The sequence below is a fragment of the Ralstonia sp. 1B3 genome (assembly GCF_036631435.1).
Genome location: NZ_JAPNUG010000001.1, coordinates 1 through 43,078, shown reverse-complemented (window position 1 = coordinate 43,078; position 43,078 = coordinate 1). Strand labels below are relative to the sequence as shown.

Sequence of the window (43,078 nt, the reverse complement as noted above, 5' to 3'; positions counted from 1 at the left end):
CGGTATCCGGCGGGGAGGTAATGTGAGCAACGAACGCACCCGGCGCAAAACCGCACTCGCCACGCGCGCCTCAGGCCACCACGCCGTCGTGCATGCGCTGGGCGACGAACGTATCGGCCTGAAGCCCGTGCGCATGTGGATGATCACATGGACGTCAAGATCTGGCTGCGCCTCCTGGCATGCAGCACGCAGATCGAACAGCAGATCCGCCAGCGCCTGCGCACGCGCTTCAACACCACGCTGCCGCGCTTCGACTATCTGGCGCAACTCGATCGTCACCCGGACGGACTGCGCATGAACGTGCTGTCGCGCTACCTGATGGTGACCGGCGGCAACGTCACCGGCCTGACCGACCAGCTGGAGAAGGAAGGGCTTGTCAAACGCGAGGCGGATCCGGATGATCGCCGGTCCTTTCGCGTGTTGCTGACCGACGCCGGCCGCCGCCACTTTGCCGAGATGGCCGCCGAGCACGAACGCTGGCTGATCGAGATGTTCGACGGCCTTGGCATGGCCAACAAAGACGCGCTGTATGCGCAGCTCGGCCACCTGCGCGTCCACCTCGCGCAGCGCGAGCAAGAGCTGGACGCCCGCGAAGATCAACCTTGAACGAACCCGACCCAACCATGACCGACCCGAATCACCATATGGACCCGGCCTTGCTGGCCGGCAACCGCCGACCGCTGGCGGGCTATCAAGCCAAGCACTTTCTGTGGAGCGTGGAAGGCGGCGTTGCCACCATCACGCTCAACCGGCCCGAGCGCAAGAACCCGCTCACGTTCGATTCGTATGCCGAGCTGCGTGACCTGTTTCATCAGCTCAAGTGGGCGGATGACGTCAAGGCCATCGTGCTGGCCGGCGCGGGCGACAACTTCTGCTCCGGCGGCGATGTGCACGAAATCATCGGCCCGCTGGTGCAACTGAAGGCGCCCGAGCTGCTGATGTTTACGCGCATGACGGGCGAACTGGTGAAGACGATGCGCGCGTGCCCGCAGCCGATTGTCGCGGCAATTGACGGCGTGCGCGGGCGCGGGCGCGATCCTGGCGATGTCTTCCGACTTGCGCCTGGGCACGGCGCGCAGCACGACAGCGTTCCTCTTCAACCGCGTTGGCCTGGCCGGCTGCGACATGGGCGCCTGCGCGATCCTGCCGCGCATCATCGGGCAGGGCCGCGCGAGCGAACTGCTCTACACCGGCCGCTCGATGAGCGGCGAAGAGGGCGAGCGCTGGGGCTTCTTCAACCGCCTGTGCGAACCAGCCGAGGTGCTGGAGCCAAGCGCAAGCCCTGGCTGCCGACCTGGCCGCGGGCCCGACCTTTGCCAACGGCATCACCAAGACGATGCTGCACCAGGAATGGACGATGACGATCGAGCAGGCTATCGAGGCAGAAGCGCAGGCGCAGGCCATCTGCATGCTGACCGAAGACTTCTCGCGCGCGTATCACGCATTTGTCGCCAAGCAGAAACCGGTGTTCGAGGGGAACTGAGATGAGCGACAAAGACTATCTGCAATGGCCCTTCTTTGACGACAAACACCGCCAGCTCGAAGCCGAACTCGACGCCTGGGCCACGAAGCACATTCCGCACGACCACGGCCCCGATGTGGATGCCGAGTGCCGCGCGCTGGTCAAATCGCTCGGGCAGGCCGGTTGGCTGCGCCACGCCGTGGGCGGCACGGCGCAAGGCGGCGCGGCCGAGACCATCGACACGCGCGCCATCTGCCTGATCCGCGAGACGCTGGCGCGCCACTCCGGCCTGGCCGACTTTGCCTTTGCGATGCAGGGGCTGGGGTCGGGCGCCATTTCGTTGCACGGCACGCCGGAGCAGCGTGAACGCTATCTGACGAAGGTTGCGCGCGGCGAGGCTATCGCTGCATTTGCGCTGTCCGAACCGGATGCCGGCTCCGATGTGGCCGCCATGGCCTGCGCCGCGCGTGAAGACGGCAACGACTATGTGCTCGACGGCGAGAAGACGTGGATTTCCAACGGCGGCATCGCAGACTTCTACGTCGTGTTTGCCCGCACCGGTGAGGCGCCGGGCTCGCGCGGCATCAGCGCGTTCATCGTCGAGGCCGGTACGCCGGGCTTTGAGATTGCGGAGCGCATCGACGTGATTGCGCCGCACCCGCTGGCGCGCCTGCGCTTTACCAACTGTCGTATCCCGGCCGGCCAGCGTGTTGGCGCGGCAGGTGAGGGCTTCAAGGTGGCGATGCGCACGCTGGATGTGTTCCGCACCTCGGTGGCCGCAGCCGCGCTGGGCTTTGCACGCCGCGCGCTGGACGAAGCGCTGGCGCGCGCCACCACCCGCAAGATGTTCAGCGGCGTACTTGCCGATTTCCAGCTCACGCAGGCCAAGCTCGCACAAATGGCCACCGCCATCGACAGCGCCGCGTTGCTGACGTACCGCGCCGCGTGGCAGCGCGACCAGGGCCGCAACGTGACGCGCGAGGCTGCCATGGCCAAGTTGACCGCCACCGAGAACGCGCAGCAGGTGATCGACGCCGCCGTGCAGATGTGGGGCGGCCTGGGCGTGGTGAGCGAGCAGCCGGTCGAGCGCCTGTACCGCGAGATCCGCTCGCTGCGAATCTACGAAGGCGCGACGGAAGTGCAGCAACTGATCATCGCGCGCGAACTGCTGCGTGCGGCCACGCCTGCAGCGCACTGACACTGCCCAGCCCAGAGACGGAGAGCTCGCCATGCCTAGCGCCCATATCGACACCTTCGCCCGCGACCGGCTGCCGCCGGCGGAGCTGCAACCGGTGTATCGCTTCGACCTGCCGGCGCTGCAGTTTCCGCCGCAGCTGAACTGCGCAACCGAACTGCTCGACCGCCGCGTTGCTGCAGGCGAGGGCGGCCGCCTCTGCATCCAGGCGCCCGGCATCCGCTGGACGTACGCCGATCTGCAGGCGCACGCCAACCGCATCGCCAACGTGCTGGTCAATGAGATGGGCGTTGTGCCGGGCAACCGCGTGCTGCTGCGCTCGCCCAACAGCCCGATGCTTGCCGCGTGCTGGTTTGCCGTGATGAAAGTTGGCGCCATTGCGGTGACAACCATGCCGCTGCTGCGCGCCAAGGAGCTGGGGCAGATTCTGGGCAAGGGCGAGATCGGCTTCGCACTGTGCGATGCGCGGCTCGTCGACGAGTTGCGCGATGCCGTGGCGCAAGCGGCCAAGCCTGTGCAGATGCTGTGCTTTCACGATGACACGCCGGAAGGGCTGGAGGCTGCCATGGCCCGCCAGCCGGACACCTTCACCAACGTGGATACGGCGGCAGATGACACGTGCCTGCTCGCTTTCACGTCGGGCACGACGGGCGTGCCGAAAGCGACGATGCATTTTCATCGCGACATCATGGCCATTTGCGCGTGCTGGCCGCCGCATGTGTTGAAGCCGCGCGCGGACGACATCTTCATCGGCAGCCCGCCGATGGCGTTTACGTTTGGCCTCGGCGGCCTGCTGCTGTTTCCGATGAGCGTGGGTGCATCGACGGTGCTGCTGGAGAAGGCGTCACCGAATGATCTGGTCGATGGCATCCGCACGTTTGGCGCGACGGTGCTGTTCACCGCGCCCACCACGTACCGCAACATCGCGGCGCGTGGAGACGAGCTGCGTGCCACGCCGCTGCGCCGCTGTGTGTCGGCGGGCGAAGCGCTGCCGGTGGCCACGCGCACGCTGTGGAAGAACGCCACCGGCATCGACTTGATTGACGGCATTGGCGCGACTGAGATGCTGCATATCTTCATCTCCGCCGCTGATGCCGACGTGCGCCCCGGCGCCACTGGCAAGGCCGTCCCCGGCTATGTCGCGCGCGTTGTGGATGACGCCGGCAAGCCCGTGCCGCCGGGCACCGTGGGCCGCCTGGCGGTGCAAGGCCCGACCGGTTGCCGCTACCTGGCCGATGACCGGCAGCGCGCGTACGTGCGCAACGGCTGGAACCTCACGGGCGATGCCTACGTGATGGATGAGGAAGGCTATTTCCACTACCACTCGCGCACCGACGACATGATCATTTCGTCCGGCTACAACATCGCCGCGCCCGAGGTGGAAGACGCACTGATGCAGCATCCGGCCGTGGCCGAGTGCGGCGTGATCGGCGAGCCCGATGAAGAGCGTGGGCAGATCGTCAAGGCGTTCGTGGTATTGCACCCGGGCCACACGGCGGGGCCGGAGATGGTCAAGACGCTGCAGGACTTCGTAAAGCAGACCGTGGCCCCGTACAAGTATCCGCGCGCCATCGAGTTTCGCGCGAGCCTGCCGCGCAGTGAAGTCGGCAAGCTGTTGCGCTACCGCCTGCGCGAACACGACAAATCATGAGTGACTACCACTTCGAGCGCGCCGCGCGCATCCGCTTTGCACACTGCGACCCGGCCGGCATCGTCTACTTTCCGCAGTACCTTGTGCTGTTCAACGGCCTGGTCGAAGACTGGTTTACCGACGGCCTGGGCGTTTCATATGCGCAGATGCTGGGCCCGCGCCGCATCGGCCTGCCCATCGTCAAGCTGCATTGCGAGTTCAGCGCCATCAGCCGCATGGGCGACGACGTGCAGTTCAAGCTGAAGCTGGAGCGGCTGGGCAATGCGTCGCTCACACTGGGTCTGGATTGCTGGGCCGGCGATGAGCAGCGCGTGCGCTCGCAGCAGGTGCTGGTATTCACCGATCTCAATACGCATCGCGCGATGCCGATGCCGCCCGATGTGCGGCAGGCGATCGAAGCGAGCGTTCAACCGCAGTCGCAATAGAACCAGAAGGAATTGCATCATGGAAGTACTCCTCCTCCCAACTGGCCGCGTCCGAAGGGCTACGCCAACGGTGTGTCCGCGCGCGGGCGCATGGTGTTCGTGGCCGGCATGATCGGCTGGGATGCGCAGGGCGTGTTCCACACAGACGACTTGGCGGGCCAGGTCCGCCAGGCACTGCAGAACATCGTCGAGGTGCTGGCCGCCGGCGACGCCAAGCCCGAGCACATCGTGCGCATGACGTGGTACGTGACCGACAAGAAGGCTTACGTCGAGGCCTACCCAGAGATCGGCAAGGCGTTCCGCGAGCTGATCGGCAGCTTCAGCATTGCGATGACGGCGGTGGAAGTGGCGGCGCTGGTCGAAGACCGGGCCAAGGTGGAGATTGAGGTGACGGCGGTGGTGCCGGATTAGTTTTTTTCGAACCGGTGAGGGGAGACAAAAGGTCCGTACCTGAACAAAGTAGTTTGGTCCAACTGCGGGGTTGGCAACTATTCGCGCCAGTCCGCGATTGGCGCAGTCCGATCCGGGCAAGGTTTGGGAGCAGTGACGTGCATATGGCAGTCTGCGCTCTGTAGTTCCGCGTCCCTACCAGCCGGATACGGTGCCGGCGGCAGCATTAGGACGAGTGCGGCACGGCCGCTGGCTGATCGGACGAGATGAGGTATCGGCCCCCTTGGGCGATCCCCTGGCGATATCTTTCATGATCCTCAAGAAAGAGCCGCGCAGATTGATCAATGGACTCTTGCCATTGCCGTTTCAGCGCGGCCAGCGGCTAACGAGCCCGATCGTCAGGCCAGACCACATCTGCCTTCCACGATTCCGACGCAATGAACTGCTTGAGCCTGTCTTGCAGCAGGGCTGTCCAGGCAGCGGCAAAGCGGGAAGGGGGATTCTCGCGCAAGGTCGTGATCGCCACGCTCGAACGGATGCCGGGGCGGCCGATGCGATGCGCAACGAGTTCACCGCGTGCGATCTCCTCCTTGATCGCGATGTAGGTCAGGATCGAATAGCCAGCGCCGGCCTTTACCAGTTGCTTGGTCAGCGACACGCTGTCGACTTCCAGCGCGACGCGCAGCCGCACACCGTGCTGGATGGCCGCCTGTTCGACCAGGCGCCGATTGCTGTGCGGCAGGCCCGGCAGGATCAACGGAATGCTGGCCAAGTCGCGGATCTGGTATTCGCGCTGATCGGCCTCTGAACCGGGCGGCCCCACCAGGATCATGGGTTCGCTGAACAACGGGCGCACGTGGAATGCATCCAGCGGCGGCTGGTTGTAGACGACGGCAAGGTCAACGCGCCGATCCAGCACCCACTCCTGCAGCGAGCTGCTCAGGCCTTCACGCACATGCAACGACACCCTGGGCCACTGCGCCCGGAAGGCCTGGACGAGATCGGCGCCGATCAGAGCACCCATGGTCGGCGGCAGGCCAACGGCCAGATGCCCGCGCTCCTCATCCGCGCTGGCGCGAACGTCTTCGCTGGTTTCGCTGAGCAGGTGCGTGATCATTTCCGCCCGCTCCAGCAGACGCGACCCCGCCGAGGTAAGCCGGACGCCGCGGCCATGCCGAACCAGCAGCGGCACACCAATCTCCGCCTCCAGTTTTGCGATCTGTCGGCTTAGCGCCGGTTGCGCGATGTACAGCTCGGCGGCTGCGCGGCTGAAACTGCCGGCACGCGCCACGCGGATGAAGCTCTTGAGTTCGCGGATGTCCATGCTTGCTTCGAGATATGCCGTGTTGGCATAGCTTTGTATGTCCACATGGTCTTTGTCAAGAAAAGACCGTCAATCTATGCTTCCTATAAATAACAAGTTACCAACGCGTACAGGAGACGGCTCGCCCTCAGGCCATACGGCCAGCGGCGTTCACGTCCCCAACGACCGCCTTTCTAGCAATACAAGTCCAGCAAGCTTGCGTCGTCTTCTCGCCGCAGAGCACTGAACGACTGGACGCAGGAGACACCATGAAACATCTGAAGAAGCTGCACGTGCAGGTCTTGATCGGCCTGGCGTGTGCGGTCGTCCTCGGCATCGCCGCGCCGCAGTGGGCCGTTGCCATGAAGCCCATCGGGCAGGCGTTCATCGCGCTGCTGAAGATGATGCTGGCCCCGATCATCTTCTGCACGCTGGTGCAGGGCCTGGCACACGTGCGAGACCTGCGCATGCTGGGCCGTATGGGCGTGAAGTCGCTGGTGTACTTCGAGGTGGTCAGCACGGTGGCCATGGTGCTGGGTTTTGTGCTCGTCAACGTGTTCGAACCCGGGGTGGGGCTGCACGCCACCAACCTCGCAGAAAGCGCTGATGCGGTGAAGGCCACAAGCGGTGCTGGCGGCATCTCGGCCGTCAATTACCTGCTCAGCCTGATTCCGCACACGCTGGTCGATGCCTTTGCCAAGGGCGACATCGTGCAGGTGCTGATCATCTCGATCCTGGCGGGTCTGGCACTGAACCTCTCGGTGGGTCCGGATTCGGTTCTGCTGCGTGGCATGGATGAAGCGCAGAAGGTGCTGTTCCGCATGCTCGGCTTCATCATGAAGCTGGCACCGCTCGGCGCGTTTGGGGCCATGGCCGCAGCGGTGGGCAGCTACGGCGGCGTGACGCTGCTGTATCTGCTCAAGGTCATCGTGCTGTATTACGCCGCCTCGCTGCTGTTCGTGTTTGGCGTGCTCAGCTCGATCAGCTGGATGATCGGCCTGCCGTACTTCAGCGTGCTCAAGCTGATTCGCGACGAGATGCTGCTGATCTTCGGCACAGCATCGAGCGAAGTGGCCTTCCCGCGTCTGGTGGAGAAGCTGCAACGCGCAGGTTGTGATGAAGCGGTGGTCGGCTTTGTGCTGCCCGCCGGCTACAGCTTCAACCTCGACGGCACGTCGATCTACATGGCCATCGCAGTGGGCTTCATTGCGCAGGCGACGGACACACCGTTCTCGCTGTGGCAGCAACTGGGTTTGCTTGCCATCCTGAGCCTGACCTCAAGGGTGGCACCACCGTTGCCGGCGGCGCATTCGTCAAGCTGGCGGCCACGCTGCAATCGGTGCGTTCGCTGCCGGTGGCGGGTCTGGGCCTGCTGTTCGGCATCGACCGCGTCATGGCGATCGCCACTGCGCTCGTCAACGTGGTCGGGAACACCATTGCGGTCTTCGCCATCGCCCGCTGGGAAGGCGCATTCGATGCCGAGGCCTTCCATCGCGAAACCGGCGGGCAGGCCCGTTCTTCTCTCCTTAAGCTGCAGAAGCCCGCCACACAAGCTGCGGTGGCGCACGACGCGCTGACCCACTAAGTCACTGAGCAACACCAACATGCAACGCATTGCCGCCCTCAATCCCGATGCGCTGGACGCAGACCAGCGCGCCGTCTACGACGCCATTGCCAATGGCCCCCGCAAGGGTGTGCGCGGCCCGCTGGCCGTCTGGCTGCATCGCCCCCTGCTGGCCGACCGCGCACAGGCGCTCGGACGCTATTGCCGCTACGACAGCAGCCTGCCGCCGCGCCTGTCCGAACTGGCCATCCTGTTCATGGGCCGCTACTGGTTGGCCGAATACGAATGGGCCGCGCACAAGCCGTTCGCATTGGAAGCCGGCGTATCGCCGGCGGTGATCGACGCCATTCGCGACGGCATGAACCCGGCGTTCGAGCAGCGCGACGAGGCGCTCGTCTTCGCGTTCCTCACCCAACTGCATGCCACGCGCGAAGTAGACGACGGCCTGTACGCCGAACTGGTGGACGCCATCGGCCAGAACGGCGTGGTCGATCTGGTCGGCATTGCCGGCTACTACACGCTCATCTCGATGACCATCAAGGCATTCAACGTGCCCGCGCCGGCCGGTGCGACGCCGGAACTGCCGACGCAACTGTCGATGTAACAGCAACAAGCAACAAGCAACAAGGAATTCACTGTGCAAGCAACGACCGACTTTGAACAAGCCACGGCCGCGGGCCGTCTGGCAGGTAAGGTGGCCATCGTGACCGGCGCAGGCTGCGTCGGCCCGGGCTGGGGTAACGGCCGCGCCGTAGCTGTGCTGTTTGCGATGGCGGGGGCGCGCGTATTCGCCGTCGACAAGAGCCTTGAGGCCATGGAGGAAACGCTGCGCCGCGTGCGCGAGGCCGGTGGTGAGGTCACGCCGTACACCTGCGACGTGACCGACACCACAGCCGTCAAAGGCATGGTCGATGCCTGTGTTGAGCAATACGGCCGCGTCGATGTCCTGGTGAACAACGTGGGCGGTTCCGCTGCCGGCGGCCCGGTGGCGCTGTCCGAAGACAAGTGGGATGCGCAGGTCGCGTTCAACCTCAAGAGCGTGTACCTCACCTGCAAGCACGTGCTGCCCGTGATGGAAGCGCAGGGCAGCGGCGCCATCGTCAATACGGCATCCACCTCGGGCATCCGCTGGACGGGTTCGGCGCAAGTGGCCTACGCCGCGTGCAAGGCTGGAGTGATCCAGCTCTCCAAGGTGGTGGCGGTCGAGTATGCGAAGAAGGGCATTCGCGTGAACACCGTGGTGCCGGGGCAATTGCATACGCCTATGGTGGAAGTGCGCCTCGCCGGCCAGCGCTCGGGCGGCGATGTCGACAAGCTGCTGGAAAGCCGCCTTGCCCGCATTCCGCTCGGCTTCATGGGCGACGGGCGTGATACCGCGCATGCCGCGCTGTTCCTCGCTTCGGACGAGGCGCGCTTTATTACAGGTACCGAAGTCGTGGTCGACGGCGGCATGACGGCGCGGTGCGACTGATCATGCAAGGCGAACTGAACGGCGGCGTGTGGGACTGCCATACGCACATCTATGGGCCCTGGGATGCCTTTCCGCTGCCGGCCGATGCGTCGTATCGCCCGGCGGAAGCCCCGATGACGCAACTGCTTGCGCTGCATGAGCAACTGGGTGTCACGCACGGCGTGCTGGTGCAGGCGGCGTGCTACCAGTCCGATCACCGTGCGCTACTGGCCGCGCTGGCCATGACGCAAGGGCGCTACCGAGGCGTCGCGCTGGTCGACCACACCACGAGTGATGACGCCCTGCGCGAGTTGCACGAAGGCGGCGTGCGCGGCATCCGCTTCAACTTCATGGGTCACCTGCCGGGCGACCGTGATCTGGGCCGCTTGCGCGAACTTGCCGAGCGCGTCGGGCCCATGGGTTGGCACGTGCTGCTGCATGGACAACTGGATCAGCTTCTGCCGGTGCTCCACGCGTGGGAAGACCTGAATGTGCCGCTGGTGATCGACCACATGGCCCGTCAGGATGCGACGCGCCCGCTGGACGAAGCTGCCATGCGCGAGCTGGAGCGTCATCTGCGCAATGACAAGCGGTGGATCAAGTTGTCTGGGGTCGACCGCGTCATGCAAGGCGCGGCACCGCCGTGGGAGGCAGCATTGCCGCTGATGAGGCGCTTGGTGCAAGCGGCACCCGAGCGATCCATCTGGGGCACGGACTGGCCGCATCCCAACATCAAGGGCGACGTGCCCGACGACAGCAGTCTGCTCGCGTTCGTGCAGGAAGCCTGCGGCGCCGACGCTGCCGAAGCTGTGCTCGTTCATAACCCGCAACGACTCTATTTCTGAGGCATCGCCATGCAAGCCACGTTTATCGATGCCGCCCAGGCAGGGCAGTCTGCTGAACAAAGCGCCTGTCGCAAGGCTGCCTGGCGCCTCGTGCCGCTGTTGGCAATCGCGTACTTCGTCAACTACCTCGATCGGACCAACGTCGGCTTCGCGGCGCTGACCATGAACCGCGACCTGGGCTTGAGCGCCGCGCAGTTTGGTCTGGCTGCCGGCATCTTCTACGTGGGCTATTGCCTGTTCGAGGTGCCGAGCAACCTGGCGCTGTATCGCTATGGCGCACGTCGCTGGCTGGCGCGGATCATGATCACGTGGGGCCTGTTTGCTGCAGGCACAAGCTTGGCCGTTGGGCCCAACAGCTATGCGGCGATCCGCCTGCTCGCCGGCATTGGCGAGGCCGGGTTCTTTCCTGGCGTCATCTTCTATCTCACCCTGTGGTTTCCGTCGCGCTATCGCACGCGCATGATGGGCTGGTTTCTCGCTGCGATCCCGCTTTCGTCGGTATTCAGTGGGCCGCTGTCGGTATCGATGCTGGAGCTGGACGGTTGGCTGGGGCTGCATGGCTGGCAGTGGCTGTTCATCCTGCAGGGGCTGCCGGCCTGTGTGCTCGGCCTGCTTTGCCTGCGCATGCTGACCGATCGCCCCGATAACGCCGCCTGGCTTACGGCAGAGGAGCGCGCCGCACTGGCGTCGGCCATCGAACGGGAGCGCAGCGCAGCGGTTGAGCATCGTCTCGGACCGGCGCTCAAAGACGCACGCGTCTGGCTGCTCACGGCCATTCTGTTCAGCTACATCATCGGCATTCTGGGCATTGGCGTGTGGATGCCGACCATCCTGAAGACGCATCACCTGTCGAACACGCAGGTGGGCTTTGCCACGGCGCTGCCTTACGTCGTCGGCGCCCTGGTCATGCTGGTCTGGGCACGCGTGGTGGCGCGCACGCAGCGCTACGTTTTGCACCTGGTGATCACCTGTGCGGTGGCGGCGCTGGGCTTCTTTGCATCGGTGGCGTCTGATGCGCTGGTGCCCGCCATGCTCGGCTTGACGGTGGCCGTGGTGGGGTTGTCATCCGTGCGCACGTGCTTCTACAGCATTCCGGCAACGTTCCTGGACAAGCAGGCTGCAGCGGGCGGCCTCGCTTTCATCAACTCCGTGGGTAGCCTTGGCGGGTTGTTTGGCCCGTACATGGTGGGCTGGCTGAAAGACGCCACGGGCTCGTTCAAGGCCGGGCTGATCGGCATGGGCGCGATGCTGGTGCTGGCAACGCTGCTTTCTCTGGTGCTGCTGAGCCGCGTCAAGGAGGGCCAGCGATGAGCAACGACTGGTGGCAACCCAGCCTGCGCACGCCTGACCCTGCCGTGCGCATTCTCGACCCGCGCTTCGAGCACTACCGCTTGCCGCACGCCAAGGTCGAGCGCCTGTGGACCGGCTGCCGCTGGGCGGAAGGCCCCGTCTGGTTTGGCGACGCCGGGGCGCTCTATTGGACCGACCTGCCCAACGATCGCATCCTGCGCTGGGACGATGCGTCCGGCGCGGTGGCGGCATACCGCACGCCCTCCGACAAGGCCAACGGCCTGACACGCGACCGGCAGGGCAGGCTGATTGCCTGCGAGCATGGGCAACGCCGCGTTACGCGCACCGAATACGACGGCAGCATCATCGTGCTGGCCAGCGAGTTCGATGGCAAGCCGCTCAATTCTCCGAACGACGTGGTCGTCGCAAGTGACGGCGCGGTGTGGTTTACCGATCCGCCGTTCGGCCTGGTGAGCGACTACATGGGCCAGATTGCCAAGCCGCAGTTGCCAGCAAGCATCTATCGGATCGACCCGCGCGATGGACGATTGGATTGCGTTGCGGACGATGTGCTCGGACCCAACGGGCTGGCGTTCTCACCGGATGAGCGGACGCTTTACGTGGTGGCATCGCGCGCACGGCCGCGCGAGATTCTCGCATTCGATGTGGTCGACGGCAAAACGCTGGGCGACCGCCGTGTGCTGATCGATGCCGCGGACGGGGCTCCGGACGGTTTTCGCGTCGACGTGCATGGGAACCTGTGGTGCGGCTGGGGCACCGGCACCGCAGAGCTTGATGGCGTGCGGGTGTTTGCCCCCGACGGCACCGCGATCGGCCACATCGCACTGCCGGAGCGCTGCGCGAACCTGTGCTTTGGCGGGCGGCACCTCAACCGCCTTTTCATGGCGTCCACCACATCGCTCTATGCCCTGTACGTGAACACACGCGGGGCGGTTTAGTTCTGCAACACCAAAAATCAAACGAGAACGACTTAGGAGACAAGACATGCCGTTCCAATCCAGAGTGCGCCGGTTTGCGGCGCGTACGCTGTGCGCAGTGCCGTTGATCGCCGCAACGGGTGCGGTCTGGGCCGCCGATATCCACGTGCTGGCCACCGGTGCGTTGCACGCAGCGTTCGAGAAAGTCATACCGGCGTACGAGCGGCAGTCGGGCAACCATCTGATCATTGCGTGGGGCCCGTCCTATGGCAGCTCGCCAGATGCCTTGCCGATGCGCATCAAGAACGGCGAGCCGATGGACGTCTGCTTCATGATCGGCGCCGCCTTGACGGACCAAGTAAAGCAAGGGCGCTTCATTCCGGAGTCGCGCGTTGATCTCGTGGCGTCAGGCGTTGGCGTTGCAGTGCGCAAGGGCTTGCCCAAGCCGAATATCCAGACTGTCGACGATCTGCGCCAAACGTTGCTGGCGGCCAAGTCGGTGGCATTTTCCGAAGGGGCGAGCGGCACCTACATCACCGGCACGCTGTTCGAGCGTCTCGGGATTGCCGAGCAGATGAAAGCCAAGAGCGTGCTGATCCGTGGCAAGGAGCTGGTCGGCTCGGCCCTGGAGCGCGGCGAGGCCGATCTGGGCCTGCAGCAGATCAGCGAGCTGCGCGCGTTCAGCGGCATCCAGTATGTCGGCCCGCTGCCCGCCGAAGTGCAGAAGACGAGCGTGATTGCGGCTGCAGTCGCAAAGGATGCCAAGGAACGCAAGGCCGCCGAAGGGTTGATCACGTATCTGCGCTCGCCGGAAGTTGCTGCCAAGCTGGTCCAGACGGGGCTCGACCCGATTTCCGCCAAATAGCCTGATTCGTTGCCGTTGTCTGATGCATCGCGGTTGGTTTCCAGCCGCGAAGGGCCACTGTTACCCGAAACAATAACAACCGGGCCATGTCCCGGAAAAGGAGACTCCATGACGTTGCAGAAATGCCTTCTTGGCGCCGCATTGACTCTGATGATGTCCGCCTGCGCCACGTCAACGCCAACCAGTGCAGACGTGCAGCGGACGCTCGTGCGCCATGGCGAAGTGCAGATCGAAACCCTGAGCCAAGGAAGTGGGCCGACCGTTGTCATCCTGCCGTCGCTGGGGCGCGGCGCTGAAGATTACGACGAGGTGGCCCGCCTGCTTGCCGCGGATGGGCTGCGTGTCCTGCGGCCGCAACCGCGCGGCATTGGTCAAAGCAAGGGGCCGATGGCCAATCTCGACATGCATGCGTTTGCGGCCGACGTTGCCGCCGTGCTCGATCAGGAAAAGACAGGGCCCGTTGTCGTGGTGGGGCATGCCTGGGGCAGCCAGCCGGCGCGCATGCTGGCGGTGGATCGGCCAGACCTGGTGCGCGGTCTCGTCATGGCGGCAGCCTCCGCCGGCAAGCTGCCGCCGGGTTCCAACGAGAAGCCTTACGGCCGGCTGCGCGAAGCGATTGATGGCTCCGGCAACCTCGCGCTGCCCGAGGCGAAGCGTCTGGAATATCTGCGCCAGGCATTCTTCGCTCCGGGCCACGACCCGAAACCATGGTTGAGCGGGTGGTATCCGGACGCGCATCACGCGCAGGCCCACGCCCGCAATGTCACGCCGGTGGATGCGTACTTCGCTGGCGGCACGGTACCCATGCTTGATCTGCAGGCGCAGTACGACGCCGTGGTCGTGCCCAACGTGTTCAAGCCCATGCTTGGCAATCGCGTGACGGTGGAGGTGATCCGCGATGCCGGGCACGCCATGGCGCCCGAGCAACCTGCAGCGATGAGCCGCGCCATCGCGCGCTTCGCCCGACGTGTCTATCCGGGCGCGTCCTGATTCCGTCAACACTACAACTTGCAGGCCGACGCATCCGCGCGGCATGCCCATCCACACCAAGGAGAACATCATGAAACTGATCAAGTACGGCTGTACCGCATTGGCAGCGGTCATGCTTTCCTTCTCTGCGCTGGCAGCCGCGGATGCCGGGCAGATTGATCGCGAACTGGTCAAGTACAGCAACGTGCAGATCGAGGTGATGCGGCAGGGCAAGGGGCCGCTGATCGTCATCCTGCCGTCGCTGGGCCGTTCGGGGCGCGATTACGACCAGGTCGCAGACCGGTTGGTCGCCGACGGCTTCCGCGTGTTGCGCCCGGAGCCGCGTGGCATTGGCCGGAGCAAGGGGCAGATGGCGAATCTGGACATGCATGCCTTCGCCGCCGATGTGGCTGCAGTGATCGAGCACGAGAAGCAGGGGCCGGCTGTGGTGGTGGGCCACGCCTGGGGTAACTTCCCGGCGCGCATGGTGGCGGTGGATCGCCCCGAGCTGGTGCGTGGCGTGGTTCTGGTGGCAGCTTCCGCCGGCAAGGTACCGCCTGGCTCGAACGAGAAACCCATCAACGCGGAGATGCGCAAGGCTATCGATGGCGCAGGTGACATGCATCTGTCGGAAGAGCAGCGGCTGGAATACCTGCGGAAAGCCTTCTTTGCGCCGGGCAACGACCCCCGCGTCTGGCTCGATGGTTGGCACGAAGAGACGCATGAGGCGGAGTCCCATGCCCGCAACGTGACGCCGGTCGATGCGTACTTTGCGGCGGGGAACGCGCCGATCCTGGACTTGCAGGCAGAACACGACGCAGTGGCGCCGCGCCGGTTCTCGCAGGTGCTGAAATCGATGCTGGGTGATCGTGTCACGGTGGTTGTGGTGCCCAACGCAGGTCACGCCTTTGCGCCGGAACAGCCCAAGGCGATGGCGGACGCGATCGCCGCGTTTGCGAAGCGCGTGTACGCAGAGCCAACCAAGCAGTAGTCGCGGTTGCCTGTCATGTGGAGGCAGGCCGCGTGACTTGCCTCCAGGATGACTGTCGACGCTATTTAGACGCGGCCAACATTGCGGGTCAGAGTTGTCGCGCCATCCTCCGGGCATCTCAGCTCTTTGGGTCGGCAGGTTGAGGCTGGAAAAGGGCGTCAACGCAGAGTGTCCAGACGCATTTCCAACATCCTCTGGCGTCCATCGGCTCTCCTCCATCGGCCCGGCATTGGCTTGCGATTCACACCCCCATTTCTAGCCGCCGCTTTCCCTTGTTGGATGAAGAGGCATCGCTGCCGTTGAATGCGACGGTCGATGACTATCGACATATGCGGCAGTGTCTGGGTACCACGCGAACCGTGGCAGTGCAGTCGGCAAACATAAGACTGACAACCGGTTCGCCCCCGAAAGTTCTATTCCTCCCTTTCGGTAGCGGCATTAAGTTCACGGGCCTGTCGGCGTGCGCTAACAACGGTGCTACGCGACCTTGCCACCGCATTCGGCGAGCACGTGCTTGCCGGGAAATACAACGGTGGACGTATCCGCTATGCGAGAGGCTCTTTGAGCGTCACGGCAAGCACCCGTCGCATCCCTGACTAAGACAGTGCGCACAAGATGGCGTCTTAATTTGCCCTCCGGCAGGGCAGAAGCGGGCCGCTGCACCAACAAGGGGAGAGTACGTGCGTTTGCTTCCGGATCGTCTTGTTAAGTCAATATAAGTCAGATGTTGGTGGCGAACCATTCTCCGGCCATGTCGAGGAAGCTCAACATTTACCGCGCAACACTGGCATAAACCCTGCTTGATAGGCGCCCGTGCCGCTGCTAAATTCGCTTTACATCAGCTTTGCGGTGCATCCGAATTTCTTGCCATCCATCTGACGATCGCTTTCGATACGGCTCTGACTGAGTCGTTGAGGGGGCGCAAATTCTCGAGGAGAGTGTTGTGATTGCCAGGACTACCCAGCCGCTGCAGCCGTTTGCTGCTATCAAAAAGGTCACCATGCCTTCCCTGCTTGCTGCGCTCTTCTCGGCGGCGGCGTACCCGGCAATAGCACAGACGGCTGATCTGACGCCTGCTGGCGCGGAAAAGGCCGGGACGTCCAGCGGCATTCCTGCATGGACCGCGCCGGGGGCGCTGGAGAATGGATGGAGTCCTGGCAAGCGCCGACTGGATTTCTTCAAGTACAAATCTGACAAGCCGCTGTACGTCATCGATGCGAGCAACGTCGACCAGTATGCCGACAAGCTGAATCCTGGCCAGGTCGCGCTGATCAAGCAAACCAAGGGATACACCATGCCGGTGTATCCGACGCGTCGAACCTGCGGTATGCCCGACTTTGTGGCGGAGAACACCAAGAAGAACATCGGCTTCGCCAAGATGAGTCCAGACGGCACTGCATTGGCCGATGCGTATCTTCCTGGGTTCCCGTTTCCGCATCCTAAGACGGGCGCCGAAGCGATGTGGAACGCCAAGCTGGGCTACCGCGGCGTTGGCATCGAGTTCCGAGACCAGATTACGATGACGTCGCCGCGAAAGGGAAGCTCTGGCGATGGCCTGAAATTTGTATCCGACACGTGGCTCTACTTCCCCTGGGGCGTGAAGGGCGGCACGACGTTTCTGCCGCGGGCCAGGTCGAGGCGATGAACTACTTCACGTACAAGTCGCCTGTGGCCCTGGCCGGCCAGGGCGCAATGTTTACTGCGTATGCCGCCAAACCGGCGGAAGTCTTCTACTACTTCCCGGGGCAACGTCGGACGCGCCGGATGCCGACCTATGCCTACGATGCACCGCAGATCGGCTTCGACAACCAGTACAACATCGACGAGGCGTACGTCTTCTCTGGTCTTCTGGATCGGTTCGACTGGAAGCTGATTGGCAAGAAGGAGATGCTTATTCCGTACAACGCGCTCGGGATGTACGACTTCACGGCCAAGTACGAAGACGCCTATCAGCCGGACTTCATTAACCCTGCGTACCGGCGCTATGAGCTCCACCGCGTGTGGTTGGTAGAGGCGACGGTCAAACAAGGTGTTCGGCATTCCGCGCCTAAGCGTCTCTTCTACATCGACGAAGATAGCTGGGGTCTTGCTGGTGCGGTGGACTATGACGCCCAGGGCAAGATCTCCAAGGTGCGGGAAGGATATTCGATTCCCGTGTATGAGACGGGAGCCTGTATGTCTCTCGTCTTCGCGCAATACAACCTGAATGATGGCCGCTACGTTGTCGACGGATCGATGCTCGCGGCAGGAAAAGATGCGAAATGGATTGTGGATGGCGCCGACGATCCGCACTTCAAGGCGAGCTTCTACAACGCTGAAAACCTTCGCGCGTTGAGCGAGCGTTGAAAGAGAGGACATCGACAATGAAAAACCTCTCTTTCACTCGCTCTCAAGAGCGTGGTGCTGCCGTGCGTGGGGCCGTTTCAGCGCTCATCGCGCTGGGTTGCACGGGGGCGAACGCCTTTACGTTCTCTAACGACACGATCCAGGGGAGCCTCGATTCGACAGTCTCTGCGGGGGTTGGTGTTCGCACGGCATCGCAAAGCGAAAACCTCGTGTCGCCGACTTATGACCCAGCCACCGGGGCCCGCACGGGCGGTGGGAGTCTCGGGCAGATCAGCGGCCTTAGCGACCAAGGCAACATCAACTACAACAAAGGCAATGCCTTTACGACGTACCTCAAGGGTAGCCACGAGTTGCTGTTGAAAATGCCGACAGAGGGGCTCGCGTTCATGGCCCGCGGCTCCTGGGTGTACGACTACGCGGGCACGCGCACTACTGGAGCAACCAGCGGACAGGACGCGCTTGCCGCTTCTCCCCGATATCAGTGGCGGGCTTGCATCGGATGCCCGCAGCAATATTCGCTTCAAGGCTCGGTTGCTCGATCTTTGGGTCAGCAAGCAGTTCAGTGTCGGTGACCAGCAGGCGCGAGTCCGGGTCGGGAACCAGGTCATCAGTTGGGGCGAGAGTATTTTCGAGATCGGCGGCATCAATGCGACGAACGCCATCGATATCAACCGGGCGTCTCAGCCAGGTGCACAGGTCAAGGAATTTGTTCTGCCTGCCCCAATCCTTAGTGTTGCCTCAGGCCTCGGGCATGGGGTCAATGTGGAGGGGTACGTCCAGAGCAACTGGAACAAGAGCTACTTGCCTCCGGTAGGTAGCTACTGGTCCTCGTCCATCATCGGAGCGGGCGAGAGTGCTTACGGTGTGCGAGAAGCGCGTCCCAAGAACGGCGGTCAGTTTGGCTTTGCCGCACGCTATCAACCGGACGGAACGGACATCAATCTTGGGGTCTACGCGATCGCGTATCACGACAAGCTACCCCAGACGTCTCTCGCTGCTGACGGCGCTACCGTTTTCAAGTATCCGGAAAACCGCCACATGTTTGGTGTCAGCGCCAATTTTCCGGTGGGCGACATGGCCATTGGAACGGAGCTCTCCTTCCGGCCCCGGGATGCCGTGCCGCTCAACCCGGCGAGTGGTTGCGTGGCCCAGGGGGTAATTGCTGGGTCGACGAAAAACGCTTTCAGTGGCACCTGACTTCGCTCTATGCACTTCAGCCCGGAAACGCAGGCGCGCTCTTGAATCTCTTGGGAGCGCAAACGGCCACGCTCACCACCGAAACGGTCGTGATCGCCTACCCGGGGCTCCATAAGAGCTACGGAGGGTCACCTATTGCGGCTGGTGGTTTGTTGTGGGGTAACGAATTCAACGATCTCTTTGCCACGGGTGCGCTCAACAGCCCCGGCAGTTCGGCCGGAACAAAGTACTCCGGCGGCATCAATGTCGACTTCAACTGGGTGTATGACGGGACACTGGTGCAGGGCTGGCAGGTCAATCCAGGCGTGTACTTCCGATACGGACTCTTTGGCCAGACCCCCAACATCAATGCGCAGTTCGTGCGAGGTGTGAGCTCGATGAACCTGTACGTCAACTTTGTACAGAACCCGGCCAACTGGCAGATCGGCCTGAACTACACAAGGTTCATGGGATCGACCAACCCGCTCAAGAACCCGCTACGTGACCGAGACTTCTTCGGCATCGTCGCATCCCGCAATTTCTGAGGTCATCATGAAGTCGTCGCCTGTTGCCGAGTCGGCGCGTTCGAGCGCGCTCGTCCGGATCTTAAACATGCTCGAGCACGCGCTATTCGGCCACAGGCGGCTTGTGCTTGGATTACTCATCGCTTTCACCGTTGCGATGGGATGGTTTGCGGTCAAGCTGCGAATGGATGCTGGCTTCGAGAAGCAGCTTCCCGTGGGGCACGAATATATCGCCACATTCAACGAATACCGAGATGATCTGTTGGGCGCAAACCGCCTGACGATCGTCGTAAAAGCCAGGAAGGGAACCATTTGGACGACGGAGGGCTTGAAGCGCCTTTACGACGTCACGCAGGCCGTCACGTTCCTGCCCTATGTGTCGCGCAGCAGCGTCCAGTCTTTATGGACGCCGAATTCCTTCGTCAACGAAATCACCGAGGAAGGGTTCCGGGCCGATCCACTCATCCCGGGCACGGTCACCCCGGACCGCCTGGATGCAACGGCCATCGGCGATATCTCTCGGTCGACGGCGCAGGGGGCTTTGTCGGCAGCCTGGTCTCGCGAGACCAAACCAGTGCCATGGTGACGGCCGACCTGAACGAGGTGAACGCCAGCGGTAAGCGTATCGACTATGTGTCGTTCGACAGGATGCTGGAGTCTGAGCTACGCAAGAAGTTCGAGGACGACAAGTACGAGATCCAGATCATCGGCTTCGCCAAACAGATTGGTGACATCGCTGAGGGCGCTGCCGCCGTCCTGCAGTTCTGCCTGATGGCGCTGTTGCTAACCGCCTTGGCTGTGTATTGGTACTGTCGATCGATTCGCTTGACGATATTGCCACTGAGTTGCTCGCTCTTTTCGCTGATCTGGCAATTCGGGACGTTGTATTTGCTGGGGTACGGGCTTGATCCGTTGGGTGTGCTGGTGCCCTTCCTCGTGTTCGCCATCGGCGTCTCGCATGGTGTTCAGCAGATCAACTTCATCGTTCGAGAGATCTCTCACGGCAAGTCTGTGGACCGCGCTGCGCGCTCGAGTTTCAGTGGTCTTCTGGTGCCCGGAACGCTTGCGCTCATCACCGCGTTCGTTTCCTTCGCCACGCTGGTTCTTGTCCCGATTCCGATGGTGCGCGAATTGGCCATCACGGCATCGCTTGGCGTTGCGTACAAGATCATCACGAACCTGGTCATGCTTCCCCTTGCGGCATCGATGCTTCAGGTGGACGCTGCGTATGCCAAAAGCATGGAAGCGAGGGCGGTACAACGGGCACGTTGGCTGCATGTCCTGGCACGCGTTGCGGTTCCCCGAAATGCAGCACTCGTTCTTGTCATCGCGGCCGGCGTGTTTGCCACGGCGGCCTGGCAGAGCCGGGATCGCGTGGTCGGTACGTTGCAGGCGGGCGCGCCGGAGTTGCGTGCAGACGCCCGATTCAACCGAGACGCTGTTTCGATCGCCACCAACTACGACATCGGGCTGGACTGGCTCACGGTCGTCTTTCAGGCGCCGTCCAACTCGTGCGAGAACGTCCAGATTGCCACATACCAGGACCGGTTCGTCTGGGCAATGCAGCCCGTAAATGGAGTGTTGTCCATTACGTCCTTTTCGTCGCTGCTTCGCCAATACAACGAAGGCTACAACGAAGGAAATCCGAAGATGTCCGCGACGCCCATTGATCCCGCGAATTACGCGGCGATGGCCGTAGAAGTGGGGCGGCTTCCCGGAATCATGCGCAAGGATTGCAGCATGAGTGCGGTGCATATCTATCTCTCCGATCACAAAGCCACCACGATCAATCGCGTGATCGCCGCGGTGAAGACATTCCGCGACACGGAGAAACTCCCCGGCGTCACGATCCGGCTTGCCTCAGGCAACGCGGGCGTCTTGGCGGCAACGAACGAAGTGATCGAGCACAGCGAACTCCCCATGATGCTGTACGTGTATGCCACGATCGTCCTGCTGGTTTTCCTCGCTTATCGGGACGTTCGCGCCGTACTGGCCTGTTGTCTCCCGCTCACGATCGGCACGTTTATCGGCTACTGGTTCATGAAAGAGCTTGAGATCGGCCTGACCGTGGGCACGCTTCCTGTGATGGTGCTTGCGGTGGGTATCGGCGTCGACTACGCGTTCTACATCTATAACCGCCTGCAACTCCATCTGGCCAATGGAGTGGGTATCGTCAAGGCGCTGGAGCACTCGATTCTGGAGGTCGGCACAGCCACGATCTTTACGGCACTGACGCTGGCTGTTGGGGTGGCAACGTGGTCGTTCTCCGCACTGAAGTTCCAAGCCGACATGGGCAAGCTGCTCGCGTTCATGTTCCTGGTCAATATGGTGATGGCGATGACCGTTCTTCCTGCTTTTGCGGTTTGGCTGGAACGGCTATTCCCACGCCGCGGCCCCGCGCGTGCGCCGGGCCTCCTGGCGCATTGATGTGGGGAGACGAACCATGAAGATCCTTCATTCGCGCATCCTTCGAGCCTTCGTCATTGCTGCGGCGCCTGTACTGGCCGTGGTTGCCAATGCTGCATCCCAATCCGAAAAATTGGTTCCGATTCCCGCAGCGAAATCTCCCATCGCGACACAGTCTCCGGTGCTAGGTGCGGCGTGGGCGGGCGACCGTCTGGTCAGCGTGGGCGCCAACGGCGTCGTGTTGCTGTCCGATGATGGAGGTGCCTCTTTCCACCAGGCACAGCAGGTGCCGGTGAGTTCAGTTCTGACGAGCGTCAGCTTTGCCGGTCCGAGAACAGGATGGGCCGTGGGCCACTGGGGGGTGATCCTTGCCACCACCGATGGTGGTGAAACATGGCGAATTCAACGGTTGAGCACCGAGGAGGATCGCCCCCTCTTTGCGGTGCATTTCTTCGATCCACAGCGTGGCGTTGCAGTGGGGTTGTGGTCGCTCGTGCTGGTGACGCAGGACGGCGGTGCCACCTGGACAGAGCAGCGCGTGAATCCCAAAGCGGGCACCAAGTCTGACTTCAACTTGCTTGGCCTCTTTCCCGACGGAAAGGGGGGCATATATGCGACTGCAGAGAAGGGCCAGGTTCTGCACTCGGTCGACTATGGCAGGACATGGGAATACCTCGACACCGGCTACAACGGCTCTCTGTGGTGCGGGGCGATGCTGGACGGCGGCGTGCTGCTAGTCGGCGGCCAGCGCGGAACGTTGATGCGCAGCGAAGACGGCGGCCGGAGCTGGACGCGAATACCTTTGAAAGCCGCCAGCTCCATCACATCCATCGCGGCCAGAAACGGCGACGTGATGGTCGTCGGCCTCGATGGCTTCGCGGCCCAAAGCCATGACGGTGGTCGGACTTTCACCGAATCGATCCGTGCCGGCGGCGCACCGCTGACGGCGGCATTGCCCACGGGGCCGGGGAAATGGCTGATGTTCTCGCAACGAGGCGTCGTACAGGACCCCGCCGCAAAGCCCCAAAACCAGAACTAAGCCGACGCATTCGGCAAGGAGACAACGCGTGACCATTGGAAAAGACTCAGCGCATCTTCAATGCGCCTTCATCAACGGCCGTTGGGTACCGCCGAGCGGTGGCGGCCGCCATCACGATGTGATCAATCCCGCGACAGAAGAGGTATCGGGCAGTGTTGTCTTCGGAGACGAAGCTGACGCTGTATTCGCGATTCAGGCTGCGTACGATGCATTTCCCGCCTATTCTCAGACGCCGCTTGCTGAACGCATCGCGCTCCTGGAGCGCATTGCCGACATATATGAACGGCGGATGGACGACATGGCGCGTGCCATCACGTTGGAAATGGGAGCGCCCCTCCATGCGCTGTCGATGCCTGCACAAGCCCCCGCAGGCATGATGCATTTCCGTGCGACGGCAGCCGTCGCGAAGGCGCATGCCTTTGAGGTTCAGTTGCCGTCCACGCGCGTGGTCAAAGAGCCGGTCGGTGTGTGCGCCATGATCACGCCGTGGAACTGGCCGATGAACCAGGTCGCCTGCAAAGTCGCCCCAGCCTTGGTAGCAGGTTGCACCATCGTTCTGAAGCCCAGCCAGAACGCTCCTTACTCCTCAGTGCTGTTTGCGGAAATCCTGGAGGAGGCTGGCGTTCCTCCCGGCGTCTTCAATATGGTCCAGGGAGAAGGCGGTCGCCTCGGCCAGGTACTTGCCTCGCATCCACTGGTCGATATGGTCTCGTTGACCGGTTCGACAAGCGCCGGTGCACAGGTGACCAAGGCCGCAGCAGATACCGTCAAACGTGTGTCTCGAGCTTGGTGGGAAGTCGGCCAACATCCTTCTTGATGGAGCCGATTTCCCGACCGCTGTCACACACGGGGTGCTCAGCATGATGAGCAACTCCGGTCAGACATGCACGGCGCCTTCACGCATGCTGGTACCTGCGCACCGCCTTGCAGAAGTGCAAGCGATAGCGGTGGAGGCGTGCAAACGCATTGTGGTGGGTGACCCCATGGACCCGAGCACGACCATGGGCCCCATCGCCAACCGCCGGCAGTTTCTTAAGGTCCGCGAAATGATTCAAGTGGGACTGGATGAAGGCGCCACGCTGGTGAGCGGTGGTTTGAGCACGGTGGAAGGCACTGACCGAGGCTTCTACGTTGCGCCCACGGTCTTCACAGTCCCGCACAACATGTTCCGTATCGCACAGGAAGAAATCTTCGGACCCGTCCTCGTCGTCATTCCATATCGCGATGAGGAAGAGGCGGTTGCTATCGCCAACGACTCGATCTACGGCTTATCGGGCTACGTTTACGGTCCGGATGTTGACGAGGCGCAGCGCGTGGCGCGGCGGATGCGTACTGGCATGGTGCACCTCAACGGGGCTGGGGTGGATCCCATTGCGCCGTTTGGCGGATACAAACAATCCGGAAACGGCCGAGAGTGGGGTGCGGCTGGGATCGACGAGTTTCTAGAAACAAAGTCGATCATGGGTGCAACCGGCAACTGACTGCGGCGAGGGAAGCACGGTCCGGGGCGCCCGCGCTTCCCAGCATGGCTCAAGTCAATGGATAGGGAGCGAAAAATCTGATGTAAATCGATTAATCGTCAGCTTACGAGCCGAGAGTTGTTGCTCGTCGAGGCTCCAGATTGCGGCCTACGCTGCGCTTTCTGCTTGACGCTCTTTTAGAACCAGGGTTTCCGGCAGGAAGCATCTCAGATACGCGAGCGTGGCCCGAACAGACTCCGCGAACGTTTCGTCGTCTATCTCGCCCCGGGCGGAATAAGAGCCCGACCACAACGCCTCCCCGAGTTCTGTAGAGAACATGAAGTAGCGTTCCAGATTTGGGATTTCCGGCATGACATAGGCTTCCCGCATTACCTCGAGCGAAGCCTGCCCGAATGTTTTATTGTGCATCAGGTTGTTAATCCGACTTTGGCGATGCAATGTTGGCCCCAACATGATTTCACTCATGGCTCGATTGTTGTTGAGCACATCACGGGCATCCGCCATCACAGCTTTAACCCAATCTTGCCAGCTTGGGTTCTTTTTGGCAGCCTGGCGCTTGCTCTGCTCCAGAACGATGGCAGTTAGCCGCTCGTTGTATATCTTGTTTAACTCAATATGGATTGCGGTGACCGTATTGAACAGGTAATGCACAGAGGCGGGCGCTATCTTGGACTGCTTTCCAATATCGTAGAGACTAATATCTTCGATATTTGCGGTTTGCAGCAAATGTTCGGTTGCCTCGATAATCGCTTGATATCTGCGCCTGCTTCGCTCTTGAGTTGGCACGCGAGGGGATCGCCGCACCTCTGCGGTGCGTCCTTTTCGGTGCGAAGCCTTTTGGCGCACCGGTTCATCGTCGGGAGGCGTGATTTTTGATCCTGACACTCTGGGTGAATCCTCTGTAGATTAAAGGCGCTCAGCGACGGGTCAGCGTTTTATTTATTGCCTTTCAGCGCTCGTTCTGCTGCACGTAGGCCACCACGGACGCCGGATTCCATGTGGACACCATCGTAATCGTTGCCGGCGAATGAAATCCCGTCAAACGATTCAGCCTCCTTCTTGAACGCGAGAATCTTAGCATGCTGGCCCGGAGCGAAGCGGCCAACACCCCACGTATGCCGCTGCACGCGTGCCTCATCAACCCATTGAGAAATCCCTGGGAAGAAGGCCTCCACGTCGCGTAACGCTTGGATGATCAGGTCTGACTCACTTTGCTGGGCGAGACGCGCTGCATCGGGATAGCAAGGCCATGCGGAAATGATCCCTTGCCACTTGGCACCAGGTGCGGAGTCTTGACCGTGTGATTCAAAGCCATGTTAAAGACGGTATCCCGGTAGGCGTGCCCCATGTACACGAACGCCTCTGTTTGGAGAGGGCGATCAAGGAAAAAGTACACCAGCGAGAAAGGGGCATTTGGGAATGAAGACAGAAACTCTTTTGCTGTCTGCATACCATCGGGGACGAGCTCGGCAGCCCGATCGATGGAGCATGCGACGATAACGTGCTTTGCACTTAGTGTGGTTCCGTTTTCAAGAAGGACGCCTTCGACCTTGCCTCGATTCGTGAGGATCTTTGATACCGCCGTTTCATATTGCACATTGACCCGTTTGGCCATCCGTTCGGCAAGTGTGACATTGCCTGTGCGCAGCGTCATGACTTTGGATGTGCCAAACATCTTTATGAGATTGAGCGTGTGATATAGATTCGTATGCTCGGCCGTTGTATTTGCCATTCCATGGGCTGCGGGGCGGAGCACAAAATCCTTAAAGTTGCTGCCGGCCCAAGAAAACGCGTCCGCAGCCGAAACATTGTCGTATTCCGGAATGTCTTTCTCTGTTTCAAAGAACGAAAATCGTTTCGACATGGCAAGATACCGGATCGTAAACCACGTGAGATCCAATGTTCCCCGCAGGCCCAGCAGCTTGGCAAGCCCCAAGTTCCCTTGCGGAAATTGGATATTGCCCCGGCGATCCAAATAACCGGCTTGGACGTTCGATTGGGGCATCAGGTCTTGGGACAACCCATAGGAGTTCACCAGCTTGAGCATTTCTCTGTAGTTGGAATGAATGCCTTGCGCTCCGCCTTCTGCTGCATCCCCTTTTCTTGTCAGGCGGACGATTCGCCCGCCGGGGCGGTTTGACGCCTCCAAGACGACAACATCTCGACCTGCTTCCTTCAATGTGTGCGCCGCTGTGAGGCCGGTGATGCCTGCGCCGATAACGATGGTGGTGTCTTTCATGTACGTGAGATGACGTCGTCGTGAGAACGGGGCGCGATGACCCCTTGTGGATCCCAGTGTACGATAAAACTTGACTAACGTCAGCTTTTGGATCAATGTTTGACACCAACGATCGCCCGAGGTGGGCGGGACGCATGCTAGGGGAACTGCCATGGACGGAAGTGTCGAGAGCGGCAAAGAGGCGTGGTTTGTAACTTCTACGGGAGCGAAGCTTTTCTATAGAGATTTCGTCCCGGCGCGCCCCGCGTCTTCTGTGCCGCTATTGTGTTTGCACGGGTTCATGCGGAACTCCCGCGACTTCTGCGACTTGGGCAGGACGTTCGCGGCCAAGGGTGTCCGTGTGGTGGCCCCGGATCTCCGCGGGCGCGGTTTCTCTACGCGGTACAGCGACCCCAAGGACTATCACTACGATCTCGTCATGCGGGACGTGAAAGATCTGCTGGACCATCTCGACATTGGCCCGGTTGCGGTATTGGGCGTTGCTCTTGGGGGCATCATCGCGATGGATATGGCGGGAGAGAGCGGGACGCGCGTGTCAGGTATCGTTCTGAACGACCTCGGCGCCGAGGTCGTGGAGCAGTCTGCTAAAAGAATGGCGGACAACGTCGACGCATCGGACTTCAGCTTTGACGAAGCAGTGGATCGCGTAAAGCTGCACTTCGGCAAGACGTACCCGGATCTCTCCGAAGACCGTTGGGTGGATCTGATGTTGCGAGCCTATCGAGAGTTGACGCCTGGTAGATATGCCCGGGACTTCGACCTTCGCTCGCTTGTCGATGCGCAACGGATGAAGGCCGAAAGGCCAGATCTATGGCCGCAGTTTCTAGCGACGCGTGGCGTCCCAGTCGCTCTGCTTCGTGGCGAGACCTCAGACTTCTTTACGGCCGACTGCGCCGAGCGCATGGTGGAGGCGCATGCCGACACTGTTCTGACAACGGTCAAAGGCCGCGGGCATCCTCCCCTTCTGGACGAGCCCGAATCGTTAGCGGCAATTGAGGCCTTGCTACAGCGGGCTTCACAACGCTGAAAGTGTTGCTACGGTCGATGCGTCGACTCGAGGCGATTGTTGCCTCGGCCGGGCAGCCGCCGTGAAATACCTCTCGCAGAGGAACGGATGTAGAAGCGTCGGCTCTTATGGAGCCGCTTGACGCAGCTTCGGGCGGAGACAGCCGGTCACCCCGCGGCACCCTAACCACGGCATAGCGTTGTGCACCATGGACAAGCCGAAAGCATCGCGTCTGGTCAGGTATCCGATCTACACCATCGGAGATCTGTCGAGCGGAATCTACTCCGTCACGCCGAGCATCTTGCTGATGTTCTACATGACGAACATCCTGGGCATCTCCGTGGGCGTCGCCACGCTGGCTGCAGTTCTGCCGAAGATCGTAGATCTGATTTCGAGTCCGGTGGTGGGCGGCATGTCCGACAGAACGTCAACGTCGCTGGGCCGTCGGCGTCCCTACATTCTGTTCGCCGGATTGACGATCCTGCCGGCATTTGGCTTCATTTGGGGAGCGCCGTTCAGTTCGCCGCTGGCCTCGGCTTGCTTTGTGGCGGGGGTCTTCAGTATCTGCACGTTCTGCTATTCATCCTTCCTGGTGCCCTATTGCGCGTTGAACAGCGAGATCGCGACGGGCTACCACGACGGTACAACGCTCAATTCCTATCGCGCCGTGTACTCCATGCTGGGCTGCGTGCTGGCGGGCGCTGGTGCCCCATTGATCGTTGAGAAATTTGGGGGAGGTCGGTCCGGATATCTGGCGATGGGTATCGTGATGGGGAGCGTCATGGCGGTGAGCGTGATGACGACGTTCCTCACTTCCAAGGAGCCAGCCCGACATGTGGACGCTCCGCATCTGACGAAAGCCGAGATTTGGGGTGCGCTGGTCAACAACCGTCCCTTATTGTTGCTGCTTTTTCCTATGTTCTTCACGTCATTGGAAGCGGAGTGCTGGGGGCAACCTTGGCGTACTTCGTCACTTACGTGCTGCATCGAGACGCCGATTTCCTGTCGCTTCTCTTCTTTCTGACCTTCGGGGCATCTGTCGCGGCGATTCCGCTGTTTGTGTATCTCGGCAAGCTTGTCGGCAAATTCGGCTCATTTGCGGTGGCACTTGTTGTCGCCGGCACCGCCGCCCTTGGGTACCTGATGGTCCATCCAACGACCCCGGTGCCATTTGTGTTGGCCATTGCAACCATCTTGGGGATGAGTGAAGGTGGCATTCAGGTGTTTGCCTATTCGATGCTGGCGGACTGCATCAAGCATGGAGACAGCCGGAGCGACGCGCCGCAGTCAGAGGCGGTGCTTAGCGGAGTGTTCGTCGCCGGCGAAAAACTGGGATTTGCATTGGGGGCATTGGTTGCCGGAGGCTTGTTCTCATTGTCCGGCCTGGTGGAGACTCAAGAGGGTTTCGTTGAACAACCGCACTCGGCAATCTGGTCAATACGTCTGGCGGTCTCGGTGATCCCGATGATCGTGAACGCTCTGGCGCTTGTCGTAATCTCGTTCTACAGGGCTTTTGACTCTCGCATCGTCGCGCCTGCTCCAGTGGAGCTGCATAGCGAACAGCCTTCTGTTTCTTAACGTTCTTGCGGACGAGAACGCTCCCATCTGGTTTTCCTTCCCTCTAAGAGTTTGTTTTCCATGGACAGGATGCATCTGACACTCGCCTCCGCTGACGCGATCGCTGCGCTGGAGGCGCGTAGACCGCAGTTGTGGACGAACCCGAATCGTTCCCATGATGGGATGCCCGTATGCTCATGGGGAGAGCGAATCATCGGCATGGCCGATGTCACTGAAGCCGCAAACCGCTTTGCAAATTTCAGGCACGTGCTGCTTCAGTTGTTTCCCGAACTGGAGGCCACCGGTGGAGTCATCGAATCACCATTGATTCGAGCAAGCTTTCTGCAAGAAGCACTTGGCTTGCCGCCTTTTGCAGGACATGTATTTGTGAAGGCAGACCATGGGCTGCCGGTTGCCGGATCGATCAAGGCGCGAGGCGGCATCCATGAAGTCCTGGAGTTAGCAGAGCATCTCGCTGTCGTTCATGGTTTTGCTTCCGAAGGTGACCTTGCCGGCCTCCTGGATGCCGAAGCGCGGGCATTCCTTGGCCAATATCAGGTGTCGGTTGGTTCGACCGGCAATCTGGGATTGAGCATCGGTGTGATTGCGTCCGCGCTGGGGTTCAAGGCAACGGTGCACATGTCTGCTGACGCCAAACAATGGAAAAAGGACCGATTGCGCAAGCGGAACGTCGCGGTGGTTGAACACGAGGGGGACTATGCGGCTGCGGTGGCGGCGGGCCGACGTCAAGCGGAGTGCGATGCGAAGTCGTACTTTGTTGATGATGAGGATTCCCTGTCGCTGTTCCTGGGTTACAGCGCAGCTGCGTTAGGTCTGAAGAGTCAACTGCATGCCTCAGGGGTTGTCGTCGATGAACGGCATCCGTTGTTTGTGTATCTGCCTTGCGGCGTTGGTGGCGCACCATCTGGCATCGCGTTTGGCCTTGCTCATGTTTTTGGACCGCATGTGCATTGCTTCTTTGCCGAACCCGTGGCGTCGCCATGCTTTTTTCTTTCGATGCTCGACCCAAGCGGGAGCAATCCCGCGGTGTACGACATCGGTCTGGACAACCAGACCGAGGCGGATGGATTAGCGGTTCCACGTGCGTCCGCGCGCGCAGTCTCTACCATGCGGACTGCGTTGGGAGGCGTTTTCACTGTAGACGATGAGCGGCTCTTCCAGCATGTTCACACCGCTGCAGTTGCAGAGTCTCTTCGGATCGAGCCGTCCGCGGCGGCTGGTTTCGATGGGCCCCGCTGGCTTACGTCCCCAGGCGAGGGCGCCGAGTATCTGCAGCACCACGGTCTCCATCAATACGTAGCGAACTCCACACACGTCATTTGGACGACGGGGGGCTTGTTCGTACCCGACCAGGAATACCAAGCCTTTTTGAGCGCGGCGCGATCAGCAAACAGCGGGTGCCGGCAAGCGCGCAATGACACCAGTAGATCAGGTCTTGGCTTCGTAACGTGAGGTAAGGCCGTCTGGCACTTTGGAGTGCTGATTCGGCCTCGTGCTGGACTTCCCAATACGAGGCGAAAAAATGCCGTGCTGACACGGCATAGAAAGACCCCAGAGGAGACCGATGACCGGGATCTGAAGACGTGGTGCTGGCATGTGCCGGAGCGCCAGCAAGATTGGCGGGAACCGCAACAGATCGATGCGCCGCGTGGCGGCCGCATCTTCTGGTGGGCGTCAAATTCGCTAAGGAACGCGTCCCGTCACCGCGGCCTTTAGATCATCGCTTCGATAAGCCGAGGACCTCGTTGCTGCATGGCTGAGCGATAGAGGTCCGCAAACGCTTCTGCGGTTGTAGCGCGAGCCGCCTCTACCCCCATGCCTTGGGCGATCTTCGTCCAGTTCATTTCCGGGTTGTGAAGATCCAGCATCGAGAGTGCCTTTTGTCCGGTCTCTTGCACGCCGACCCGCTGCAGTTCGATGTTCAGGATTCCATAGGAGCGGTTGGCATAAATGACAACCGTGATATCCAGATTCTCACGAGCCATTGTCCATAGCGCTTGCATGGTGTAGGCAGCGCCTCCATCTCCGTGCGGGCAGACCACCTTGCGATTCGGCGCTGCGATCGCTGCGCCGACGGCAACGGGCAGGCCGTCGCCGATGGAGCCGCCAGTCAAGGGAAGATGGGTGTGCGGTCGGCCGGTGGCCATCGTACTCAGCAGGGCAAGGCCGCTCGTCGCTGATTCGTCAGCGAAGATCGCTTGTTCGGGCGTCAGGTTCGCCATGACCTGCGCGATTGCCAAAGGCGTCAGGTTCCCGCTAGGCATATCAGGCAGTTGGAGCGGTACGCGCTTCGCTGCCTGCGGTGGTGCGCCCAATGTGTCGGCCAAAGCTGCGAGGGCGCCGCAAGCATCTTCATGCGGGTGTGCCAGGTAACTCAGGTGGCATCCCTTGGGTGTGCACCAGCTTGATTTTCCCGGGTAGGCGAAGAACGAGACCGGCGGCTTGCTACCGACGAGAATGATCTGTTCCGTCCCTTCGAGGAAGCTGACGATCTGCTCCGCGAAATAGGGAATACGTTCGACTGGTACGCGTCCGGCGCCGAGTTCCGTATGCGGGGCGAAGGTATCGCAGAGAAGGCGTGCGCCGCTGGCCGCCTGGACGCGTCCTGCGGCTTCAAGACCTGCCCCATACAGTGCATTCGCGCGCAAAATGAGTGCCGTCTTCTTGCCATTGCGCAGAAGCGCGGCGGCAGCCTCGACGGCGGCGGCTGATACAGGTTCAGGCCCGCGGTGAGGCAGCGGATCCGCAGGCCGCTCAGCCTCGTCCCACGCGGTATCAGCAGGAAGAATCAGTGTCGAAATGCATCCTGGAGCCGATCGTGCAGCCTGCACGGCGCGGGCGGTATCGGCCGCCACTGTCTTCGCCGATTTCGACTCGTGAATCCAGGAGGACACCGGTCGAGCAAAACCGACGATATCCGACGTCAGCAGCGCATCGTACTGAAGATGGTACGTCGCATGATCGCCGACGATATTGACGATGGGCGTGTTCGCCCGGCGCGCGTTATGCAGATTGGCCAGGCCGTTCGCCAGCCCCGGGCCGAGGTGCAACAAGGTTGCCGCAGGCTTGCCGGCAACACGGCCATAGCCGTCGGCTGCACCGGTGGCCACGCCCTCGAACAAGCAGAGGACGCTTCGCATGGTCGGCGCAGAATCCAACGCGGCCACGAAGTGCATCTCCGACGTACCTGGGTTGCCAAAAACACATCGACATCACAGTTGACGAGCGTCTGAATCAGCGACTGAGCGCCATTGATCTGAATCTTTTGCATTCTGCGGCGCCTTTAGTCCATGAAGCTCGGATCCAGCTTGGTGAGCTTACGCAGCATTCCAGGCCATGGATCCATCGTGCCGTCAGCTTGACCAACACGCATGAGTTCATGGCGGAACTCATCGAGAAGAGACTGCGGAAAGCGGATCAATTCCCCATGTTTCGCACTGTTCGCCAGCAACTGAATGCGGCAAGCCTTGCGGATGTTGTAGTGCCGCATGAAGGCATGTTTTGCTTCGTACCCCAGCGTCAGAAGTCCGTGGTTACGCAGGATCGCAGCGTTATTGTTGGCGCCGAGAGACCGCTGCAAAGAAGGTATGCGTTCTTCGTATGTTTCGACGCCTTCGTAGTCGTGATAGGCCAAGCCGTCTGCAATCGCGAAGGCTGCGGACTGAGAGATCGGCAATAGGCCATCAGCATTGCAGGCCACCGCAGCAATGATGTCGTCGTGGGAGTGGATCACGAAGTTTGCGTCCGGCCTAGCCTCATGTACGGCCCGCATGGGGTACCACGCGTTTTGAACAGGGCCGAATGGGCTTTCCGAGACGACATCGCCTTCCAGATTGATTTTGACGAGACTGGACGCAGTGACTTCTTCGAACAGCAATCCCGATGGGGCGACGAGAAAGTCGTCCCCTACGCGTGCCGAGACCAATTGCATGGAAAGGTCATCCCACCCCATGAAAGGAATGAGGCGGAACAACGCAGCTGTTTGTACCCGAATGTTCCATTCGTCATCCGAGACCTTGCCCTTCAAGGAGGGGTAAGCGGTATCGCCGATTTTTAGCATCGTTCAAATTCTCCAAAAGTCGCACAAGGGCCCGTCGGTCGTCATGACGATGGGTGGGTAGGTGTGCTTAGAACTCAATGACAGAGGGACCCGTGCCGTCCCATGCTTGGGCTGCCGCTTTCATCTGGGCGAATCCTTCCGTGATCAGGGGGCTCGCCTGGATCAATTCCAGGACTGTGCCGCCAAGCAACGGGGGCTCGAAGAAGACGGTTTCAACGCCAATGGAAGAGAGCGTGCGATGCAGGGGTGAGAACCCTTGATCGGCAAGGGTGGCGGTGTCAGCCGCTATGTCGTTGGACAACAACCCAACGTGCTGTACGCCGGCACCGTACCGATTTTGAAAATCCGCAAAGGCGGAGGGCGCCGCGTTGTGTTGTTCGACCAATTCGATCTGCAGGTCGCCCGAGTACGCAAACGCGGCCGTGATGTCGCATTCGGTGTGCTGGCCTCGATATGTCTGCTCCGCGTACTGAATGTGTCGGGAGACAAAGAATGGCCCGATGCCGAGTTTGTTCCAGAGCGCGATGGCCGCATCAACGTCGTCGACTACATAGGCGACTTGCATGACGGGGCCCAACTTGCCGATCAACATTGCGGACTCCTGTGTGAGGTACTCCAATGTGCTGCACGGCCTCAAAAAGCCGGCGTTAGTCGAGTTATATCAGCACTTCGCACAAGAGGCAACTAGACTCGGGAGGGCTCCGGGATAGCCCCTAGGCGCTGCGTAGTACCGTACAAATATCAGACATGGCGCTTCAGTTAGGTCGCAAGATGCGCAAATTTAACGGTAGGCAACGCTGGCAGAACCGGCGGACGGTGCGTGGACGTGTTGAGGTATCTGTTGCCCAGCTCACTTAAATAATTGACTAAGATCGGATTTATGCGCAAACTCCTTTCAACCGGGGAGGCGCTATTGCGCGACGTCGCGGGATGCAAAGAGAGGCAACGACTGCCGGTCTGCGGTGGCAGCTTCGACCCATCTCTCAAATACACGAGCCAGTGAGCGGTTTGCAGGAGGATTCGTAGTGGGCCACAAAGACCACATCGACAAGTCTTTCGACATTGTCATCGTCGGCGCCGGATCGGCGGGATGCGTATTGGCCAACCGGCTGACGGCAGATCCAAATGTGCGTGTATTGCTCTTGGAGGCGGGCGAATGGGATCGCGATCCGATGATCGGATTGCCCGTAGGCATCGTTCACATGACAGCCAACAACCTATATCGGTGGTCGGATGTGTCAGAGCCAGATCCCGGGCTCGGGGGTCGAAGAAACGATATTCCGCACGGCAGGGTGATCGGTGGCGGTTCGTCGATCAACTACATGGCACACACGCGTGGACATCCCGCTACCTATGATGCGTGGGCGGATGAAGGTGCGCCGGGTTGGTGCTACAAGGACGTCCTGCCCTACTTCAAGCAGTGTGAAGCTTGGGATGGCGGCGAGAATGCATGGCGAGGTGGGGCCGGCGAACTCGGGGCGCTGACCCCACCGATCGATGATCCCATCGCACCGGCGTGGTTCGACGCCATTCGCTCACTGGGCTATCCCATCTCGCAAGATCACAACGGCGACCAACCTGAGGGATTCGGGGTTCTGCAATACACCATCAAGGGGGCCGACGCTCGTCTTCAGCAAAAGCCTTTCTGCATCCGGTTCTGGGGCGCCCCAATCTCACCGTTCTGACCGGAGCGATGGCGACCAAGGTGTTGTTCGAAGGAAGACGCGCCATCGGTGTCGAATATGTGCGGAGCGGCGCGCGAGAGCAGGTCTACTCTCGGCGGACAGTCCTTTGCCTCGGGGCCATCAATACACCGCATTTGCTGATGCTGTCGGGTGTGGGACCAGCGGATCATCTGCAATCGATGGGAATCAGTCCAATCATCGATCTGCCGGTGGGGAAGAACCTGCAAGACCATTTAGCGTTCCCGATGATGTGGAAACGGAAACAGCCCAGTCCATTTCAGAAATCCCTCCGGTTCGACAAGGCCGCGGTGAACATGCTGCGAGCGGTGCTGCTACGTAGCGGGCCGTCGTCGAGGCTTCCGGGCGTCATCATCGGCTTCATCAAATCGCAGCAGAACCTGTCGATGCCAGACCTGCAGCTGTACTTGCAGATGCCGCCGGCCTATGCCGACACATGGTTTCCGGGCATCAAGCGGCGTTATCAGGATTGCCTCGTGACTCGCACGCAGCTGGTGGGCCAACGGAGCAGGGGCGAGATCCTGCTCAAATCTGCGGATCCGGCTGATCGGCCTCGTGTGTTCTACAACTCCTTGTCGGCTCCGCAGGACATTGAGGCCCTGCGGGAAGGTTTCAAGCAAACCTGGGCAATCGTCAACGCACCGGAGTTGGACGCGTTTCGTGGCGAGCCGGTCATGCCAGTTGGCGCGCTCAGTACTGACGCTGAAATTGACGCATTCATCCGCGCCAATGCGAGCCAACAGTTTCACCCTGCCAGCACTTGCCCAATGGGAAGCGACGACGATGCAGTGGTCGATCCAGATTTGAACGTACGCGGGCTAGAAGGGCTGAGTGTTGTGGATGCGTCTGTCATGCCGACTCTCGTTCCGGCTAACCCTAATGTGCCGATCATGATGATGGCCGCGAAGGCAGCTGCGATGTGGCAAGGCGTCGAGACAGCGGCTGGTTTGTCGGCAGCTGCGGAAACGATCGCCGAAGCGCGTGTCCCCGCCTAGGCGAGCGGGCCGGCCGTACTTGGGATGCCCCCGGCAGTGAAGTGCAGCTGCCTCGGCGCATAGCCACAGCGGAAAACGGGCTGTCCAGACGTCGAGCCCGTGGTCGACGATAAAAAGTCTGGCCAACTAGGCGCCATGTGGTTGGCCAGATTTTGTGTCTCTTGCTTCTGTCGATGAGTCTGCTTGGTACAGACTTTTCTTTTCGCCAAGGTGGAAGCAGGCCAGCAGAATCAATGCCTTACACGCGATTTTGGTACAGCCTTTTTTGTCTGCCGTTAACCGGTGAGCGGAGACAAAAAGTCCGTACCCAGACGGCCTTCAACGCGCGATTGGTCAAGCAGCGACGTACTCGCCCTGGCGTACCCTGCAGTGCCACGCAACCGTTCGATAGGCCGCGCGGCTCTGATCCTAGGTGACCGCGACGGGTTCCGAAGGCGTCGATGCGGCGGCTATGTCGTGGAAGGAGACGGTCTTGTTTCGCCCAGTCGCCTTGGCGTAATACAACGCTTCGTCCGCCTCCTTGATGATGGCTTCCGTGTCTCCCGCTTTGTCTGGTGTCCAGGAAGCCAGGCCGATGCTGACGGTGACGTGTCCGAGTTCGCTGCCGACGTGTTCGATCAACAGCCGGATGATTGCGGTTCGAATTTTCTCGGCGATCTGGCGCGCGCCTGCTTCCGGGGTATCGGGAAGCAACACAATGAACTCCTCGCCACCATAACGGGCTGCCGTATCGCCGGGGCGGCGGACGTTGTCGGCAATGCAACGCGCGACTGCGGCGAGTGCGTCATCTCCGGCTTGGTGTCCGTAGGTGTCGTTGTAGGACTTGAACCGGTCGATATCGATGAAGAGCAGAGACAGTGAGGACCGGGCACGGCGCGCGCGTCGCCACTCGCTCTCCAGCAGCTCAGCGAATCGACGGCGATTGCTCAGGCCCGTGAGCCCGTCGGTGCGGGCCAGCAACTCGAGCTCGTACTCAGCGCGGATTCTGCGGCGCAGCTGCGCAGCGAGCATCAGCGTCAGCACGATGAACGCGATGCCGAACGCGAATACAAGGCCGCCGATGATCAAGGCGCGGTCTCGCCACGCCGCATAAATCTCGTCCTCGGCTTCGGCCACCATGATGATGAGGGGCAGCTTGGTGAAGTGCTTGAAGTAGTAAATCCGTCGCACCCCGTCGATGGATGCCGTCTCTGAAAACGTCCCTTCCCGCGCTGTTTGGAACCTCTGGAATGTGGCGGCCTTGCTGATGTTGCGCCCGATAATCTTCGGGTCGTACGGCTGGCGCATGACCATCACGCCATTGGAACCGATGAGCGAAATGGCGCCACGCTGGCCAAGATCGATGCCGCCGAACAGCTTGTGAAAATAGTCGAGATTCAGCGCAACGACGGCAATCCCGCCAAACGATCCGTCCGGCTTGGAAATGCGTCGCGACAGGGCAATGCTCAGCGCGCCGCCTCGCAAGCGAGACACATAAGGATCACTGATGTACAGGCCGACGTTCGGGTTTTCCCTGTGGATCGTGAAGTACCGCCGGTCTGCGAAATTGCCCTTCCGGGACACGTCGTTCGACGAATCTAGAACGATGTTGCCGTGCTCGTCGAAGATCAGCATCGCGCCCAGATAATCCGCTGTCATGGCATGGTCGAACAGAATCGCTCGCCGTACGGCGGGCAGGGCTGACATGACGTTCGGCAGCTGCAGGTTGTGGATCGCTGCCTGGAGGGACAGGTCGTATAACTCGATGTTGCGTTCGATGTCGCGCTCTGCCAGCAAACCAACGTTGCGTGAGGTTTCGCGGGCACGGTCCAGCGCGTCGGCACGGCTCTGGATAAGCTGCAACACGCAAACGCCCATCAATGCACAGGCGACGACAATACCGATACCGATGATGGAATATGGAATGCGTTTGCGGTGGGGCATGGGTCTGCTGGGGAAAATGCAATCTGTCCCCTGGGGCGCGAAGGACCGTTCTTATACTATCGGATATGCAACAAGTTGTTGTCTTACATCAGGCGCCGCCTGCTTCTAAGCCTTTCAACTGTTGCGGTTTAATCTCCAACTCCACGGTAGGGGATCGTTGTCGAGTGGCGAGTGCCTTCTTGCACACTTCGATTCGGCGCCGAGCGCGCTCGGGAGCTGGCAACGACGTGCTGACGGCCCTTCAAGATTGAGCGGCAAGAAGAACGTAAGCGCTTGGGGTACTTGTGTGGGTGCTCAGGGGCCAGCCGCCGAAACTCGGCCTCAATCAAATCCGAAATCTGCACCGCCGCGCGCCCAAAATCAGTTGGCGCGCGCTCGTGGCGATGGCTGTCGGGGTAGGGCGATGAGCGCGCCGGTGTAGCGGTCTGCCTCATAGCGGCGCGCAAGCGTGCGCGCTGGATGCAGCTGGTGGTTGTGTTCAGCCGTCACCGGCAGGGGACAACTTGATGGACAGCGAGCGTCCAAGTTGGGTCGGTTTGGGACCTTCAGAACGGAAGCCTGGATTGCCGACAAATCGATGCGGCCCGCGTGAATGGCGTCGCGTTCGCGCTGATTGTGGAGGGTGATTCAGGTGGCTCGGGCTTCGCGAAGCGCATCCTGCATTACCGTGCCAGCAGATTCGATATGCGCCTTCGTCAGCCGCTTGGCAGCGCGCCGGTCGCGCGCAACCACTGCATCCAGTATTTCGCGATGCTGTGCGGACGAAATGTCCTGGTAGCGTTCCAGTTGCCAGACGAGCCGTAGATAGCGATCGGTCTTGCGCCAGATCGTTTCTAACGTTTCCATCAGATGGCTCTTGCCGCTTGCCTGGTAGATCACCCGGTGAAACGCCCAGTTATCCACCGACCAGTGCTCGATCTCCCTGGCCTTCTCGTCGCGCTGAAGTATCGCGCGTGCCGCGGCCTCATCGTTCGGGCCAAAAATCGATTGCCGAGTTGAGCGCGAGCAGCTCGAGCGCAACCCGCATTTCCGTGAGTTCTGCGGCCTCGGCCGTCGTCATCGCCGAAACGAATGCGCCGCGATTCGGCACGATCGTCACGAAGCCGCTCGCCTGCAATTGCACAAATGCTTCCCGGACCGGGATATGGCTCGTCCCGAACTCCTTGGCGATCAGTTCCTGGCGTAGTTGCGTCCCCGGCGCCCATGTTCCGTCCGCAATGCGTTCGCGCAGGCGATCGGCCAGCGAAGTCGAGGAGAGCTTGCAGTCTGCCGTCTTTTTCAATTTAATATATTAAAACAATGTCGGAGGTTGATATGACGGTGTCGCGGTTGAGAAAAATGCGGGATCGGCGTGGATCGCGTGGGCGACGCAGCGGACGCCTTGTGCGACCCAGACATTCTAAGACTCGAAAATCTGGACACCGACCTCCGACCGCCAGCGGTGGCGCTCGCCCGTACGCACGAGGCGATCGACGACGATGCGGCAAACAGCTATCTGCCGTTTACGGGCTTACGATCGCTGCGCGAAGCAGCGGCCGCCCGCGTCGGACATTCCGCAGGCGTCGAATATGACGCTGCGAGCGAATGCATCGTGTCAGCGGGTGGCCTCGCCGGAATTCTCAACGTTCTGCTAGCCATCGTCGAACCTGGCGATGAGGTCGTGCTTACGGATCCCACATACGCTGGCCTGATCAACCGCGTACATCTGGCCGGTGGCGTCCCGAAGTTTGCCCGGCTGCGTCCAGGACCGGACGGCTGGCGCCTTGACCTCGACAGCCTGACGGCCGCGATCGGCCCTCGAACCAAGGCCCTATTGGTCATGTCGCCCTCGATGCCGAGCGGTTACGTCCCGTCCCCGGACGAGTGGCAGGCAATCGCAAGACATTGCGAGGACCGAGGCTTATGGCTTGTCTATGACGCCGCAATGGAACGCATCCTGTTTGACGGCCGGAGCGTTGTTCACCCAGCCAGTTTCCCGGGTATGCGAGATCGGACCATCACGGTCGGTGCGGTTTCAAAGGAATATCGAATGATCGGATGGCGGGTCGGATGGATCGTCGGTCCGCAATCGATCATGGACGATGTTCGCCTTGTCAGCCTTTCCAACGTGGTCTGCCAAGTGGGCATCGCAATGGCCGGGGCCACCGCCGCACTGACCGCAACCGATGACGGCGTGGCTGCGGCCGTCGCGGAGTGGGAAAGTCGCCGCAACTTTCTGATGGATGCGCTTTCCGACTTGCCGCTCATCCGTCCTCATGGCGGCTGGTCAATGCTGATCGACACGCGAAGCCTAGGAATTGAGCCGCCGGAAGCCTCCAGGCTCCTGCTGGATCACGGCAAAATCGCGGCGACTCCGATGGGGGGATGGGGCCCTGGGGCAGAGCGTTACCTGCGCTTCGTCTTCGCGAATGAACCTGTTTCGCGCTTGCAGGACATTCGCGAGCGCATACGCTGTGCGTGGCAGACGTGAGGCAGGAATTGCTGTTCCACCTCGGCGTCAATGGCCCTTCGGTGAATGGCACAGCACAGCCTCCGTGTGTGCGTTCACGAGGACCGCGGGTGCGGTCCTTCATGACTCGCGTGGCCGCTCAATGCGGCATCGGCGCGCCGAGTCCGCCTGCCTAACCCAGGGAGGCGAACCATTGCGGGATGTTCTGGGCGCCGTCGAGGGTGGAGGGACCTCCGTAAAGGCCAGCGAGGAAGGTGCCGCGATGGCTGCCACCCGGGACGGCAACCCCGCCGGCAAGAGCTCCGCCTGCGGAGAGGGCGCGCCCGACCATCGCCGGATGGATCGCTTCGTCGGCCAGTCCGTAGTGAAAGCGGATCGGTGCATCGTAGTGCCAGTAGGAGGCTCTATTGGCCGCGAGGTGCCGCAGGAACGCGCTGTTGCGCTCGTCGGTAGCGCGATCGAAGAAGCCCGGCACCAGCAGCTGGGCGCCCGTCGGGATTCCCTGTGCGGCGGCGGTGTCCAGCTTGTAGTCCTGCCAGTATTGCTTTGCCATGTCGCGGTATTGCGGCTGCACCGCGGCTTGCAGCAGCCCGCCAAGGCCGTACTGAAGTTCGTAGCTGCCCAGGGCAACGATCATGCACAGCGATATCCAGCCTGGCAGGGCCGGATATGAGGCGACGCCCGCGGGTAGCGGGAACGTCTGGGCGCCTGCCCAGAAGCTCCACGCTTCGTTGAGGTCATTGAACGGGCTGGCAACCGCTGTGCCCGTGACCGGTAACGATTGCGAGCGCAGCGCCTGATGGAGCCATTGCGTATTGAGTGCGCCTTGCGACCAGCCATGCAGGAAGCGTTTCGAGGGTCGCAGACCGAGCGTGCGCATCGCTTGCTGACCAGCCGCAAGGATGTCAAGGCAGGTTCGAGTGCTCACGCCTTTGACTGCGTAACCCTCCCCGCGGCCATCGCGGAAGGGGCCCTTGCCGACATAGTCGGCTGCCACCACGGCATAACCCCGGGCGGCAAAGCGATGCACGTTGAAGAGCGTCTCCAGAGAGTCCGCTGCATCCGTGAGTTCGTAAGCCGGGTCGGCCAGCAACGTCAAATTCGACGGTACCTGGTCGAATGACAGGATCGTTCCATGCTGCCACGACACCAGTGGCAGCTCGCCCTTGACGCCCACCGGCACCGCCAGCAGGCCACTCACGCGCAGTCGTTCGCCGGTTTCCGGCACCACGGTGTGCGTAACGATCCGATGCAGGTCCACGTCGAAGCGGGCACCGTCCGGCTCGCATCGAACGTAGGGAGAATGGCCGGCTTGTTGAACAGCGGATACGCCTTTGCGACGAGGTCGTCGAGCCGCTGACCGCTGACGCGACAGGAGCGGTCGATGACGCTGCGCGCGATGCGTGCGGCGCTGCGCGTGCCCACTGCGCCCGCAGACGTTCCCCACAGGGCGGCCGATAGCAATCCGGCCTGCACGATGAACGACCGCCGTGGCTGGTCGATTCTCCCGCCCGCGTTATCTGACGTCGTCGGCGGGGACAACACAATTGCTTCATCGGCATCGCGTGACATATCGGTACCCTCCTTTTCGTTTTGAACCACGCCGCAAAGCTCGACCACTCCTGCCTCGTATGGCCTGATCGCCTACCTGAATTGAAGCTCACCGCGCTCCCGGCTGTCGGTGGACAGTGTCCAACAAGAAACCCCGTGACAGCTTGATCCGAACCAGACTGCACGCAGATTTTTGACTCAGCGATGGCGCGGGCGACCGGCCCCGCGACCTTCCGCCTGTTCAGACGGCAGATGTTCCAACGTAGTCACAGAAAAGCCATGCTGGCGGGTAATGACTTCTCGCGTAATCGGCAATATGAGATCGCGGTGTGACGTTGTAACAATCGCAAGGCGAAGTGGTCGTCACCAGTGCGCTGAAAGCGTGGACGTCGGCGACATGCCTGCGTTGTGCTCCGCCCGCTGCGGCCTGAGACCGCAGAAACAGGAAGCGGTGATGACTGAAAGGCGAGGCCGGGTGCGAAGTCACCAAGCCGTTGCACACAGCAGCATGGGTGCGTTGGAGCGTGAGGAGTTTGCGGCAAATGAAGTCAACATTTTTGGGCATCGAGGACTACCGCCGTGCCGCGCAGCGGTATCTGCCCGCATGGTTTTCGATTACATCGAAGGCGGTGCGGACGATGAATCGGGGCTTAAACACAACCGTGCCGCGTTTGAAAGCCTGCGGTTTTCGCCGTCTCGGTTGACCGATGTCCGTACTCGGGATCTTTCGACCACGCTGGCGGGCCAGCGCATGGAGCTTCCGCTGATTGTTGCGCCGATGGGGCTGACAGGTGCGTGCCGGCCGGATGGCGACATCACTGGCGCGCGCCGCGCCCGAGCGGGGATCCCGTTCGTGTTGTCGACTGCCTCCAATGTTTCGCTGGAAGACTTGGCACGCCGGGCTTCGGGAAGACGATGGTTTCAGCTGTACGTCGTTCACCCCGAGCATGCACGGGCGCTCTCTGCGCGGGCATTGGCGGCTGATTACGAAGCGCTGGTCCTGACGACCGATGTGACCGTCAACGGCAACCGGATACGCGATCTGCGCAATGGCTTTTCTGTCCCGATGCGCCTAAACCCGCGAATGGCGCTGGATGTGTTGACTCACCCGGCATGGTTGACCAGGCAGGTCGTCGGTGGATTCCCAACGCTGCCGAATGTACAGACGGAGGGCTCGGCCAACTTGGAGTTTCAGGCCGCACTTCTGCAGCGGCGCATGGATGCGGGTTTCTCTTGGGACGACCTGGCCGCGCTGCGCGAGAGG

At 61.3% G+C, this 43,078-nt stretch carries 30 protein-coding genes and 9 pseudogenes; 27 read left to right on the top strand and 12 right to left on the bottom strand.

Annotation, left to right across the window (positions count from 1 at the left end; genetic code table 11):
• The first annotated feature begins 22 nt into the window (after positions 1–22).
• The 6 genes and pseudogenes from OWR21_RS00215 to OWR21_RS00190 all read left to right on the top strand — a co-directional run bounded on the left by OWR21_RS00215 (position 23) and on the right by OWR21_RS00190 (position 5,144).
• Positions 23–606: pseudogene (locus OWR21_RS00215) on the top strand (MarR family winged helix-turn-helix transcriptional regulator).
• A gap of 17 nt (positions 607–623) precedes the next feature.
• Positions 624–1,483: pseudogene (locus tag OWR21_RS00210) on the top strand (enoyl-CoA hydratase family protein).
• A 1-nt stretch (position 1,484) separates the two neighbouring features.
• Entirely contained in the window at positions 1,485–2,660 is a 1,176-nt protein-coding gene (locus tag OWR21_RS00205; RefSeq protein WP_332394294.1) for an acyl-CoA dehydrogenase family protein, read from the top strand.
• A 31-nt stretch (positions 2,661–2,691) separates the two neighbouring features.
• Positions 2,692–4,308 (top strand): AMP-binding protein, encoded by a 1,617-nt coding sequence (locus OWR21_RS00200; protein WP_332394293.1) that lies wholly within the window; start codon positions 2,692–2,694, stop codon positions 4,306–4,308.
• A complete protein-coding gene (locus OWR21_RS00195) occupies positions 4,305–4,733 on the top strand; it encodes an acyl-CoA thioesterase (RefSeq protein WP_027679569.1) in 429 nt (142 codons plus the stop codon). The genes OWR21_RS00200 and OWR21_RS00195 overlap by 4 nt, the downstream gene beginning before the upstream one ends.
• A gap of 12 nt (positions 4,734–4,745) precedes the next feature.
• Positions 4,746–5,144, top strand: coding sequence for a RidA family protein (locus OWR21_RS00190; RefSeq protein WP_332394292.1), 399 nt, complete (start codon positions 4,746–4,748; stop codon positions 5,142–5,144).
• A 361-nt stretch (positions 5,145–5,505) separates the two neighbouring features.
• Here the strand turns inward: OWR21_RS00190 and OWR21_RS00185 are convergent, their stop codons facing one another.
• Positions 5,506–6,447 carry a LysR family transcriptional regulator gene (locus OWR21_RS00185; RefSeq protein WP_147214784.1) on the bottom strand — a complete coding sequence of 314 codons (942 nt, stop codon included), beginning with the start codon at positions 6,445–6,447 and terminating at the stop codon, positions 5,506–5,508.
• A 248-nt stretch (positions 6,448–6,695) separates the two neighbouring features.
• Here OWR21_RS00185 and OWR21_RS00180 point away from each other — a divergent pair.
• From OWR21_RS00180 to OWR21_RS00100, 14 genes and pseudogenes are all read left to right on the top strand, one after another.
• Positions 6,696–8,011 (top strand): annotated as a pseudogene (locus OWR21_RS00180) (cation:dicarboxylate symporter family transporter).
• A gap of 19 nt (positions 8,012–8,030) precedes the next feature.
• Positions 8,031–8,594, top strand: a complete 564-nt coding sequence (locus OWR21_RS00170; protein WP_332394291.1) for a carboxymuconolactone decarboxylase family protein — start codon at positions 8,031–8,033, stop codon at positions 8,592–8,594.
• A 33-nt stretch (positions 8,595–8,627) separates the two neighbouring features.
• The gene (locus OWR21_RS00165) at positions 8,628–9,461 is read left to right on the top strand and encodes an SDR family NAD(P)-dependent oxidoreductase (RefSeq protein WP_332394290.1); all 834 of its coding nucleotides are present in this window, start codon (positions 8,628–8,630) and stop codon (positions 9,459–9,461) included.
• A 2-nt stretch (positions 9,462–9,463) separates the two neighbouring features.
• On the top strand, positions 9,464–10,285 hold the full coding sequence (locus OWR21_RS00160; RefSeq protein ID WP_147214788.1) for an amidohydrolase family protein: 822 nt from the start codon (positions 9,464–9,466) through the stop codon (positions 10,283–10,285).
• A gap of 9 nt (positions 10,286–10,294) precedes the next feature.
• Entirely contained in the window at positions 10,295–11,596 is a 1,302-nt protein-coding gene (locus OWR21_RS00155; RefSeq protein WP_147214789.1) for an MFS transporter, read from the top strand.
• Positions 11,593–12,534 (top strand): SMP-30/gluconolactonase/LRE family protein, encoded by a 942-nt coding sequence (locus OWR21_RS00150; RefSeq protein WP_147214790.1) that lies wholly within the window; start codon positions 11,593–11,595, stop codon positions 12,532–12,534. Before OWR21_RS00155 ends, OWR21_RS00150 begins: the two co-directional genes overlap by 4 nt.
• 46 nt (positions 12,535–12,580) lie before the next feature.
• The gene (locus OWR21_RS00145) at positions 12,581–13,378 is read left to right on the top strand and encodes a substrate-binding domain-containing protein (RefSeq protein ID WP_147214791.1); all 798 of its coding nucleotides are present in this window, start codon (positions 12,581–12,583) and stop codon (positions 13,376–13,378) included.
• Positions 13,379–13,486: 108 nt separating this feature from the next.
• Positions 13,487–14,368, top strand: coding sequence for an alpha/beta fold hydrolase (locus OWR21_RS00140; protein ID WP_261797087.1), 882 nt, complete (start codon positions 13,487–13,489; stop codon positions 14,366–14,368).
• Between the two features lie 70 nt (positions 14,369–14,438).
• The gene (locus OWR21_RS00135) at positions 14,439–15,338 is read left to right on the top strand and encodes an alpha/beta fold hydrolase (protein ID WP_332394289.1); all 900 of its coding nucleotides are present in this window, start codon (positions 14,439–14,441) and stop codon (positions 15,336–15,338) included.
• Positions 15,339–16,338: 1,000 nt separating this feature from the next.
• Positions 16,339–17,684 (top strand): annotated as a pseudogene (locus OWR21_RS12515) (DUF1329 domain-containing protein).
• 17 nt (positions 17,685–17,701) lie between these two features.
• Positions 17,702–19,405 (top strand): annotated as a pseudogene (locus tag OWR21_RS00115) (DUF1302 domain-containing protein).
• A gap of 7 nt (positions 19,406–19,412) precedes the next feature.
• Positions 19,413–21,811, top strand: a pseudogene (locus OWR21_RS00110) (efflux RND transporter permease subunit).
• 16 nt (positions 21,812–21,827) lie between these two features.
• Positions 21,828–22,829 carry a WD40/YVTN/BNR-like repeat-containing protein gene (locus OWR21_RS00105; protein ID WP_147214794.1) on the top strand — a complete coding sequence of 334 codons (1,002 nt, stop codon included), beginning with the start codon at positions 21,828–21,830 and terminating at the stop codon, positions 22,827–22,829.
• A gap of 34 nt (positions 22,830–22,863) precedes the next feature.
• Positions 22,864–24,310 (top strand): annotated as a pseudogene (locus OWR21_RS00100) (aldehyde dehydrogenase family protein).
• Between the two features lie 147 nt (positions 24,311–24,457).
• Here the strand turns inward: OWR21_RS00100 and OWR21_RS00095 are convergent.
• The 3 genes from OWR21_RS00095 to OWR21_RS00085 form a co-directional block, all read right to left on the bottom strand.
• Positions 24,458–25,156 (bottom strand): TetR/AcrR family transcriptional regulator, encoded by a 699-nt coding sequence (locus tag OWR21_RS00095; protein ID WP_332394282.1) that lies wholly within the window; start codon positions 25,154–25,156, stop codon positions 24,458–24,460.
• An 89-nt stretch (positions 25,157–25,245) separates the two neighbouring features.
• A complete protein-coding gene (locus tag OWR21_RS00090; RefSeq protein WP_332394281.1) occupies positions 25,246–25,485 on the bottom strand; it encodes an FAD-dependent oxidoreductase in 240 nt (79 codons plus the stop codon).
• Between the two features lie 20 nt (positions 25,486–25,505).
• Complete coding sequence (locus OWR21_RS00085; RefSeq protein WP_332394280.1) at positions 25,506–26,549, bottom strand: protoporphyrinogen/coproporphyrinogen oxidase; 1,044 nt, start codon at positions 26,547–26,549, stop codon at positions 25,506–25,508.
• 151 nt (positions 26,550–26,700) lie between these two features.
• Here OWR21_RS00085 and OWR21_RS00080 point away from each other — a divergent pair, with 151 nt between their 5' ends.
• The 3 genes and pseudogenes from OWR21_RS00080 (at position 26,701) to OWR21_RS00065 (ending at position 30,585) form a co-directional block, all read left to right on the top strand.
• Positions 26,701–27,576 (top strand): alpha/beta fold hydrolase, encoded by an 876-nt coding sequence (locus tag OWR21_RS00080; protein WP_332394279.1) that lies wholly within the window; start codon positions 26,701–26,703, stop codon positions 27,574–27,576.
• Between the two features lie 187 nt (positions 27,577–27,763).
• Positions 27,764–29,133, top strand: a pseudogene (locus tag OWR21_RS12510) (MFS transporter).
• 69 nt (positions 29,134–29,202) lie between these two features.
• Positions 29,203–30,585, top strand: a complete 1,383-nt coding sequence (locus OWR21_RS00065; RefSeq protein ID WP_332394276.1) for a D-serine ammonia-lyase — start codon at positions 29,203–29,205, stop codon at positions 30,583–30,585.
• A 260-nt stretch (positions 30,586–30,845) separates the two neighbouring features.
• Here OWR21_RS00065 and OWR21_RS00060 read toward each other — a convergent pair.
• The 3 genes and pseudogenes from OWR21_RS00060 to OWR21_RS00050 form a co-directional block, all read right to left on the bottom strand.
• Positions 30,846–32,389 (bottom strand): annotated as a pseudogene (locus OWR21_RS00060) (acetolactate synthase large subunit).
• Between the two features lie 27 nt (positions 32,390–32,416).
• Positions 32,417–33,193 (bottom strand): class II aldolase/adducin family protein, encoded by a 777-nt coding sequence (locus OWR21_RS00055; RefSeq protein WP_316898977.1) that lies wholly within the window; start codon positions 33,191–33,193, stop codon positions 32,417–32,419.
• A gap of 67 nt (positions 33,194–33,260) precedes the next feature.
• Positions 33,261–33,785: a VOC family protein gene (locus tag OWR21_RS00050; RefSeq protein WP_316898975.1), complete on the bottom strand. Its 525-nt coding sequence runs from the start codon at positions 33,783–33,785 to the stop codon at positions 33,261–33,263.
• A gap of 433 nt (positions 33,786–34,218) precedes the next feature.
• Here OWR21_RS00050 and OWR21_RS00045 point away from each other — a divergent pair, with 433 nt between their 5' ends.
• Together OWR21_RS00045 and OWR21_RS00040 are read left to right on the top strand one after the other, a co-directional pair.
• Entirely contained in the window at positions 34,219–34,878 is a 660-nt protein-coding gene (locus OWR21_RS00045; protein ID WP_332394273.1) for a GMC family oxidoreductase, read from the top strand.
• Positions 34,779–35,891 (top strand): GMC family oxidoreductase, encoded by a 1,113-nt coding sequence (locus tag OWR21_RS00040; RefSeq protein WP_332394295.1) that lies wholly within the window; start codon positions 34,779–34,781, stop codon positions 35,889–35,891. The genes OWR21_RS00045 and OWR21_RS00040 overlap by 100 nt, the downstream gene beginning before the upstream one ends.
• A 408-nt stretch (positions 35,892–36,299) precedes the next feature.
• On the opposite strand, the gene OWR21_RS00035 is transcribed toward OWR21_RS00040, so the two are convergent.
• From OWR21_RS00035 to OWR21_RS00025, 3 genes are all read right to left on the bottom strand, one after another.
• Entirely contained in the window at positions 36,300–37,814 is a 1,515-nt protein-coding gene (locus OWR21_RS00035; RefSeq protein ID WP_332394272.1) for a sensor domain-containing diguanylate cyclase, read from the bottom strand.
• 627 nt (positions 37,815–38,441) lie between these two features.
• Complete coding sequence (locus OWR21_RS00030) at positions 38,442–38,834, bottom strand: GntR family transcriptional regulator (RefSeq protein ID WP_332394271.1); 393 nt, start codon at positions 38,832–38,834, stop codon at positions 38,442–38,444.
• Positions 38,779–39,096, bottom strand: a complete 318-nt coding sequence (locus tag OWR21_RS00025; RefSeq protein WP_332394269.1) for a GntR family transcriptional regulator — start codon at positions 39,094–39,096, stop codon at positions 38,779–38,781. Before OWR21_RS00025 ends, OWR21_RS00030 begins: the two co-directional genes overlap by 56 nt.
• A gap of 69 nt (positions 39,097–39,165) precedes the next feature.
• Between OWR21_RS00025 and OWR21_RS00020 the strand changes: the two genes are divergently transcribed.
• Positions 39,166–40,284: a pyridoxal phosphate-dependent aminotransferase gene (locus tag OWR21_RS00020; RefSeq protein WP_332394268.1), complete on the top strand. Its 1,119-nt coding sequence runs from the start codon at positions 39,166–39,168 to the stop codon at positions 40,282–40,284.
• Positions 40,285–40,435: 151 nt separating this feature from the next.
• Here the strand turns inward: OWR21_RS00020 and OWR21_RS00015 are convergent, their stop codons facing one another.
• Together OWR21_RS00015 and OWR21_RS00010 are read right to left on the bottom strand one after the other, a co-directional pair.
• The gene (locus tag OWR21_RS00015; RefSeq protein ID WP_332394267.1) at positions 40,436–41,524 is read right to left on the bottom strand and encodes a lipase family protein; all 1,089 of its coding nucleotides are present in this window, start codon (positions 41,522–41,524) and stop codon (positions 40,436–40,438) included.
• Complete coding sequence (locus OWR21_RS00010) at positions 41,461–41,835, bottom strand: hypothetical protein (RefSeq protein ID WP_332394266.1); 375 nt, start codon at positions 41,833–41,835, stop codon at positions 41,461–41,463. The genes OWR21_RS00015 and OWR21_RS00010 overlap by 64 nt, the downstream gene beginning before the upstream one ends.
• Before the next feature lie 361 nt (positions 41,836–42,196).
• On the opposite strand from OWR21_RS00010, the gene OWR21_RS00005 reads away from it, so the two are divergent.
• A partial coding sequence (locus OWR21_RS00005; protein WP_332394264.1) for an alpha-hydroxy-acid oxidizing protein occupies positions 42,197–43,078 on the top strand: 882 nt, incomplete at its 3' end.

Coding starts and splice junctions, on each gene's coding strand:
- OWR21_RS00055 (WP_316898977.1), bottom strand. CDS start 33,193: ATGCTAAAAATCGGCGATACCGCTTACCCCTCCTTGAAGGGCAAGGTC.
- OWR21_RS00200 (WP_332394293.1), top strand. CDS start 2,692: ATGCCTAGCGCCCATATCGACACCTTCGCCCGCGACCGGCTGCCGCCG.
- OWR21_RS00170 (WP_332394291.1), top strand. CDS start 8,031: ATGCAACGCATTGCCGCCCTCAATCCCGATGCGCTGGACGCAGACCAG.
- OWR21_RS00105 (WP_147214794.1), top strand. CDS start 21,828: ATGAAGATCCTTCATTCGCGCATCCTTCGAGCCTTCGTCATTGCTGCG.
- OWR21_RS00185 (WP_147214784.1), bottom strand. CDS start 6,447: ATGGACATCCGCGAACTCAAGAGCTTCATCCGCGTGGCGCGTGCCGGC.
- OWR21_RS00135 (WP_332394289.1), top strand. CDS start 14,439: ATGAAACTGATCAAGTACGGCTGTACCGCATTGGCAGCGGTCATGCTT.
- OWR21_RS00155 (WP_147214789.1), top strand. CDS start 10,295: ATGCAAGCCACGTTTATCGATGCCGCCCAGGCAGGGCAGTCTGCTGAA.
- OWR21_RS00080 (WP_332394279.1), top strand. CDS start 26,701: ATGGACGGAAGTGTCGAGAGCGGCAAAGAGGCGTGGTTTGTAACTTCT.
- OWR21_RS00160 (WP_147214788.1), top strand. CDS start 9,464: ATGCAAGGCGAACTGAACGGCGGCGTGTGGGACTGCCATACGCACATC.
- OWR21_RS00140 (WP_261797087.1), top strand. CDS start 13,487: ATGACGTTGCAGAAATGCCTTCTTGGCGCCGCATTGACTCTGATGATG.
- OWR21_RS00205 (WP_332394294.1), top strand. CDS start 1,485: ATGAGCGACAAAGACTATCTGCAATGGCCCTTCTTTGACGACAAACAC.
- OWR21_RS00010 (WP_332394266.1), bottom strand. CDS start 41,835: ATGTCACGCGATGCCGATGAAGCAATTGTGTTGTCCCCGCCGACGACG.
- OWR21_RS00195 (WP_027679569.1), top strand. CDS start 4,305: ATGAGTGACTACCACTTCGAGCGCGCCGCGCGCATCCGCTTTGCACAC.
- OWR21_RS00035 (WP_332394272.1), bottom strand. CDS start 37,814: ATGCCCCACCGCAAACGCATTCCATATTCCATCATCGGTATCGGTATT.
- OWR21_RS00050 (WP_316898975.1), bottom strand. CDS start 33,785: ATGTTGATCGGCAAGTTGGGCCCCGTCATGCAAGTCGCCTATGTAGTC.
- OWR21_RS00145 (WP_147214791.1), top strand. CDS start 12,581: ATGCCGTTCCAATCCAGAGTGCGCCGGTTTGCGGCGCGTACGCTGTGC.
- OWR21_RS00085 (WP_332394280.1), bottom strand. CDS start 26,549: ATGAAAGACACCACCATCGTTATCGGCGCAGGCATCACCGGCCTCACA.
- OWR21_RS00065 (WP_332394276.1), top strand. CDS start 29,203: ATGCATCTGACACTCGCCTCCGCTGACGCGATCGCTGCGCTGGAGGCG.
- OWR21_RS00150 (WP_147214790.1), top strand. CDS start 11,593: ATGAGCAACGACTGGTGGCAACCCAGCCTGCGCACGCCTGACCCTGCC.